Source organism: Streptomyces sp. NPDC002669 (assembly GCF_042889165.1).
Taxonomy (GTDB): Bacteria; Actinomycetota; Actinomycetes; order Streptomycetales; family Streptomycetaceae; genus Streptomyces.
Map to the genome: position 1 here is coordinate 111,736 of NZ_JBIAQQ010000001.1, position 56,041 is coordinate 167,776.

Consider the following 56,041-nt stretch of genomic DNA (forward strand, 5'->3'; position numbering starts at 1 on the left):
TTCCTGGAACCGGACGAGGCGATCCTCGCGATCGACGCGGCGCTGGAGGGCGCGCCGGCCAACACCGACACCGCGGGCCTCGCCGCCCGGATCGACGCGGCACTGCCCGCCTCGACCGTGATGCTCGGCCTCACCTCGGAGGGGGTCGCCGTCGCCGTGCGCCGGGCGCTCGCCCACGCCACCGAGTGGAGCGACTACGACTGGCAGCTCATCCACGAGGCCCCGCAGTCCCCCGCGCTCCACATGGCGCTCGACGAGGTCATCACGGCCGAGGTGGCCTCGGGCCGCCGGCCGCCCACGCTCCGGGTCTGGGAGTGGGCCTCCCCCGCCGTGATCATCGGCAGCTTCCAGTCCCTGCGCAACGAGGTCGACCCGCAGGGCGCCGAGCGCCACGGCATCACGGTCGTGCGCCGGGTGTCCGGCGGCGGGGCCATGTTCGTGGAACCCGGCAACACCATCACGTACTCCCTCTCCGTCCCGGAGGCCCTGGTCTCCGGGCTCTCGTTCGCCGACAGCTACGCCTACCTCGACGACTGGGTGCTCGGCGCCCTGGCCGACATGGGCATCAAGGCCTGGTACCAGCCGCTCAACGACATCGCCACGGAGGCCGGGAAGATCGCGGGCGCGGCGCAGAAGCGGGTGGTCGGCGGGGAGGGCGCCGTGCTGCACCACGTGACCATGTCGTACGACATCGACGCCGACAAGATGCTCGAAGTCCTGCGCATCGGCAAGGAGAAGCTGTCCGACAAGGGGACCAGAAGCGCGAAGAAGCGGGTGGATCCGCTGCGCCGTCAGACGGGGCTGGCGCGCGAGGCCGTCATCGAGCGGATGATCGACTCCTTCCGCACCCGGCACGGGCTCACGCGGGGCAAGGTGACGGACGAGGAGATGGCGCGGGCCGAGGAGCTCGTGCGGACGAAGTTCGGCACCGAGGAGTGGACCGCCCGGGTGCCGTGACGGGGCGGGGCGGGGCGGGCCGGGGCCGGGGCCGCCGACCACGGTTCGGAGCTCTCAGTTCTCCGGCCGGATCGGGGAAACTCCCTTTCTTCCGCGGTGAGTTATCCCGCGTCGGCGGGCGGGATCTCCTGCTCGGTCCAAATGATCTTGCCCTCGGGCGTGTAGCGGGTGCCCCAGCGGTGGGTGAGCTGGGCGACGAGGAAGAGGCCGCGGCCCCCTTCGTCCGTGGTCCGGGCGTGCCTGAGGCGGGGCGAGGTGCTGCTGGTGTCGGAGACCTCGCAGATCAGGACGGACTGGCGCAGCAGCCGGAGCCGGATGGGCCCGGTGGCGTGGCGCATCGCGTTGGTGACGAGCTCGCTGACGATCAGCTCGGTCGTCATCTGGAGCTCCTCCAGGCCCCAGCTGCTCAGCAGGCGGGCGGTCCGGGCCCGGACACCGGCGACGGCGGCCGGGTCGGCGGGCACCTCCCAGGAGGCGACGTGGTCGACGCCCAGTTCGTGCGTACGGGCGAGCAGCAGGGCGACGTCGTCGGGCTGGGGAACGGGGACCAGTTGTTCCACGACCGTCGCGCACAGCGCGTCGAGGGACAGTCCGCGCTGGGCCAGGGCCCCGCCGAGGCGGGACATGCCGAGTTCGGCGTCCTGGTCCCGGCCCTCGATGAGCCCGTCGGTGTAGAGGCCGATCAGGCTCCCCTCGGGCAGTTCGGCCTCAGCCGTCTCGAAGGGCATCCCGCCCAGGCCCAGCGGGGGCCCGGCGGGCAGTTCGATGAAGGAGACGCGTCCGTCCGGGGAGACGACGACGGGCGGCGGGTGGCCGGCGCGCGCCATGGTGCAGAGCTGGGTGACCGGGTCGTAGACGGCGTACAGGCAGGTGGCACCGAGCACCGGGGTACCGCGCGTCCCGTTCTCGGGTTCCTGCTCGCTGAGGCGGAGCACGAGGTCGTCGAGGTGGGCCAGCAGTTCGTCGGGGGGCAGGTCCATGTCGGCGAGGGTGTGCACCGCGGTGCGGAGCCGGCCCATGGTCGCGGCCGCGGCGATGCCGTGTCCGACGACGTCGCCGACGACCAGGGCGACCCGGGCGCCGGACAGCGGGATGACGTCGAACCAGTCTCCCCCGACGCCGTCCTTGGCGTCCGCCGGGAGGTAGGAGGAGGCCACGTCCAGCGCCATGCCGCCGGGCAGGGTGTGCGGGAGCAGGCTGCGCTGGAGGGTCAGTGCCGCGGCGTGCTCGCGGGTGTAGCGGCGGGCGTTGTCCACGCACACCGCGGCCCGCGCCACCATTTCGCGGGCCGGGAGCACGTCGTCCGGTTCGAAGGGGGCGAGGTTCACCGACCGTACGAAGGTGACCAGGCCCAGCACCGTTTCCCGGGCCCGCATCGGTACGCAGATGAGGGAGTGGAGCCCGAACTCCCGGATGCTCGCCGCCCTGGCGGGCTGTTCGGCCGTCCAGGCGTGGCTGTCCGGGTCGAGGACCGGGACGAGGACGGGTTCGCCGTCGATGAGGAACCGGATGTCGTGGGGCGGGGGCATGAAGTCGACCTGGTCCCCGATCCGGCCCACCGCCTCCGGGCAGCCCTCGCGCACCGAACTCATCCCGGCCCGGCGCATCTTCGGCCGGAGCGAGGGGTCGGCGGCACGGGAGCGGGCGAGGTCGGCGCGGGACAGGCCCGGCCCCAGCGGCCACGGGGCGGGTTCCTCGGGGCTTGCGACCGGTTCCAGCAGGTCGACGATGACGAAGTCGGCGAAGCGCGGCACCGCGAAGTCGGCCAGCTCCTGGGCCGTGCGCATCACGTCCAGGGTGGAGCCGATCGCGGCTCCGGCGTCGTTGACCAGGGCCAGTCGCTGCTGGGCCTTCCACCGGTCGGTGACGTCCAGGACCATGTAGCACATCCCGGTGGCGTTGCCGTCGCCGTCGGTCAGCGGGAAGAACGACGAGGAGTAGGCGCGCTTGCGGTGCGGATCGGCCCAGCTCCAGCCCAGGTACTCGTAGTCGATGACGGGAACCCCGGTGTCCAGCACACCGCGCATCAGCGTCTCGACGGCGTCGGCCTCCAGCCCCGGCAGCACCTCGCTCAGCCGGCGGCCCAGGCGTTGTTCGCGCGGGACGCCGCCGAAGCGTTCCAGGGTGTCGTTCATCCAGAGGTAGCGCAGGCTCGGGTTCAGTACGGCCATGCCGATCGGGGAGCTGGTCAGGAAGGCGTCCAGCACGGACTGCCCGACCGTCCACTCCGGGCGCCGTTCGCGCCCCGAGACCAGGAAGCACTCCCGCCCGTCCAGGTGGAAGGCGGCCGAGACCCGCAGGTCCACCTCGATCCGGCGGCCGTCGCTCCGCCGCACCTCGGCGACGCCGCTCCATCCCACGCCGGCCCGGCACCGTTCGGCGATGCCCGCCACCCGGACCGGGTCCTCGGGCATGGCGAGCAGGAAGCCGGCGGACCGCCCGACCACGTCCCCGGCGCGGTAGCCCAGCAGTTCCTGCGCGCTGTGCGTCCAGCCGACGATCGTGCCGGTTCCGGCGACCACCGCGGTCGCGTCGTTCGCCGCGTCATGGGTGTGCCGGGGGGCGCTGGGCGGCAACGGTTCGGGGCAGGGCTCCGACTGCGAACCTGCGCACGCCATACGGTTCACCACCCATCCACTCCACATCCATGGTCCCGGTTTTCCCGCTCCGGTGCGAGCGACCGCGATCGGGGCGGCCGCCCCGGCCGGCCCCGCGCGGGCGGAGGCGCGGCCGGTGCGGCGGCCGGGCGGCCAGGAGGTACGCGGTGGTCAGCGCGCTCCGGGGGCGGCCGCGGCGACGGGCGGGCGGAGCTCGTACCACCGCCGGTCCGCCTCCAGCTGCGCGGCGAGGGAGATCAGCCGTTCCTCGCTGCGGGACGGGCCGAGCAGCTGGGCGCCGACCGGCAGTCCGGCGCCGGTGAAGCCCGCCGGTACGTTGATGCCGGGCCAGCCCAGCACGTTCCAGGGCCAGGCGTACGGACACGCCTCGGTCATCGCCAGGTCGGTGCGCCAGGCGCTGAGCCCGTCGAACCGGCCGATCGGGGGCGGCGGCAGCGCGGTCGTCGGGGTGAGCAGCACGTCGTAGCCGGTGCCGGTGCGGGAGTGGCCGGTACCGGTGCGGGAGGTGCGGAAGAACGCGCCGATCCGGTGGTGCTGGCGCACCTCGCGTTCCCTGGCCGCCCGTACCACCCGGCCGCCGAGCCGGGTGCCGGTGCGCAGCGCGCTGCGGGTGCGCGGGTCGAGGAGCGCGGGGTCGGGATGGCGGGCGGCGAGTTCGGCGATCCCGGCGGTGGCCCGGGGGACGAAGCCGAGGCCGATCAGTCCGTAGCGGGGCCTGGCCTCCTCGACGTCGTGACCGAGCCGGGCGAGGGTTTCGGCCAGTGCGGTGACGGCGCGGCGCACGTCGGGGTGGGGCTCGGAGCCGGTGAAGGTGAACGGGGGGCGCCAGGCGAGCGCCACGCGCAGTCTGCCGGGGTCGCGGCGGGCGGCGGCCGAGGCGTCGACGGGCGGCGGGCGGTGCGGGTCGGCGGGATGGGTCCCGGCGGCCGCGTCGAGCAGCAGCGCGGCGTCGGCGACGGTCCTGGCGAGCGGTCCGTTGACGGTCAGGCCCTGGAAGTCGCGGTGCGGGTGGCCGGAGATCCGGCCGCGCTGGGGCTTGATGCCGACGAGATGGGTCCAGGCCGCCGGGATGCGGACGGAGCCGGCGCCGTCCGAGCCGAGTGCGGCGGGCACGAGACCGGCCGCGACGGCCGCCGCCGAGCCGCCGGACGAGCCGCCGGGGGTGTGACCGGTGTGCCACGGGTTGCGGGTGGCGCCGAACGCGGGGCCCTCGGTGAACGGCCACTGGCCGAGTTCGCAGGAGTTGGTCTTCCCGACGATCACGGCCCCGGCGGCGCGCAGTCTGCGTACGGCCTCGCTGTCGGCGGCGGCGACGGGCAGGTCGCCGCCGCAGCCGAAGTGGGTCGGCATCCCGGCGACGTCGGTGTCGTCCTTGACCGCGACCGGTACGCCGAGCAGGGGCAGCCGCTCCCCCGCCGCGAGCCGGCGGTCGGCCTCGGCGGCCTCGGCGAGCGCGGCCTCGGCGCGCAGGTGCCGGAAGGCGTTGAGGACGGGTTGGCTCGCCTCGATGCGGCGCAGCGCGGCGGACACCTGCTCGGTCGAGGTGGTGGTGCCCTCGGCCAGCTCCCGTGCGCTGTCGGCCAGTCCGGCCGGGCCGGCCGGTTCGGTGGTTTCCACGGCTTCCGTTGAGGACATCGGCTGACCGCCTTCCTCGTATCGGCAGAGGCGCGCGGCGCGTCTGTGGTCCCGATGTGGGCCCGAACGAACTTACCGGAGGGTAACGAGTAGTGAGCAGTCCGCTCAACCGTTCGGTGGAAAGTGGCCGGGCGGTGCGTCGGGCGATGTGCCGGGCGGTGGGCCGGGGAGTGTCGGTGCCGCTTGTTACGTTCTGCCCGTGGGAACGGGCCGGGGACGGCCCGGGCGCGGGTGGCGAAGGCACTGCTGGAGGGCGTGTGGAAGCGGAGTTCGAGGGCGATTTCGAGACGCATCTGACGGTGCGGTTCGATCCCGGTGCCGACGGGGCGGAGGAGGACGCCCGCCTCGCGCGCTGGGCCCGGCGGCACGGTCTGAAGCTCACCCGCATCGTCCTGGACCGCGGCGCGGTGCAGGACCAGCCCATGCTGACCGAGCGGGGCCGGGGCGCGCTCTCCGGGCGGCGGGCCGCCGCGGGGCTCCGCGCGCAGGCTCTGCGGGCGGCGGGGTTCCCGGTCGTCCGGGTGAAGATCGAGGCCGCGCCGTGGAACGAGGACGTGCCGCGGACGGCCGACGAGGCCGCCGCGCTGTCCCCCGACTGCCACTTCGAGCACCACGTCAAGCTGCTGCTCTCCGGCGATTCCGACCTCGCCGCCGCACGGGCCGCGGCCGAGCGCCACGGCGCGCACCTGTCGCGCAACGCCCGCCGCACCGACGGACGGGGACGTCACGAGCGGTTCGTCACGCAGCGCTGCCGCGCGGTGGGCCGGCCCGGGGCCCGGGCCCGGCTCGACGCGCTCCTGCGCGCGCTGGAGGACGCCGGACTCGAAGTACTGGAGACCGAGGAGGAGTTCGTGGTGCACGACGACCATCCGGCGGTGGACGCGGGCTGGATCGACGAGCGGGTCGAGGTGGCGCCATGAGCACGGCCGACCGCCCCGTTCCCGGGGAGCCGAGGTTCGACGACCCGGCGCTCGCCCCGCGCTGGCGGGCCGCCCGGCGCGCCGCCCAGGACCATCTGCTGCACGTGATCGCCCGGTCGTCGTGGGGCGACCAGCTGGTCCTGCGCGGCAGTTTCCCGCTCCGGGCGTGGGTGGGCGCGGCGGCGCGGGAGCCGGGCGACCTGGACTGGATCATGTTCGGGCCGTCGGCGAAGGACTTCGTCGACGGTCTCGATCCCTACCCGTACGTCTCCGGGATCGAGGCGGTCCAGCACTGGCCGGAAGTCGCGCACGGCGCGGCCGCCCCCGAGCTGTGGACGGACGAGGAGTCCCACGAGACCGCCGGGGCCCGGCCCCTGCTCGCGCCCGAGGGACTGCACTGGATCGAGTCCGAGGAACTCGACGACTCCGAGGAGTCCGACGGGTCCGGGCGGTACGAGGACTTCGGGGGCATGTACGCGCCCCGTTCTCCCCTCGCCGAGGTCGTCGCCGCCCTGACGGCCGGTCCGCCGCCGCCCGGGGGGATACGCATCGATCCGGGCCTGGTGCGGGCGGACGACACATGGACGTACCGGGAGTACGAGACGCCCGGTGTGCGGGTCGTCGTGCCCTGGCGGGCCGACGGGCTGCCGCCGGGCGAGCTGGGAATGGACTTCGCCCGGGACGAGCGGCTGCCCCGGGCGCCGGTGTGGACGGCCTGCCCGCGCGGTGACGGCGGCCCGCCGACGCCGGTGCGCACCGCGGATCCGGGGCTCTCGCTGGCCTGGAAGCTGTTGTGGCTCGCCGAGGACCAGGAGGCGGAGGGCCGCTCGGCGGCCAAGGACCTGTACGACGCGGTGCTGCTCGCGGAGCACCCCGCGACGCGGCTCCCGCTCCGCCTGCTGCGCACCGTGCTCGGCCCGCACGCGGAGGGGTTCACGCCCCGGACGGTGCTGGACTGGCCGGTGGACTGGGCCGCGTTCCACGCCGTCCACCCGTGGGTGGACGGCGGGCCCGACCGGCTGCGGGAGCGGCTCGCGGACGCGCTGCCGCGCCTGCTGGAGGACGGCGCGGCTCGCGGAACGCGTCCTACGGCTGGACGGTGATCTCCCCGATGCCGGTGCCCAGGCTGCCGCAGTGCGCGGTGGACTGACCGGACTGGCCGGGGTTGAGCGTGACGTGTTCGCCGTCCACGTCCGGGGACCAGCCGCAGACCAGGTGCACCCAGAAGGTCTGCGTCGTGTTGCCGTTGTTCCGGCACAGCGCGAAGCCGGTGTAGTCGTCGATCTCGTGCTTTCCGGTATCGCAGGACAGGCCCGGCGGTGTGGCCGGGGGCGTCAGGGCGGTGGCGGCGGTCACGGGCACCGCGAGCGCGGCGGCCGCTCCCGTCACGACGACGCCCCGCAGCATCGCCCTGGACGCGCTTCCCATCGACAGCTTCATGTCTTCCCGTTCCTCCTCGTCGGTGGTGGTCCGGCGTCGGCGGGCCCGCCCGTGGCGGCCCCGGCGACGGCGGGCCGGTACGCCGACAACCGTCCCCACCCCTCATGCCGCAAAACCGGGCAGAACATCACGCTGTGTGCATTCCTGCCGTGTTCCTCCACCGCGCGGCCGATCCGCCCCCGGCGTACGCTCAAAACCGTCGGGTCCGCACACCTGAACAGGCCCGACGGGCCCTACGAGGGAGGCGACGTGACCGGTCGACGCATCCGCACGCGCCGGGCCGTCCGGGCGGCGGTCATCGCGCTGGGGATCACCGGCGGCGTCCTGGGCGGGGGTGTGGCGGGGGCCGACGACGGCATCGACGACCTCTCCGCGCAGCAGATCGCGGACCGCTCCCGCGACGCCCTGCTGAGCGCCCGTTCCCTGCACCTCAGCACGCGCGGCGACCTCGGCGACGGCGGTCCGCCGATGAGGCTGGAACTCACCCTGGACCGGGACGGCAACTGCAACGGCTCGGTGGACCTCGGCCGGAGCCGGGGTTCGGTCCGGATCGTGAAGCGCGGCGACGACGTCTGGGTCAAGCCGGACGCGGACTTCTGGAAGAACCAGGTCCCGGGCGGTGGTCCGGCCTTCGCCGCGATCCTCGACGGGCGTTACATGAAGGGCTCGGCCGACGATCCGCGGCTGCGCGGCCTGGCGGACGGCTGCGACCTGGACACGTTCCGGAAGCTGGTCGCCGACAACGCGGACAACGACCGGGGCACGCTGAACAAGGGCCGCAGGACCACCCTCGCCGGGACTCCGGTGATCCCGCTGACCCGGATGCGGGACGACCGGACGCTGACGACGTACGTCGCCGCCACGGGCAGGCCGTACCCGCTGCGGATCACGGTGCGCGGCGCCGGGGCCGACGCGGTCGTGGGCTTCTCGGCCTTCGACAAGCCGGTGCCCACGACCACGCCGCCCCCGGACGAGACCTACGACATCGACGCCCTGCTGGGCCGCACGAGCGCGCCGGTGTGATCCCCGGGCCCGCGGGGGCCGGGCCACGGGCCCGGGCTCCGGGCGGGCCGGTGCGGCGGGAGCGGTCGGGCGGTCGGTGCCGTCGGGCACGGGGACGGCGGCGAGGACGGCGTCCCACTGCGCCCGGAGTTCCTTCCCGCGCTCGGGCCCACCGCTCCGGGGCCGGTGGGCGAGGTGCAGGACATTATTTTTGTATGCGCTTTCATCGACGGGGGCGAGACGGTACGTTGGTCCGCACCCGGCCGGAACCGGCCCCGCCCCGCCCCGTCCTGCCTCCCGGCCCCTCCCCCGCCTTCCAGCTCCCCGGAGAAGCACTTCCATGTACCGCGCCGTGTCCCGGCGCCGCCAGGCGCTGTTCCTGCTCTTCCTGCTCGCCGGGATCTCGATGTCGTCATGGGTGACGCGCACGCCCGAGATCCGGGACCGGCTGGGCGTGTCCACGGCTCAGATGGGCCTGGTGCTGTTCGGCCTGTCGCTCGGCTCGATGCTGGGCATCGTCTCCTCGGGCCGGCTGGTCTCCCGCTACGGGACCCGGCCCGTCATCGCCGGGGGAACGCTGCTGCTCCTCATCGGGATGGCCACGATCTGCGCGGGCAGCGCCGCCGCGTCCGTACCCGTGGTGACGGCGGGCCTCTGCGCGTTCGGTGCGGGCATGGGGACCAGTGACGTGGCCGTGAACGTCGACGGCACGGACGTCGAGCGGATCAGCGGTACGACGACCCTGCCCGCCCTGCACGGCTGCTTCAGCCTGGGCACCGTTCTCGGGGCCGGTACGGGCATGGCGGTCACCGCCGCCGGGTTGCCCGCGCACTGGCACCTGGCCGGAATCACCCTGCTCGCCACCGGGCTCTTCCTGTACGCGATGCGCGCCGTCCCGGCGGGCACCGGCCGCCTCACACCCGGCGGGGCGGGACAGGACGGCGAGGACGGACCGCACCCGGCGGTGTGGAAGGACGGGAAGCTCCTCCTCATCGGCGCGATCGTGCTGGCCATGGCGCTGGCCGAGGGCTCCGCCAACGACTGGCTGCCCCTGCTGATGGTCGACGGCCACGGCGTGGACGCCACGACCGGCTCCCTCGTCTACGCCGGGTTCGCCGCCGCCATGACCCTGGGCCGCTTCACCGGGGCGTTCTTCCTGGACCGTTTCGGCCGCACCGCCGTCGTGCGCTCCAGTGCCGCCCTCGGCGCACTCGGGCTGCTCGTCGTCATCGTCTCCGACAGCGCCGTCCTGGCCGGTGCCGCCGTGCTGCTGTGGGGCCTGGGCGCCTCGCTCGGCTTCCCGCTCGCGCTGACCGCCGCGGGGGAATCCGGGCCCGGCCCGACGGCCCGGGTCGGTCTGGTCGCCACCATCGGCTACCTCGCCTTCCTCGTCGGGCCGCCCGGTCTCGGCTTCCTCGGCGACCACATCGGCCTGCGGGCCGCCATGTCCGTCGTCCTGGTCTGTGTCGCCTGCGCCGCCTTCGCGGCCCCGGCGGTCGAACCGCGCCCCCGCACCACCGGTACGGCACCGGTGGCCGGGGGCGGGCCGGCACCGGCTCCCCGGTCGCGGGTGGACGGCTGACACCGGCCGGCCGCCGGAGCGCACCGGGGTTCCGTGCCCTCAGCCGTCGTCGGCCGTCCGCCGTCCCGCTCCCGCCGTCAGCGCCACGTACACGACCAGGGAGACACCGAGCCCGACGGCCCAGCCGTAGTCCGCGAGGGGCTTGAGGAACGGGACGAGGCCGTCGGTGGGGAACGGTCCGGCCTTGTTCCCCTCCGCGTCGAGCGTCGAGTAGGACCCGCCGACGGCGAGCACGCCGCCGATGACGAAGGCGGCGACGGCCCGCCAGTTCCAGCCGCGCGTGTACCAGTACCGCCCTCCGGCCACGTACAGGTCGGCGAGGTGCAGCACGGTCCGGCGGATGATCCAGTAGTCCGCGATCAGGATGCCGGCCACCGTGCCGAGCAGTCCGCCGACCACGCCCAGCCAGGTGAAGATGTACAGCTCGGGCGTCGAGGTCAGCTTCCACGGCATGATCAGCACCCCCACGACGCCCGTGATGAGCGCGCCGGTGCGGAAGTTGATGAGCTTCGGCGCCAGGTTCGCCAGGTCGTACGCGGGAGAGACCACGTTGGCCGCGATGTTCACCGAGATCGTCGCGACGAACACGGTGACGAGGGCGAACAGCAGCCCGAAGACGCTGTCCGTCTTGGCCGCGAGCTCGACCGGGTCCCAGACCGCCGCCCCGTACACCTTCTCCGAACCCGCCGTCACCAGCACCGACATGAGCGCGAACGCCGTCATCGTGGTCGGCAGGCCGAGGGTCTGCCCCCACACCTGGGCGCGTTGTCCCTTGCCGAAGCGGGTGAAGTCCGGGATGTTCAGCGACAGCGTCGACCAGAAGCCGATCATGCCCATCAGCCCCGGGAAGAAGACCTTCCAGAAGTCCGCGCCCCAGCCGACCTTCGACGGCTCGTGCAGCAGCGGGCCGAAGCCGCCCGCCTTGTTCGCGATCCAGATCAGCAGCACCGCCGCGCCGACGAGCACGAACGGCGCCGCCCAGTTCTCGAAGCGCCGCAGGGTCTCCATCCCCCGGTAGATGATGGCGAGTTCGAGCGCCCAGAACAGGACGAAGCAGAGCCACAGCGTCCACGGGTAGCCGCCGACCTTCCCCGCGTCGGCCCAGCCGCCGAAGATCTTCCCCAGCAGCAGGAAGATGCCCTGCCCGCCGATCCAGGTCTGGATGCCGAACCAGCAGCAGGCCACCGCGGCGCGCACCATGGCGGGCAGGTTCGCGCCGCGTATCCCGAAGGAGGCGCGGGCCAGGACCGGGAAGGGGATGCCGTACTTCGGCCCGGCGTGCCCGGTCAGCAGCATCGGCGCCAGCACGATCAGGTTCGCCAGCGCGATCGTGAGGACCGCCTGTTTCCAGTCCATGCCGAGCGCGACCAGGCCGGAGGCCAGGGTCCAGGACGGGATGCAGTGGGCCATGCCGATCCACAGGGCCACGAAGTTGTACGTGGTCCAGCGCCGCTCGGCGACCGGTACGGGACGCAGGTCCTCGTTGGCGTAGCGGCTGCCGGAGGGGTAGGCGTCGGCGGGGAGTTCGACGCCCGCCCCTCCGGCCGGTATCGGGGAGGGGGACGGGGGTGGGACGGTGTTGGTCATGGGCAGTCCGTTCGATGGGATGCCACGGGCCCGACGGGCCCACGGGGAACGAAGGAACATGGCCGTGCGGGTGCCGTGAACTGCCGTGCCCGGTCGGGGCCCGAGCGGTGGCCGGAGGAGCGGTGGCCGGGGTGCGAACGGTGTGCGCGGTGGTCGGGACGGGACGTCAGGCGTCGAGGGCGGGGATGACGTTCTGGCCGTACTCGTCGATCACCGACTCCTTCGCGTCGTGCATCGCGTACAGCGCGAACTGGTCGACGCCCAGGTCCCGCAGCGCGCGCAGCTTCTCGACATGGGCCTCGACCGGGCCGATCAGGCAGAAGCGGTCCACGATCTCGTCCGGCACGAACTTCGTGTCGGGGTTGCCGGAGCGGCCGTGGTGCGCGTAGTCGTACCCGTCGCGCGCCTTGATGTAGTCCGTCAGTTCCTGCGGCACCAGGCCCGAGTCCGAGCCGTACTTCTCCACCAGGTCCGCGACGTGGTTGCCGACCATGCCGCCGAACCAGCGGCACTGCTCCCGGGCGTGGGCGAGCGCCTCGGGCGAGTCGTCCGCCGTGACGTACGCGGGCGCGGCGACGCAGATCTTCACCTCCGAGGGGTCGCGCCCGGCGGCGACGGCCGCGTCGCGCACCGCCTTCACCATGTACTCGGTGAGGAACGGGTCGGCGAGCTGGAGGATGAAGCCGTCGGCCTCCTCGCCGGTCATCTTCAGCGCCTTGGGCCCGTACGCCGCCATCCACACGGGGACCTCGGCGCCCTCCCGCACCCAGGGGAACTTGACGACCGTGCCGCCGAGGTCGGCCTCGTCGCCGCGGCCCAGGGCGCGGATCGTCCTCATCGCCCCGCTGATCCTGGCGAGCGTGTTCGGCTTGCGCCCGGCGACGCGCATCGCGGAGTCGCCCCGCCCGATGCCGCAGACGGTGCGGTTGCCGTACATGTCGTTGAGGGTGGCGAAGGTGGAGGCGGTCACCTCCCAGGTGCGGGTGCCCGGGTTGGTGACCATCGGGCCGACGACGAGGTTCTCGGTGTGTTCGAGGATCTGGCTGTAGATGACGAACGGCTCCTGCCACAGCACGGCGGAGTCGAAGGTCCAGCCGTGGCTGAAGCCGTTGCGTTCGGCGCGGCGCATCAGGCCGACGACGGCCGAGGCGGGCGGGTCGGTCTGCAGGACGAGTCCGAAGTCCATGTGAGGCCCCTCATGGGTCGAGTCCGGACCGGCGGTCGCGGTCGCGCCGCGGACCGCCGGACGATCCACACGTGTCTGCTTGCCTGCCGGGGCCGGATGCCGTGGGCGGCGCACCGCCCGCCGCGGCACCCGGCGTGCCGGGCCGGTCAGTCCAGGTACTGGCAGAGGCCGCGCGGGGTGTACACGCCGTGCCCGGCACGGCCCGTGAACTCCCGCTCGGTGATGACGGGTTCGCCGCGCGACAGGACCGTTTCCACCCGTCCCGTCAGCCGCTTGCCCTCGTACGCCGAGTAGTCGACGTTCATGTGATGGGTCTCGGCGGAGAGGGTCTGCTCGGCGGCCGGGTCGTAGATGACGATGTCGGCGTCCGTGCCCGGCGCGATGGTGCCCTTCCTCGGGTACAGGCCGAACATCCGGGCCGGTGCCGCGCAGGCGATCTCGATCCAGCGGCGCCGCGAGATGTGCCCGTCCACCACCGCCTGGTGCAGCAGGTCCATCCGGTGCTCCACACCCGGCATCCCGTTCGGGATCCTGGAGAAGTCGCCGCGGCCCATCTCCTTCTGGCCCGAGAAGCAGAACGGGCAGTGGTCCGTCGACACCACCTGGAGGTCGTCGGTGCGCAGCCCCCGCCAGAGCGCCGCCTGGTGCTCCTTGGGCCGCAGCGGCGTGCTGCACACGTACTTCGCGCCCTCGAAGTCGGGCTCGGCGAGGTTGTCCGTCGACAGGAACAGGTACTGCGGGCAGGTCTCCCCGAAGACCGGCAGGCCCTCGTCCCGGGCCCGCGCCAGCTCGGCCACCGCCTCCTGCGCCGACACGTGCACCACGTACAGCGGCGAGCCCGCGACCTGCGCCAGTTTGATCGCGCGGTGCGTCGCCTCCGACTCCAGCAGCGCCTTGCGGACCTCTCCGTGGTAACGCGGATCGGTCTCGCCGCGGGCCAGTGCCTGTTCCACCAGTACGTCGATCGCGATGCCGTTCTCCGCGTGCATCATGATCAGCCCGCCGTTCCCGGCGGCCCGCTGCATCGCCCGCAGGATCTGCCCGTCGTCCGAGTAGAAGACCCCCGGGTACGCCATGAACAGCTTGAACGAGCTGACGCCCTCCTCGACGAGCCCGTCCATCTCCTTCAGCGTCGACTCGTTCACGTCCGCCACGATCATGTGGAATCCGTAGTCGATGGCGCAGTTGCCGTCGGCCTTCGCGTGCCAGGTGTCCAGCCCCGCCCGCAGCGCCGCTCCCTTGGACTGCACCGCGAAGTCGATGACGGTGGTCGTGCCGCCCCAGGCCGCGGCCCTCGTGCCCGTCTCGAACGTGTCCGACGCGAAGGTCCCGCCGAACGGCATCTCCATGTGCGTGTGCGCGTCGATCCCGCCCGGGATCACGTACTTGTGCGACGCGTCGATGACCCGGTCGGCAGTCCACTGCTGGCTGCCCGGTGTCGCCAGCGCCACCACCCGGCCGTTCTCGATGAGCACGTCCGCGTGCAGCTCCTCGGCGGCCGTGATCACAAGGCCACCGGTAATCAGAGTCCGAGTCATACCTCACAAGTCCCTTCACATCGCGTCCGCCGGGGAGCGCGGCTGTCTCCGGCCGTGCCGCGGCGGACGGCCCGGCCGGTCGGAACACACGGGCGTCCGGGCAGCGGCCGGTCGGCGGGCCCGGACGCCCGTGTGCTCACCCGGCCGCCCCGGGGCCGGTGCCGATGGCGTCGGCGGCGCGGAGGCCGTGTGCCGCGGGGGCCACGGCACGGGCGCCCCCGGTGCGTACGGCGGCACGGCTCCCGCCGGACGCGACGCCGGTGGGACCGCCGTGGAAAACGGCGCGGCTCATGTACCCCTCCTCACTGTGGCGGAATGGGTCTACGCACGTAGATGAGGTGCGTGATGAAGAACGTAGAAGTGGGTTACCCACTGTGGCAATACCGCTGCCGCTAACCGCTGAAGACGTTTCTGTTTCCTCCGCCCGACACTCCACCGGCCCACACCGCGCCGTGGACCGGCACCGTCCGCGGGCCGGCGCGGGTGCGCGCGCGGACCGGCCCGGGGGGCGTGGACCCGTCCGTGGGGTCGTGGACCCGTTCGCGGGTAACGAATTGATGACGGGTCTGGTCCAGATGTCGGATACGGTTCATGCGCCCGTCCCGTACGCGGCGTGATCCGATCACCACCGGGGGCCAGCCTCGAACACACCACCGGACGCCCCCCGTTGTCCGGTGCCCCTCGACCGATCCCGGAGGATCACGTGTCCCTGTCGCGCTCCGCGCGTACGGTGCTGGCCACCGCAACCGTCGCCGCCGTCGCCCTGCCGCTCGCCACCACCGCCGCCCACGCCCAGAGCCCCACGTCTGCGTCCGCCGCCCCGTACGCCGGTCTGCCGTCCGGCACCAAGCAGGCGAAGACCCTGGTCATCGGCATCGACGGCGCCACCTTCGACGCCTTCTCGCGCGCCGACGTGCCGCGCATCGAACGGCTGATGGCCGACGGGCTGACCGCCCGGAGCAACCTGTACGCCAACCCGATGGCCCCGACCGTCTCCGGTGCCGGCTGGTCGTCCATCGCCACCGGCGTCTGGCCCGACAAGCACAACGTGAAGGACAACAACTTCACGAACCCGAACTACGACCGGTACCCGGACTACGCGACCCGGCTGGAGACCGCGGACCCGGCCACGTCCACCCTGGTCGTCGGCACCTGGAGCCCGATCCCCCAGACCGTCTTCGGGGCGAGGACCGACCTGCGGACAGCGGGCGGCAACGACGAGGGCACCACCGCCAAGGCCGCCGACTACCTCGCGCACGGCAACCCCGACTCCACCTTCGTCCACCTCGACGAGGTCGACGGCGCGGGCCACAGCACCGGCTCCTCCAGCGCCGCCTACCTCAAGGCCCTGAACACCGCCGACGCCCAGGTGGGACGGCTGCTCGACGCCGTGGCCTCGCGGCCGACGTACGTCCAGGAGGACTGGCTCGTCGTCGTCACCGCCGACCACGGCCACACCCCCACCGGCGGGCACGGCGGCAACACCCCGCTGGAACGCGGCACGTTCGTGATCGCCAAGGGCAAGGGCATCCGGCCCGGCTCGGTCCGCCACGACGTCAAGATCACCGACATCGCGCCCACGGTGCTGCGCCACGAGGGCGTCGCCACCGACCCTGCGTGGGACCTGGACGGCACCTCGCTCGCCGAGCCGGAGACGGACGCCTTCGACGCGCTGCGCCCCTCGCTGCGCGGGCCCGTCGACGAGACGAAGCTCCCGGCCGACGCCAAGGGGTGGACGAACACCGCGCCCAAGGGCTGGTCCATCGACAACTCCCGGATGCCGGCCGGCGGTGTCACCGAGTGGCGCGGCTGGGCCTTCGCCACCGACGAGTTCTGGACCGAGGCCGAGCGCGGCCAGGGCCGCGAGACCAACGTCCGCGCCCGCGACGTCTTCGCGGTCGCCGACTCCGACGAGTGGGACGACAGGGCGCATGGCGCCGGGCAGTTCGACTCCACCCTGATCAGCCCCGCGTACGAGCTGAACGGCGCGGCGACGGCGACCGTCTCGTACGCGACGAACTACCGGGTCGACGGCCCGCAGACCGGTGACGTGTACGTCTCGTACGACGGCGGCGCCCCGCAGCCCGTGAAGTCGTACCGGGCGAACAGCAACACCGTGGAGCGCCTGGAGCTGGCCGTTCCGGCGGGTGCGCGGACGGCCCGGCTGAGCTTCCGCTACACCGGTACGAACAGCGCCTTCTGGACGGTGGACCGGGTCGCCCTCGACCAGCCCGCCCCGCCGTCGCAGCTGGCCGTGGCCTCGCTGACGGCCGGGAGCAAGCTGCTCGGCCGGCCCGGTTCCGACGCGCCCTGGAAGGTCACCGTGGACGGCGTGGTGCGCACCGCCCAGGGCGCGCCGGTCAAGGGCGCGGAGGTCACCGCCGAACTGACGTCCGGCGGCACGGTGCGGAAGCTGACCGGCAGCACGAAGAAGGACGGCTCGGTCCGCTTCAAGGCCACGGTGGGCCGGGGCGTCGCCGAGGCGTCGCTGCGGATCACCGAGGTGCGCTACCGGGACCTGGCGTACCACGGCGAGCTCGACCCGGTCCGCAGCCTGGACCTCACCCGCCCCACCGGCAACCGCGGCTGACCGGCCGGGCGGCCCCCGGAGCCACCGGCCGGGGCCCGCCCGCCGCCCGGTCCACCGAAGCCGACGGGCCGGTCCGATGCGGGCCGATCCACCCGCACCGGCCCGGCCCGCCCGGTATCAGGCCACCGACCGAAGGGCCTCGGCCAGGATCCCGGCCCCCTCCTCCGCTTCCGGGATGGTCAGCGAGAGCGGCGGCGCGATCCGCAGCACACTGGTGTTGTGGCCGCCGCCCTTGCCGATGAGCAGTCCGCCCTCCCGGGCCGCCTCCAGCACGGCCGCGGCCGCCTGCGGGTCCGCCTCGTCGGTGCCGGGCCGCACCAGTTCGATGCCGATCATCAGGCCCCGGCCGCGCACCTCCCGCACGTGCTCCGAACCCGCCGCGATCGCCCGCAGCCGCTCGATCAGCAGCCCGCCGACCCGCCGGGCGTTGCCCTGGAGGTCGTGCTCCAGCAGGTACGAGAGGTTGGCCAGGCCCGCCGCCATGGTGACCGGGGAACCGCCGAAGGTCGAGATGGAGTTGGCGTCCAGGCAGTTCATGACCTCGGCACGGGCCACCACCCCGCCGATCGACATGCCGTTCCCGATGCCCTTGGCGAAGGTGAGGATGTCCGGCGGCCCGTTCCGGCCGTGCGCCTGCCAGCCCCAGAAGTGCTCGCCGGAACGGCCCCAGCCGGTCTGCACCTCGTCGGAGATCCACAGGACGCCGTGCCGGTCGAGGACCCGGCGGAACTCCGCGTACAGCCCGTCGGGCGGCGAGGTGAACCCCCCGACGCCCTGGATGGGTTCGGCGATCAGCGCGGCCGGGGTCCGGGTGTGGCCGAGCAGGTCCTCCAGGTCCGCGACGCAGGCCGCGACGAACTCCGCGTCGCCGAGGTGCGCGTACGGCCCCCGGGTGCGGACACCACCGTGCACGTACAGCGTCTGCAACGGCGACAGACTGGTGGGCGACCAGGCGTTGTTGCCGGTGATGGAGACCGCGGAGAAGGACCTGCCGTGGTAGCTGTTGCGCATCGCGAGGACCTGGTTCGACTTGCGGTACGCGGTGGCGAGCAGCAGCGCCGTGTCGTTGGCCTCGGTGCCGGAGGTGGTGAAGAAGACCCGGGCGTCCGGGATTCCGGAGAGCGCGGCGATGCGCTCGGCCAGCTCGACCATCGGCCGGTTGAGGTAGAGCGTGGAGGAGTGGATGATCCGCCCCGCCTGCTCGGCGACCGCCTTGGTCACCTCGGGCAGGGCGTGGGCGGTCATGGTGGTGAGGATGCCGCCGAAGAAATCGAGGTAGCGCCGGCCGTCGGCGTCCCAGACGTGACGGCCCTCGCCGTGGGTGATCTCCAGGGGCTTCTTGTAATAGAGCGCCAGCCAGTCGGGGCAGACGGCGAGATGGCGGTCGTACAGACTGCTCACGGCTCCACCAGTCCCTCGTACGCGTCGGGGCGGCGGTCCCGGTAGAACGCCCACTGCTGCCTGACCTCGTCGATGAGGCCGAAGTCGAGGTCGCGGACGACGAGTTCCTCCTCCTTGTCGCTGGCGACCTCGCCGACGAACTGGCCGCGCGGGTCGACGAAGTAGCTGGTCCCGTAGAAGTCGTTGTCGCCGTACTCCTCCTGGCCCACGCGGTTGATCGCGGCGATGAAGTATTCGTTGGCGACGGCCGAGGCGGGCTGTTCCAACTGCCAGAGATAACCGGAGAGACCGCGCGAGGTGGCCGACGGGTTGTACACCAACTGGGCTCCGTTGAGTCCGAGTTGACGCCAGCCCTCCGGGAAGTGGCGGTCGTAGCAGATGTAGACGCCGACCTTGCCGACGGCGGTGTCGAAGACCGGCCAGCCGACGTTCCCGGGCTTGAAGTAGTACTTCTCCCAGAAGCCCTTGACCTGCGGGATGTGGTGCTTGCGGTACTTGCCGAGATAGGAGCCGTCGGCATCGATCACGGCGGCGGTGTTGTAGTAGAAGCCCGACTGCTCGACTTCGTAGACCGGCACGACGATCACCATGCCGGTCTCCCGGGCGAGGTCCTGCATCCGGCGGACGGTCGGCCCGTCCGGCACGGCCTCGGCCCAGCGGTAGTGCTCGGGTTCCTGCACCTGGCAGAAGTAGGGGGCGTTGAACACCTCCTGGAAGCCGATGATCTGCGCACCCTGACGGGCGGCCTCGCGTGCGTGTTCCTCATGCTTGGCGATCATGGATTCGGTGTCGCCGGTCCAGGTCGCCTGGACGAGTGCGGCGCGTACGACTTGGGACATGAGCTGCTCCTTCGACGCGGCGTCAGAGAGCCTCAACGCGTTTTCTACGCCCGTAGACACGGACGTAGAGGAGAACGTAAGCCCCGCCACACAGCGGGGCAAGACCATCGCCGTGAACCGGCGGAGTCGATCTTGTTTCACACCCGTGCGGTCCACACGCTCCCCGGCCCCCGCCACTGGAAAGCAGGTGCCGTTCCGGGGCCGCGGAGACGGGGCCGACCGGGCGGGAGGGGCGACCGGACGCCCTCCTCCACCACCGCCCCGTCACGGCGGGCCGACGGGACCGGTGGACCGGGCGGGAGCCGCGTCGCCGACGGGGCCCGGTCGGCGGGGGACGCGCGGTTTGTATTCTCGGCGGGAGCCCCGTCCGTGCGGCACCTGCGAGAGGAAACACCATGACCACCGAGCTGAGCCCCGAAGCCCTCACCGGGCTCCTCGACCGGGCCCGCCAGGACTACCGGGACCTGGTGGGACTCGGGCTCTCGCTCGACCTCACCCGGGGCAAGCCGGCGCCCGAGCAGCTCGACCTCTCCGATGACCTGCTGAGCCTGCCGGGCGGGCGGCACACCTCCGCCGACGGTACGGACGTGCGCAACTACGGCGGCCTGCAGGGGCTGCCCGAACTGCGGGAGATCTTCGCCGACGTGCTCCAGGTCCCGGTGGGGCAGCTGGTCGCGGCCGGCAACTCCAGCCTGGAGCTGATGCACGACTGCCTGGTGCACGCCCTGCTGAGCGTGCTGCCGGGCGCCGAGTCGCGCTGGGTGGAGCAGGAGCGGATCGCCTTCCTCTGCCCGGTGCCCGGTTACGACCGGCACTTCGCACTCTGCGAGCGGTTCGGGATCGACATGATCCCGGTGCCGATGACCGCCGAGGGTCCGGACATGGAGGCCGTGGAACGGCTCGTCGCCGAGGACCCGACGGTCAAGGGCATCTGGTGCGTACCGAAGTACAGCAACCCGGACGGCGTCTGCTACAGCGACGCGACCGTGACCCGGCTCGCCTCGATGGACACCGCCGCTCCCGACTTCCGGATCTTCTGGGACAACGCCTATGCGGCCCATCACCTCACGGACGAGCCCGTCGAGATCGCCGATCTGCTCGCCGCCTGCGCCGCTGCGGGCAACCCCGACCGGGTGTTCGTGTTCGGTTCCACCTCGAAGATCACCACGGCGGGCTCGGGCGTGGCGTTCTTCGGCTCCTCGTCCGCGAACGTGCAGTGGCTGCTCGGAAACAACTCCAAGCGGTCGATCGGCCCCGACAAGGTGAACCAGCTGCGGCACGTGCTGTTCCTGCGGGACGCCGACGGCGTGCGCCGCCACATGGAACACCAGCGCGCCCTCCTGCAGCCGAAGTTCGAGGCGGTGGCCCGGATCCTGGCCGCCGAGCTCGGCGACAGCGGACTGGCGTCCTGGACCTCGCCCAGGGGCGGGTACTTCGTCACACTGGAGGTCCCGGACGGCTGCGCCAAGGAGGTCGTGCGCCGCGCCGCCGAGGCGGGCATCGTGCTGACCCCGGCCGGCGCCACCCACCCGTACGGCGACGACCCGCGCGACGCGGTCATCCGCATCGCCCCCAGCTACCCGGGCCTCCCGGAGCTGGAACAGGCGATCTCGGGGCTCGCCGTCTGCGTCAGGCTCGTGGGCCACGAGCAGCGGGCGGGCCGGGAGTAGTCGCCCCGCCGTATGCCCGCGCCGCCCCCGGCGCGGGCGTACGCGCCGCCCCGGGCCGCGACCGCTCCGCCCCCGGCCGGAACGGCGGAAGCTGCCGCACCCGCTACCGGAGAGGAAGCTCGACGCCTCGTTCGTCCTCGGGGCGGGGGCCGAAGATCCTCCGGTCGGCCGCGTCGATCCGCAGGTCGTCGATGCTCGCCTCGCGCCGCTCCATCAGCCCTCGCGGATCGAACTGCCACAGCTCGTTGCCGTAGCTGCGCCACCACTGGCCGGCCGCGTCGTGCCACTCGTACTGGAACCGGACCGCGATGCGGTTCCCGTGAAATCCCCACAGGCTCTTGCGCAGCGCATAGTCGAGCTCCCGCTCCCACTTGGCGGTCAGGAAGCGGACGATCTCCTCGCGCCCCGTCACGAACAGGTCCCGGTTGCGCCAGGCCGAGTCGGGGGTGTAGGCCGCCGCCACGCGGTGCGGGTCGCGGGTGTTCCACGCGTCCTCGGCCGCCTGCACCTTCTGGAGCGCGGTCTCTTCGGTGAACGGCGGAAACGGCGGTCGGGACTCGCTCACAGGTACCCCCTCAAGGAGAACGTACGTTCTCAACTGGTTTCGACTACCCTAGAGAACGTCCGTTCTCAACGTCAAGGAGGTCCCTGCGTGCCGGCCCCGATCAGCGAGGAGCAGACGTCCCGCGACCGCGAAGCGCTTCTGGCCGCCGCCGAGGCGCTCTTCTACGAACGCGGCGTCCAGGCCGTCGGCATGGACGCCGTACGCGCGGCCGCGGGGCTGTCGCTGAAGCGGATCTACGCGCTCTTCGCGACGAAGGAGGACCTGGTCGTCGCGGTGCTGCGGCGCCGGGACCGCCGGTGGCTGACGGACCTCGCCGAGTACGTGGAGCGGCGCGAGGACCCCCGTGAACGCGTCCTGTCGCTCTTCGACTGGCTGGAGCGGTGGTTCGCGGAGCCCGGCTTCCGCGGCTGCGCCTGGATCAACGTCCATGGCGAGCTGGGCTCCTCCTCGCCCGCGGTCCTCGCCGAGGTGCGTGCGCACAAGAAGGCGTTCCACGACCGGATCACCGCATGGGTCGGTGCGGCCACCGACGCCCCGGCCGAACCCGTGTGCCTCCTGGCCGAAGGGGCGATCGTCACGGCATCTGTCACGGGGGACCCCCGGGCCGCCCGGGCCGCCCGGACGGCCGCCGGAACGCTCATCGGCCGACCGCCGGAAATATCCCGGTCCGGCCGCACACGGCCCGCCTATGCGGGGGTTGAGGAACATCGGAACGAAAACCGGCGCTAAGCCTCGATCGGCCCTGGTGGGTGGCTGACGGAGCGTCGACGGCCGGACCCGTCTGAAGTCTTCCCGCAGATGACGCCCTATTATCTGCGGGATCGCTGATCATGACCTGCGGCGACGTCCTCGGGGCCGTGCGCGAAGCGGCCCCGTTATCTGCGGCAAGGGGGAAGCGGTGCCCGCCGTCGTACGACTGCCCGCAGGGAAGGCGTTGACCGTCCGCGCGGCGGCCGACGTGTTCCTCGACTCACTCGACAACGCGAACACGCTCCGGTCGTACGGCATCGGCGTCGGCAAGACCGCCGAACACCTCGGCGAGGCCCGCCCGCTCGCCACGGTCGCGGACGACGAGATCGGCGGCGCCCTCGAACAGCTGTGGGGCGAGGCGGCGGTCAACACGTGGAACGTCCGCCGGGCGGCGGTGCTGTCCTGGCTGGGCCGGTGTGTCGAGCGCGGGTACGACGGCCCGAAGGTGCCGACCTGGGTGAAGCGGATGCCCCCGCCGGACTCGGAGGCCCCGGCCCGCTCGAAGATGGCGGTCGACCGGCTGATCGCCCGCCGCGACGTCCATCTCCGGGAGAAGTCACTGTGGCGGATGCTCTACGAGACCGTCGCGCGGTCGGAGGAGATCCTGGGCGTCGACATCGAGGAGCTGGACCTTGCCGGGCGCCGGGCTCCGGTGAAGGCCAAGGACGCGAAGCCGCGCACCCGCCGCCGCGGCGTTCCACGCGAGGACTACGTCATGGAGCCCGTGTACTGGGACGCCGGCACCGCCCGCCTGCTGCCCCGGCTGATCAGGGGCCGCACGCGCGGGCCGGTGTTCGTCACCCACCGCAAGCCGGGTCCCAGCAAGGTCCTCGCGCCGCGTGACGTGTGCCCGGACACCGGGCTGGTCCGGCTGTCGTACGGTCGGGCCCGCGCCCTGCTCGACGCCCACACCGCAGTCGGCGGGGTGCCGGGCACGGGCTGGGACCTGCACGAATACCGCCATTCTGGCCTCACCCACCTCGGCGAGGCCGGGGCCGGCCTGCCCATGCCGATGGCGAAGTCCCGGCACAAGAAGCCGGAGAACGTACGGCGCTGCTTCCACCCCTCGGCGGAGGCGATCGCCGAGGTCACCAGCCTGCTCGCGCCCGGAGACAGCAGACGCTGAGGTCTTAGCCAAGGCTGAAGCGTACGACCGAAACTCGTCGACTTCGCCTATGCGGCGGGGTTCGTGAGCAGGAGCCGGGCGAGCCAGTCGGTGCGGGTTCGGCGGGCTGTGGCCGAGATGTGTGCCTGCGGGTACAGGGCGTCGAATCCGTGGAAGCCGCCTGCCCAGACGTGGAGTTCGGCCTGGCCGCCGGCCGCCCAGATGCGGGTGGCGTAGTCGGTGTCCTCGTCGCGGAAGACTTCGGCGGAGCCGTTGTCGATGTAGGTGGTCGGCAGGCCCCCGAGGTCGTCGGCCAGGGCGGGTGAGACGTATGCGGGTACCTCGTCGTCGGTGAGGTCGCCGAGAAGGCAGCGCCATCCGAATGCGTTCATCTCGCGGGTCCAGACGCCGGGCCCGTTCGAGTACTGGAGGCTGGAGGTGGTGGTGTTGCGGTGGTCGAGCATGGGGCCGATCAGGACTTGGGCGGCGATCGTCGGGGTGCCGAGGTCGCGGGCCAGCAGGGTGACGCCGGCGGCGAGGCCGCCGCCCGCGCTGGCGCCTGCGACGATGATCCGGGCGGGGTCGATGCCCAGTTCGGCGGCGTGGTCGGCGATCCAGAGCAGTCCCTGGTAGCAGTCGTCGACCGGGATGGTGCCGGTGGACTCGGGCGCGAGCCGGTAGTCGACGGAGACCACGACGGCACCGAACTCGTCGAGCCACTCCAGCGGGATGTCGATCTGTGAGAAGCGGTCGCCCATGACCATCCCGCCGCCGTGCATCCAGTAGACGCAGGGTGCGGCAGCGGTGCGATCGCTGTTCGCGGGGCTGAAGACGGACAAGGGGATCGGGGTGCCGTCCGGACTCGCAACGGTGACCTCGCGCCGGTCGATAGCGCGACCTTCGAGGAGGGGTTCGACGGGCATCGAGGAGAAGGGGCGTACCTGCGCCAGCACTTCCGGGCTGAGCTGGGACATCAGCGGCATGTCGGCCAGGAGTTCATGCAGTTCGGGGTCGAGGGAGGGGCGTGCTGTGGTCATGGTCGTTGCCTCTCGTGGGTGGTGGCGGGACGGTCGGGCGAGGACGGGGGCCACCTCGGTGGGCACCGAGGCGGCAGAGGCAGGGGTGTGGGGTGTTCGGCGAGTCAGAGGGCGGATTTGCCGCGGACCGGAACGTAGTCGGTGTACTCGGAGTCCTTGGCGAGCAGCGGGTCGATCTGCGCCACGATGGCCTGGGCGGTCTTGCCGGCGAAGACGCGGTGGTGGTCCTCCTCGCTGGTCCAGCCTTCGGCGACGTGGACGACGTCGGGGTCGGACGCGGAGCGGGAGACGAGGTAGACGAGGCAGTATTCGCTCGCGCCGGGGCTGCCCTCGTTCAGTCCGGTCAGCAGCAGGTCGACGAGCTGGTCGCCCATACCGGGCCTGGCAGTCAGAGTGGCGCCGAAGCCGTAGTTGGCAATCATGGATTCCTTCTCTTCCTCTTCGATGATGGAGTGCGGTGATTCCATTCAAGCGGGTTGACCTGCGGAAACGTTAGACCGATACTCGTTCGCACTTGCACGATCCTCGCTACTTCGGGAACCGCGGCGCGGAATGGTGCTGCAATGGACGCATGTACCTCGAAGAACTCCGCACCCTGCTGGCCCGCCATGCGCGGCCCGACTGGACCACCGCCGTCGACGGCGTCCTCATCTCGAAGGTCGACCGCCCTGATCCGCCGACGCCTTCGATGTCCGGCACGCTCCTGGCGGTCATCGCGCAGGGCGCCAAACGCCTCGCCCTGGGTGAGAGGGTGTTCGAGTACGGGCCCGGGCAGTACCTGGTCGCATCCGTCGATCTGCCTGTCACAGGGCAGTTCACCCAGGCCGACCCCAAGCAGCCGGCGCTGGGGTTCGGTCTCGTCCTGGAACCGTCCGCCGTTGCCGAGCTGCTGCTTGAGGCCGGGCCCGGAGACGCCCCCCGGAGCAGCGGGGGCGTGCCGTCGGGGATCGCCGTCAGTGACGCTCCGGCCGCGCTGCTGGACGCGGTGGTCCGGCTGTTGCGCCTGCTCGACGAGCCCCGCGACCGGGCCGTACTGGCCCCGCTGGTCAAGCGCGAGATCCTGTGGCGTCTGATCACCGGCGAGCAGGGTGCGACGGTTCGCCAGCTCGGCCTGGCCGACAGCAGCCTCAGCCACATCTCGCGGGCCGTGCGCTGGATCCGCGAGCACTACGCGCAGCCCTTCCGGGTCGAGGACGTGGCGCGGCATTCCGGCATGGGCGTCTCCGCCTTCTACCGCAACTTCCAAGCGGTGACCGCGATGAGCCCCATCCAGTTCCAGAAGCAGATCCGGCTCCAGGAGGCCCGGCTGCTGCTCGCCACCCACCCCGGAGACGTCACCGGAGTCGGCCACCGCGTCGGCTACGACAACCCGTCGCAGTTCAGCCGGGAGTACCGCCGCCAGTTCGGCGCGCCCCCCAGCCAGGACGCCGCCCGCCTGCGTCAGGCCGTGCGTGCACCGGCAGGTCTCCTGCCCTGAGCTGGGTGGGCTTTACTGGAGGATCGTGCAAGGAGTAGCGAGGATAGTTCTACTATCTCCGCAGGTCAGAACGATTCAATGGGATCACCGGTTCTCCCGTGGAGCAGGAAAATGCCTGTCCACCCGTATGGATCCCACCACATCGCAAAGGGGCACAGCATGAAGACAGTTCTGATCACTGGTACCTCATCCGGGTACGGGCGGGAGACCGCCCTCTACTTCCACTCGCAGGGGTGGAACGTCATCGCCACGGTGCGGACGCTGCGTCCAGGCGTCCTTCCTGAGTCGGACCGGCTCCGCGTCATCGAGCTCGACGTGACCAGGCCCGAGAGCATCACCGCCGCGTTCGAGGCAGCTGGGCCCATCGACGTCCTGGTCAACAACGCGGGCGTCCCATCGATCAGCGTGTTCGAGGGCACCCCCATGGCCCGAGTGCGGGAGGTCTTCGAGACCAACACGTTCGGCGTGATGGCGACGACGCAGGCGGTGCTGCCCCAGTTCCGCGAGCGCGGCTCCGGCGCGGTGGTCAACGTGACATCCAGCGTGGTGCTGGGCCACATGCCGCTCTCGGCCGTCTACAAGGCGAGCAAGATGGCCATCGAGGGGTTCACCGCATCCCTCGCGCTCGAGCTCGCGCCCTTCGGTGTACGGGCGAAGACGGTCCAGCCGGGCGCCTGCCTGACGACGAATTTCGCGGCCAACGCGACGAAGGGCGCCCCGCTGGACGAGTTGGTCCCGGCGCCCTACGCACCATGGGCGAAGAAGGCCATGGGCGACTTCACGGGCCAGGACCTGTTCACCAAGGAGAGCGACGTCGCCGAGACAGTGTGGCGAGCCGTGCACGACACGACCGGCCAGCTGCGATTCCCCGCCGGCCCCGACGCGGTCTCGCTCTCCCAGGCGAAGTGATCAGCCAGCAGGCAAGGTCACGCCGCATTGATACCAGGAGCCGGCCCCGCGCCCACGCGCCGGGTCGGCTCGCCGTCGGGCGCTCACCCCGATGAACGGGAACCTGACCAATGACGAGAAGCCGGACCGGTTCGCCCTGGGCCACGGTCACCGCCGAAACGCCGTCTACGACCGGCCCGCCTGCCGACAGAAGGCCTCCCAGCCACGCCGGGCCGCCGAGCGGATCCGCGAAGCCGTAACAGCTCCGGCCGGTGTGACGGCTCCCGTACCCCTCTCCGGGGCCTGGCCGGCGCAGACGCCCAGGTCAAGATGGTGGCGACCACGACGAGCCATCGTATGACGTCACTCGTCGTCGGTGGCGTCCTTGTCACACAGCGGGCGCATCCCGCCGGGCAGCTCGGGCAGCTTGAACGAGTACCGGCCGAGCATGTTGACGTGCTGCCGCACGAACGGGGAAAGGCGGGCGACGTCCTCGTCACGCACGTCGAACCCGTCCGTGCGCAGCTGGTTCACAGCAGCGTCCATGTACCGGATGTTGAAGAGGACGACGGCGTTCAGGACCAGGCCCAGCGCGCCGATCTGGTCCTCCATGCCGTCCTGGTAGCGCTGGCAGAGCTGCCCGGAACGGCCGTGGAAGATCTTCCGGGCGAGGGAGTGGCGGCCCTCCTGGAGGTTGGCCTGCGCCTTGATCTGGCGGCGGTAGCCGGGCTCGTCGGCCAGGCGCAGGATGTGCAGGCTCTTGGCGATCCGCCCGTAATGCGCGATCGCGTCTCCCAGCGGGGTCGGCCGCCCGTCCCGCGACAGCTCCGCCAGCCGCCGCGGCGGTATCCCGGACACGTCCAGCTCACCCATACCGAACGCGTCGATTTCCGCCACCCGAACAAGCGCCCACTTCATCTGCGGCCCGGAGATCCGCACCGGACCGCGCCGCAGCCGGTCCAGCTCCGACACCCGCGCGCCGGGCGGCACGGTCAGCAGGAAGTCGAGCACCGCCCGCTGCCCTGTGCTCAGCAGCCCGTAGAGGCTGTCCCACAGTCGCTGGTTCGCCGCCTCCCGCACCGAGGCCACCAGCCGGGCGGGCGTCGTCCCGCCGGGCAGCAGCACCCGCCGCTCACGCAACCACCCCACCGCCGCGTCGAACAACGCCTTTGGGCCCTCCCCGGTCGTCCACGCCCGCGCGTCCACCCACACCCTCAACTCGGCTTCCGCCTCGGCGAACTCCGTGTACTCCAGGAGCTTCCGCAGTTCACGAACGTGGGCCAGCCGGGTGTTCTCCCGTTCCCCGTACGCCTTCAGTGCCGACGCGTCCGCTATGTCGAGCTGCTCGGCGAGGTAGTCGACGACCTCCGGCGGAACGTCGGTCGGGTCGTCCAGGAACACCCCGAGGTAGCGCGCGGTCGTGAGCCGGGCCGCGAAGCTTATCTTCAGCCTCAGAGTCAGACGCGACTCCGACCTTGGCCTTTGCGTGATGCCCGGTGTCTGGGACGAACCGGATCAGCAGGGGCCGACAGTCGTCCTCGACCGATGGCCGGCGCTGTGCTTTCACCCGAAGAGATGACGGCCGTGGCCCGCTACTGTCCGATGGTTGCGGAGGAAGGGGCCGACGGTCCTGGCGGGCCGACCTGTCTGAGTGAGGGTGGAACCGACCGCCCCCCCTCGCCGTTATGTGTGATGCAGCACACAACGCGCGGGAGAGGGAATCGAATGGGTGAACTACTTCGAGTCGCGGCGGCAGTTGGGTCCAGTATCGCGGCTTTTGCTGCTTTGGTCGTGACTCTTCTCGTCTGGCGCAAATCGCGCCTGACCGCCCGGCTCGAGATCGTTCGCAGTCTTCACGCGGAACTCATCAGCGACTCGGCGGCCAAAGACAGGCACACCTTGGGATCGCTGCACTGGCAGAACCGTGAGATCAATCCTGATGGAGCGGAGCGCGGCGAGGTCATGTCTGCGTACTTCGCGATGCTGTGGCGCTTTGAACGGCTTCACGCCGGTCGGAAGGTGCTCCTTGAGGAAGGGAATGGCAGTCGGGACGTCGCCCTCAAGATGCTGGACGAGCAGGTGTACACACATGTAGCCGAGTACGTGTGCACTTTTCCCGTGATCAAGGACAAACTGGTCGAGTCGAACGGGGACGATCCGGTATTTGACGGCGCCTACCTCAAGACCTTCGATCAGCTCCGCAGGTCCCTAGTGGACAGCTTCGATGATCCGGAAAAGAAGGCACGTCTCGGGGCACACACCAATAACACCGAGAAGTGCAACTGCAAGTGCCACGAGGTGCCGGCGAAGCCGCCCCTCCCGGCGCAGCGCCCCTTCTCCGGGGCGTCGGCGTAGACCTCTTGTCCAAGTCGGACTCTTCTCCGCCGCCAGACCGGTTCAGCAGGGGCCGATGGTCTTCGCCGGCCCGTGACCGGTGGCGCAGGTTCCAGCTGAAGAAGTGACGGCGGCGGCCCGCTGCTGGCCGAGTGCGCGGGCGAGCTGCTCCCTTAGCTCGCGTACCTCGGCCTCCAGCTGGCGGTTGCGGGCTATCGCGGCCTCCAGCCGCCGAAGCAGGGAGGCATCCGATGCACGCTGCTGCGCGGGGACTTGGGGTGCCGAGGTTGCTGGCCTGCGTCGTTCGCGCAGGCGGTTGATCTCGGCCCGCAGGTCGGGCTGGGTGTAGAGCCAGGACCGTGAGACGCGGGCCTCGCGGGCGACGGCGTCGAAGGAGACGGACTGCCCGGCGGCGTCCATGCGCCGCAGGGCGGCGATGGCCCTTTCCCGGGTCGCCGCTGCCCGCTCGCGGGCCGCGGCGATGATGTGCCGGGAGTTGTCAGCCCGCATCGGCGACCTCCTGCGTGCCGTCGGCTTCGAGTTCGGTGATCATTCGGTCGCGGTTGGCCACGACCTGCTCGTTCATCTCGGCCACCCGCTGATGTCCGCAGCCCTTCGCGTTGTCGATGAGCGTCAGCGTCCTCCGATGCTGGGCCTTGAGCTCGGGCAGGAACTCTGGGCCGGTGAGGAAGACCGGGCAGGTCAGGCAGGCGTTGGCGTGCGGGCAGCTCTTCTGAACAGGCAGTCCGCAGTAACCGTCGGGGAGAGTCTGGGTGGCGAGGCCGTAGCGGGTCTTGGCCCACTCGGCCTGGGCCAGTGGCCCCTCGGGGTCGAGGGTGACGCGCTCGCCCCGGATGCTGAGGCATGTGGCCGCCATCGCCGACCCCGAGCACGTCAAGACGATCAGGCTCTTCGCGACCTGGCGCGTCCTCCCTCGGCTGCGGGCCCGCGCCGAGCGGAGCCACATCACACCCAGCGTCCGACGGTTCGCCGCCGAGCAGATCAAGTATGCGACCGCCTTCCTGCAATGGCTCGGTGAGCGGAACAGCACCCTCGCGTCCTGCGGCCGGATCGATGTCGACGCCTGGTATGCCGAGAAGACCGAACACGGCCGCACCTGTCTGCGAGCCTTCCTCAACTGGTCCATGCAGAGTCGCCACTGCCGACGCTCCCTCTCCATTCCCGCGATGAAGGTCTCCCGGCGGGCCGCGCTGAGCGAAGACGAGCGCCTCGATGCCCTTGGCCGACTGCTGACCGACACGGAAATACCGACATGTCTGCGTGTCGCGGGAGTCATCGTGCTCCTCTACGCGCAGCCCGTGAGCCGCATCGTCCGGCTCACCGTCGACGACGTGATCCGCGACGGCGACACGGTGCTGCTACGGCTCGGGGAGCCAGCTTCGCCCGTTCCGGCACCGGTCGCTGCCCTGCTGCTGGAGCACATCGCGAACCGCGACAACATGAACACCGCCACCAACCCCGCATTTCGCTGGCTCTTCCCGGGCCGCCGGGCGGGCCAGCCGTCCCGCCCCGATCACCTGTCTGCGCTCCTGAACGAGGCCGGGATCCCGGCCGCCGCTGCCCGCGGCGCGGCCATCCGGCAGCAACTCCTCGAACTGCCCGCACCCGTCGTCGCCGACGCGCTCGGCTACCACGACAAGACCACCACCCGGCTCCGCAACGAGACCGGCGGAACATGGAGCCGATACGCCCCAGGGGATCACGCAAGGTCACCAGCGGGCTGGGTTCCTCGGGGAGCCGACGACAGTTGAAAAAAGGGGGTGGCCGCACCTCATGCACGATCACACCACGGGCCGTCTGGCACGAGGGCGTCGAGCACGGTCAGCAACTGCGGCGGCTCAACCGGGTCCGGCAGCGAGTCCAGATCCGGCCATGCGATCCAGGCATGCGTGTCCAGGTTGGCCTGCTCGTCAGGGAGCAGGCCGGTACGCGCCAGGGATGGTTGCTCGTCGGCAAACTGAGCCACGAAGAAATGCTCCGTCCCGATGTGCCGCTTGCCGTTCCACTGCACATCACGGTCGACGAGCACCGAGCGGTCAAGGACGGCAGCCGGGTCGAGTCCGGTTTCCTCGGCCAGTTCACGTCGTGCCGTCACCAGCGGCGTCTCACCAGGCTCGATACCGCCACCGGGAGGCTCCCAGAGCCATGTCCCGTCGAAGGGATCTCGCCAGTGCAGTAGAAGCAGGCGGTGGGCAGCGTCCAGGCAGATGACCCGGGCGGCGGGCCGGTGCGTTGTTTCCACCGTCCTGACGCTATGCGGTGCCCGAAATGTCGATCAAGACCTGTGTTGATCGACATTTCAAACACGGCTTATTAGGGCTACAGAGGGTGATCGGCAGGACGGACCCCAGAGGAACTGGCGACAGTTGAATACGCGAGCCCACCAGTATCAACCCCCTATGCTGCCGCCATGGGTCGGGACATCACGCTGTTCATGGCGGACTGGGGGCGGCTGGGCACCGTTCCCGCAGCGGGCCGGGCCGACGCGCTGGACGACGCGATCTGCGCCCTGGACCACGACGACGACTACCGCGGGAACGAACTGTCCGGCGACTGGCTGTGGCCCCCGGACCGGGAGTCCGCATGGTGCGCGGAGTACGTCTTCCGCACCACCACCGGCGCCTGTGCTCCGCACGTCCGCGCGGGCAACGCGTGGAACGACATGCGGCTCCTCGTCGACGCGTCCGTGCGCGGGGCGATGGACTCCTTCCTGACCGGCCTGATCCTGGACGCCGATCCGACCGACGGACCCTCGCCGGACGGCGGGCCCGCTTCGGCCGACGATTCCGCGCCGGGCGGCGGGATCCTCTTCCCGTCGGCCGCCGACCCCGGGGTCTCGTGCGCGCTCCTGGTGTGCCCGCCCGCGGCGGTGTCCGACAAGGCCCGCGCCTGGAAGCGGGTGGAGCCGCGCCTCGACGAGTTGCGCGAGCCGTTCGCCGCCGAGTGCGAGGGCTGGGCGGGCCGCCCGGACACCTTCGAGGGCTTCACCGCGCTTCTGCGTGAATGGGGCGACGTGACCGCGGACGTCGCCCGGCGCGGCTGGGGGCTGGTGGGCCTGCCCTGAGAACCGGCCGCCCCGCATCCGGCCCGGCCCCGTCGCGAGCCACGCCCGCCACGCCCGGCCGGAACCGTTCACCCCAGTACCCCGGAGACGTCAACTCGCGCCGTTTTTCTCCTCCTTCAGGTGATGTGCGGCATACCGGGGGGATTTCGGGGTGAGCTGGGCAGGGTCCAGGCGACCGATCGAAGGGGAAGTCGTGGGACTGTCACGCGAGTACGGACGCGCCATCACCGAGGGGCCGACCCCGGCCGATGCCGCGGGCGCCACCGCCCTGCCCTATCCGAGCGGCTGGTCGGCACTGGCCTTCTCGGACGAACTACGGCCCGGCACCGTGCTCACCCGGCCGCTGGCGGGACAGGACGTGGTGCTGTACCGGCTCGGCACGGGGGCCCTTCGCGCCGTCCGCCCGTACTGTCCGCACCTCGGCGCCCATCTCGGCCTGGCGAAGGTCGACGGGGACGACCTCGTGTGCCCGTTCCACTTCTTCGCGTTCGGCCCCGACGGGGCGTGCGTACGGACGGGGTACGACACGTCACCGCCGAGATCGCCGTTGACGCAGCTGCCGGTGCACGAGGTCAACGGTGCCGTCTTCGTCTGGCGGCACCACGACGGCCGGGAACCCGACTGGTTCATCCCCCGCTGGCACGAGATCGGCCACCGGCCGGCCCGCAGCGCCGCCTGGGAGCTGGCCGGCAACGTGCAGGAGGTGATCGAGAACTCGGTGGACCTCGGGCACTTCGCCACCCTGCACGGCTGGGACAAGGCGGAGATCGGCGGCCCCGTCGCCTATGAGGACGCCACGTTCCACGTGTCCATGCGGGCCCATGAGTCGGCCCCGCTGCTGGGCAGTTTCGTCGTCGACGTGGATGTGGACGGCTACGGGCTCGGCTGTCTGCACGCCGACGTGCACACGCCCCGGCTCGGGCTGCGGATGTGCACGATGGTGATGCCGACCGCCATCGCGCCCAACCGGATGCAGTTCCGCCAGCTCAACCGGATCTCCTTCGCGGAGCCCTCCCGGCTGCCGGCGCCGCTCGCACGGGCGGTGAGCCGGACCGCGGCCCGGCTGCTGGACCGCGCGGTCTTCCGGTCCAGCTGCGAGTTCACCGCCGCCGACTTCCCGATCTGGAACCACAAGCAGTACCAGCAACCGCCCCGGCTGGCGCCCGGCGACGGCCCGATCGGACCGTTCCGGCGGTGGGCCCGCAGGTTCTACCCGCCGCTGGAGACCGACCGGCGGACGCTGCCCGCCCCTCATGGGCGCAACGGGCCCGAGGAGCACGGCGGACCCGACGGACGCGGTGGTTGCGGCGAGCGCCACGATTCCGCGGAGCGCGGCGCGGGGGCGGAGGTGCTCTGAGCGCCGCCGCTATCCGGCCAGCGGCACCGTGTCCGGTTCCGGGGCGCAGCGCACGAGGATCTCGTCCATCGAGAGCCCGAGCGCCCCGGCCAGTGCCGCGACGGTGAAGAAGGCGGGGGTGGGCGCGCGTCCCGTCTCGATCTTGCGCAGCGTCTCGGCGGAGATCCCGGCGCTCGCCGCGATCTCGACCATGCTGCGGCCGCCGCGCGCCTCGCGCAGCAGCACTCCGAGGCGTTCGCCGCGGCGGCGCTCTTCCGGGGTGAGGGGAGTTCGAACCATGCCGTCATTCTAATACCGCTCCGACCGGTATAGTAATTGGCATGGTGCAACTCAAGACGGACACATCCATAGCAGCGATGCGCGAGACCGGGCGGGTCGTGGCGCGTCTGCTCGACGCCGTGCGGAAGGCGGCCGCGGTCGGCGTCTCCCTGCGCGAACTCGACGAGGTGGCCCGCGGCGTCCTGCGCGAGGCCGGGGCCACGTCGCCGTTCCTGAACTACCGGCCGCACTTCGCGCCCACCCCGTTCCCCGCCGTGATCTGCGCGTCGGTCAACGACGCGATCGTGCACGGCATCCCGACCGACCAGCGGCTGCGCGACGGCGACCTGGTGAGCATCGACGCGGGCGCGATGCTCGACGGCTGGGCGGGCGACTCGGCGATCAGCTTCACCGTCGGAAGCGCCCGGCCCGCGGACACCAGGCTCGTGGAGACGGCCTTCGAGGCGCTGGAGGCGGGCATCGCGGCGGCCGTCGTCGGCAACCGGATCGGCGACATCGCGCACGCGATCGGCACGGTCTGCCGCACGGCCGGGTACGGCATCCCGGAAGGGTTCGGCGGCCACGGCATCGGCCGGTCGATGCACGAGGATCCGGGCGTCCCCAACGAGGGGCGTCCCGGTCGCGGCATGCCGTTGCGGCACGGAATGGTGCTGGCGATCGAACCGATGCTGATCGGCAGCGGCAAGGACGCCTTCCACGCGGACCGGGACGGCTGGACGCTGCGCACGTCCGACGGCAGCCGGGCGGCGCACGCCGAGCACACGGTGGCGATCACGAACGACGGACCGCGGATCCTGACCGCCCCGTGACCGGCGCCGCCGCCCTCCGTGCGCGCCCGGCACCGGCCGGCCGCACCGGGGCGGCGACCGGGCCGGGCGGGGTCAGCGCGGGTCGCGCAGGCCCGCGACGAGGAGTCCGACCAGCCGGCGCGCGTCGTAGCGGGGATCGTTCTCCGCGCCGATGCAGAGGTTCCCGACGCCGCGCATGAGCTCGTAGGCGCCCGGGGCGGAGCGGATCTCGCCGGAATCGGCCGCGGCGTCGAGCAGCCGGGCGCAGACGGGCACGAGCCGGTCCAGGAAGTGAGCGTGCAGCGCCTCGAACCCGGCGTCGTCGGACCGCAGCACGGCGGCGAGCCCGTGCTTGGTGACCAGGAAGTCGACGAAGAGGTCGATCCAGCTTCCCAGCGCCGCGTACGGGGACGCACCGCCCTCCAGCAGGGCCGGTCCGGCCTCGGCGCATGCCTCGATCTGGTGCCGGTAGACGGCGATGATGAGGTCCGCCCGGGTCGGGAAGTGGCGGTAGATCGTGCCCACCCCGACGCCCGCCTCGGCCGCGATGTCGCGCACCGGCGCCTCCACGCCCGAGGTCACGAAGATCGCGGCGGCCGCGTCGAGCAGGGACTCCTTGTTGCGCCGGGCGTCGGTCCGCCCGGACCGGGCCGAGGTACCCGGCCTCTCACCTTTGTGGTTCACCACGCCTTTTCCTCCGAACACCGGCCTTGCAAAAACGGAACAGTGTTCCGTATCGTTACCGGAACATGGTTCCGCTTTGGTCATGATGCCAGAGCGGCAGCTCGGCGACCAAGCCGTGCACCGTCATCACACCCCACCCGTCACGGAGGAACGCAGCCATGCAGTACCGCACCTTGGGCCGTACCGGTGTGCAGGTCGGCTCCCTCGCGCTCGGCGCGATGAACTTCGGCAGGATCGGGAGGACCACCCAGGACGAGGTCACCGCCCTCGTCGACGCCGCCGTCGAGGGCGGCATCAACCTCATCGACACCGCCGACATGTACGGCGGCGGCGAGTCGGAGGAGATGGTCGGCAAGGCCATCGCCGGCCGCCGCGACGACATCGTGCTGGCCACGAAGGCGGGCATGCCCATGGGCGGGGGCCCCAACCACCGCGGCGGCTCGCGCCGTTGGCTGGTCACCGCGCTGGACGACAGCCTGCGCCGTCTCGGCGTCGACCACATCGATCTCTATCAGCTGCACCGTTGGGACCCGGCCACCGACGACGAGGAGACGCTCTCGGCCCTGACGGACCTTCAACGTGCCGGAAAGATCCGCTACTTCGGCTCATCCACCTTCCCGGCCCACCGCCTCGTGCAGGCCCAGTGGGCCGCCCGGGAGAACCGCCTGAGCCGTTACGTCACCGAGCAGCCCAGCTACTCGATCCTGCAACGCGGCGCGGAGGCCCACGTCCTGCCCGTGACCGAGCAGTACGGGCTCGGTGTGCTGGCGTGGAGCCCGCTGGCCTCGGGCTGGCTGTCGGGGGCGATCCGCGAGGGGCGGGAGATCACCACCAACCGCTCGACGTTCATGCCGCAGCGCTTCGACCTCACCGTGCCCGCCAACCGGGCCAGACTCGACGCGGTGGAGCGGCTGGCCGGGGTCGCCGAGGAGGCCGGTCTGACCATGATTCGGCTCGCGCTCGGATTCGTGACCGCGCACCCCGCCGTGAGCTGCGCGATCATCGGCCCCCGCACCCCGGATCACCTGCGCTCGCAGCTCGCCGCCGCGGACACGGTGCTCTCCGCCGATGTGCTCGACGCGATCGACGCGATCGTCGCCCCCGGCACCGACCTCGCCGCGCACGAGAAGAACGACACCCCGCCCGCGCTGCTCGACCCGTCGCTGCGACGCCGCTGACCGCCCGGCCGACGGAGGCGCACTCAACATGCTCCTGCCCCGGTGCCCCGTCAAGACCGCGGGGCTGCTTCCCCGCGGTGTTCCTCGCGGGTAAGCAGCCCCTGTCACAGGGATATCGACGTAGCGTCACATCAATTGTCCCCGGCACGTCCGGCGGACGGCGGCGCCGTGGCGGTCACGGACGTCCGGCCGGCCTCACGACCATCGCCGAGCCGCCGCCGCGGCGTTCCTTCTCGGCGGCGGCCAGCCACCGCCCGTCCGGCAGCCGCTGCACCCCGGTCGCCGCCCCGAGCTCCGCGGACAGCTTGAAGGAGTGCCCCAGGGACTCCAGCTCGGCTCGCACCGGGCTGTCCAACAACTCCGGTTCGAGCTCCGTCGTCGCCGAGTTGCGCTGGCTGGCGCGCGGCGCCGCGATGGCGTCGACCAGCGGGAGGCCCCGGTCGACGGTGCCGATGAGCGACTGCAGCACGGTCGTGATGATCGTGGAACCACCGGGCGACCCCAGGGCCAGCACCGGTTCGCCGTGCTTCAGCACGATCGTCGGTGAGATGGACGAGCGCGGACGCTTGCCCGGACCGGGCAGGTTCGGGTCGTGGACCGCGGGGTTGGCGGGCGCGAACGAGAAGTCCGTCAGCTCGTTGTTGAGCAGGAAGCCGCGGCCCGGCACGGTGATGCCGCTGCCGCCGGTCTGCTCGATGGTCAGGGTGTACGCGACGACGTTGCCCCACTTGTCGGCCGTCGTCAGGTGCGTGGTGTTCTCCCCCTCGTACGTCGTCGGGGCGGCCGTGCCACCGGCCGTGCAGTCGGTCGGGTGGCGCGGGTCGGCCGGTGCGAGCGGGCTGGTCAGCACCGCGTCGTCCTTGATCAGGCACTCGCGCGAGTCGGCGAACCGCTGGCTGAGCAGTTCCCGCGTCGGCACGTCCTCGAACGCCGGGTCGCCCACCCAGCGCCCCCGGTCGGCGAAGGCGATCCGGCTCGCCTCGATGTAGCGGTGCAGGTATTCCGCCTCGCTCGCCTTCGAGAGGTCCGTGGACTCCAGGATGTTGAGCGCCTCGCCGACGCTCGTGCCGCCGGACGAGGACGGCGCCATGCCGTACACGTCGAGGCCGCGGTAGTCGACCTTCGTCGGGGCCTGCCGCAGCACCCGGTAGGACTTCAGGTCCTTCGCGGTGAGGTCGCCGGGTCGCACCACACGGGTGGCAGCCGGGTCGACGGGCGGCTTGCGGACGGTGCGCACGATGTCCTCGGCCACCTCGCCCCGGTACAGCTCCTCGACGCCCTTGCGGCCCATCCGCTCGTAGGTGCGCGCCAGGTCCGGGTTTTTGAAGACGGAACCGACCACCGGGAGTTGGCCGCCCGGCAGGAAGAGTTCCCGGGTCGCCGGGAAGTCGGAGAACCTGGCCTGGTTGTTCCTGGTCTGCGCGCGGAACGTCTCGTCGACGACGAAGCCGTCCCGGGCGAGCCGCTCGGCCGGTTCGAGCACCTTCCGCAGCGACCTGCTGCCCCAGGCGTCGAGCGCGGCGTCCCAGGTGGCCGGGGTGCCCGGGGTGCCCACGCCCAGTCCGCTGGTGACGGCGTCCTCGAAGGGGATCGGCTTGCCGTTCTCCAGGAACAGCGAGGAGTCCGCGCTGCGCGGCGCGGTCTCCCGGCCGTCGATCGTCCGGACCGTGTGCTTCCGGGCGTCGTAGTAGACGAAGTAGCCGCCCCCGCCGATGCCCGCCGAGTAGGGCTCGGTCACACCGAGCGCCGCCGCGGTCGCCACGGCGGCGTCCACAGCGTTGCCGCCCTTGCGGAGCACCTCGATGCCCGCGGCCGACGCGTCCGGGTCGACGCTGGACACCGCGCCTCCGTACCCCACCGCTACGGGCGATTTGGGTGGTGGCTCGGAGGTCGGTACGGACGAGGAAGGACCGGCCGCCCCAACCGTGACCACAGCTGCCAGAACAGCCGACAACGACACATTCCGCGCGACGGAACGTCTCATGCGCACCTCCAGTACGTGAACGTCCGCGCAGGGTAACGCCGCTCCGCCCGCCCCGTCAGGACCACCGTGAAACCGGTGCCGAATGCCCGCTAACATGCCCGCCCATGACCGACGACGTACGCAACATCCTGCTGGGCGTGATAGCCGCCGGCATCAGCGCCGCGCTGGGCTGGATCGCCCGGACCTACCTCTGGCGCCGCAAACTCCGCCGCAAACAGACCTTCTTCGGACTCCCGGGCAATTCCGAGTGCCTGCTCGTCGTCAACCGCGACGCGGGCGGCGACGGCTCCGTCCACCGCCACGACGTCTTCGCCCTGCTCGAACTCTCCGCGCTCATCAAGGACTGCTCCGCCCACGCGCAGATCGTGTCCCACGACACCGCGCAGCAGGGCTTCGGCGAACGCACCGAATTCTGCGTCGGCGGGCCGGTCTCGAACCGCCGGATGGCCGCCCACCTCCATTCCCTGCTGCCCGGTGTGAAGGTGAACACCAGCCCCGAGCCCGGCCCCGACCGGGGGGCCTTCCAGATCGGTACGGAGCGCTACCGGGCCGAGAAGGGGGTCGCCGAGCACGTACTGCTGGCCCGGCTGACGGTCGGTCAGGACGCCCGTCCCGTCTTCCTGTTCTGCGGCCAGCAGGCGATCACCAACCAGGCGGCCTCCCGCTATCTGGCCCGCAACCACGAGAAGCTGTTCCGCAAGCACGGCGACAACACCTTCTGTCTGCTGCTGAAGGTCGTCAACTCGCAGGCGTACGGCCCCGACGTGGTGGAACTCGTCGCGGACGTGACCCGCGCCGCACAGGCCCCCGCCCCGGCACCGCGCAACTCCCACCGGGCGACGGGCTGAACGGCGCGGCCCGTGTCACCCGGACCGTCGCAGCCGCCTCCGTCCCGCCGCGAGCGCGGCCTCGACCTCCCGCAGCCGCAGCGGCCGGGCCAGCAGGGCCACCGTGAGCAACAGGGCGCAGGTTCCCGCGCCCAGGGCGGCGAAGTCCCCACAGGACGCGCAGGCGCGGGCCGCCGCGTACCCCAGCAGTCCGGCGGGCACGGCCGCCACCACCAGTCGGGCCTGTGCCTGCGGCGCCCCGGGCCCGGCGCGGTCCGGGATCCTCCGGCGCAGCACGTACGCGGTGATCCCGAAGCCCACGAACAGTGCCACCGAGTAGGCCCCGGCCATCCCGGTCACGGCCCAGCGGATCGGCAGCAGCAGGTGGGCGGCGACCGAGAGACCGGCGTTGAGCGCGGCGATCACCAGGTTGAGGAGGAACGGGGTCCGGGTGTCGCCCATCGCGTAGAACGCGCGGGAGAGCACGTACTGGCCCGAGTAGGCGATCAGTCCGGGCGCGAACGCCATCAGCATGCCCGCCATCACGGTGACGTCCGCGTCGTCCGTGCGCCCGTACCCGTACACGGCGCCCATCACCCATGGTGCCAGCGCGAACAGCAGGGCCGCCGCGGGCACCACGGCCGCCGCCGAGGTGCGCAGGGCGTACGAGGCGTCGCGCCGCACCCCCGCCAGGTCGTGGTCGGCCGCGGCGCGGCTCATCCGGGGCATCAGCGCGGTGACGAGCGAGACGGTCACGATGCCGTGCGGCACCACCCACAGCTGATGGGCGTAGCTGTACGCGGTGTAGCCGACGCCCGCCATCTCCCGGTCCGCGGCGCTCTGCCCGACGGTGGTGGAGAGCCGGGTGACCACCCAGTACGCGATCTGGTTGGTCAGTACGAGCATGACGAGCCATCCGGCCGCGCGCAGCGGCCGGGTGAGGCCGCTGCCCCGCCAGTCGAACCGGGGCCGCCAGCGGAACTCGGCGGCGCGCAGCGCGGGCACCAGGGCGAGGGTCTGGACGGCGATGCCCGCGGTCGTGCCCCAGCCGAGCCATTGGACCTGGGCCGGGGTCAGTGTGCCGCCGGAACCGGTGGCGACGCCCAGGAAGATCCCGAACACCGCGATGATCACCAGGTTGTTGAGGACCGGGGTCCACATCATCGCGCCGAACCGGTCGCGGGCGTTGAGCACTTGGCCGAGCAGGGTGAACAGTCCGTAGAAGAGGATCTGCGGCAGGCAGTAGCGGGCCAGGGCCACGGTCAGTTCCGCCTGGGCGCCGTGGTAGCCGGGGGCGTAGACCTCGACGATCCACGGGGCCCCGACGACCGTGAGGCCGGTGAGGGCGAGCAGGGCGACGGTGCAGACGGTGAGCAGCCGGTCGGTGTACGCGGCTCCGCCGTCGGGGTGGCTGCGCGCGGCGCGCACCAGCTCGGGGACGAAGACGGCGTTGAGCGCGCCGCCGATGAGCAGGGTGTAGAGGATGTTGGGCACGGTGTTGGCGACGTTGTATCCGTCGGCCTGGAGCCCGATGCCGAGCGCGGCGACGACGACCGCCGAGCGTATGAAGCCGGTGGCGCGGGAGACGACGGACCCGGCGGCCATGACGGCGCCGCTGCGCAGCACCGAGCCGGAGCGGCGCTCCTCGGTCCGTTCGGCGGGTGTCTGCGGGACGGTCGTCATCGGCGTCCCCGTACGGCCCGGGACGCCCGGGGCGTGCGGTACGAGGTGTGGTCCATGGCTCCGCCCACCGCGGTCTCCCGTTCCCCGAGCGTCTTGACGGCCCGGTCGCCGGCACCGCTCCGTGCGGCGGAGCGACCGGGCGGGCGTCCGGATCAGGGATGGAGGGTACCCCGCGCGTCCGTGCCCGCCGGTACGGCGGTGGGGCGGCCGTGGACGGCCCGTCGTACTGCGGTCCATCTCACACCGGGATTTCCCGATTTTCTGCTATTTCGTGGAACCTGTCCCCTCCGAGATCGCCTCTCCCCCGGCGAGAAGCACTGCCTTGGAGGTTTTTCCGTTGTTCGCTGCACGTCGGCCCGTACGCCCCGCCGCCGCTCCCGGCCGCCCGGTCCGGTTCGTCCTGACCGCCGGGACCGCGGTGCTCGGTCTCACGCTCACCGCCTGTTCCGGGGCCGCCGCGTCGGACGCGGCCGCGGGCGGTTCGGCCGGGGCGGCGCGCGGGGCCGAGATCTCGGTGAACCTCCGGGGCGACGCCGCCGCTCCGGGGAAGCCGGTGAAGGTGACGCTCGGCAGCGGAAAGCTGAAGTCGGTCGCGGTGAGCGCGGACGGAGGGGACGCGCTCACCGGCCGGATATCCGCCGACGGCCGGACCTGGACGTCGGACCGGGTGGCCGCGCCCGGCACCGCGTACCGCGTCGAGGCGAGGAACACCGAGGGCGGCAGCGGCAAGGCCGCCTTCACCACCTCGGCCGCCGACAAGGTCAACAAGCTGACGCTGGCCCCGGGCAGGAACACCACGGTCGGCATCGCCCAGCCGCTGTCGGTCGTCTTCGACAACCCGGTGAAGGACCGGGCCGCGGTCGAGAGGGCCCTGAAGGTCACCACCTCGAACGACACCGAGGGTTCCTGGGGCTGGCTGCAGGACTACTCCGGCAAGGACCGGGTCGACTGGCGGCCCGAGAAGTACTGGAAGTCCGGTACGAAGGTCACGCTCGAAGCCGATCTCAACGGCGTCGACTCGGGCCCGTCCGGCGGCTGGTTCGTCCGTGACTACCGGACCACCTTCACGATCGGCGACGAGCAGGTGGTGAAGGTCGATCTGGACCGGCACCGGCTCGCGTTGCAGCGGGGCGGGAAGACCGTCCTGGACGTGCCCATGTCGGCCGGTACCCCCGGTGGCGAGAAGGCGTCCTGGCGCGGCACGGCCGTGCTGATGTCCAAGGAGGGCACGATCAACATGCGTTCCGAGACGGTCGGCCTCGGCAACGCCTACGACAAGATGGTCGACTCGTCGATGCGGCTGACCTGGTCGGGGATGTACGCCCACGCGGCGCCGTGGAACGCCGCGTACTTCGGCTCGGCGAACCGCAGTTCGGGCTGCATCGGGATGAGCGACGCCGATGCCGGTGCGCTGTACGGGCAGGTGCGGCCCGGCGACCCGTTCGAGATCACCGGCGCGGACGCCAAGGGCACGGTCGCGGAGGGCAACGGCTACGGGGCGTGGAACGTGTCGTGGGCCGACTGGCGGGCGAAGAGCGCGCTGTAACGGGAGGAACGGGCCCCTTGCGGGGCCGCGGGCCGTCGGGAGCGACTCCCGGCGGCCCGCGGCCCGGCGGGAGCGCGGAGCCGGCGCGGACGCCCGCCGACGTACGCCCCGAGGGGCCGCCCCGGGGCGGGCGGCGCCGTCGGCCGCCGTACGTCGAGCGCGGCCCGGCCGGCACGCAGCTGACCTTCTTCTCGCCCGGAAAGGGCCGTCGCACGGATCCGTCGTCCCGCGCGAGAAGTGATCACCGGCTGCTGCCGACGGGGCACTGCTCCTCGGGGACCGCCTCACGGCGGGCCCCCGCTACTGCACTCCCGGCAGCAGCGTTCCTGGTTCGGCCGGTGCGACCTCCACGGCCTTCATCTTCGGATTGCGCCGCTCCCGCTCGGCCACCCAGGTCGCGAACCAGGAGAGCAGCATGCACATCCCGATGTAGATCGGCGAGATCACCATCACCACGGGGATGAAGGGAAGATCGTAGTCGAGGTTGGACGCGATGAGCTTGCCCGCGTGGAGGAACTCCTCGTAGGTGATCAGGTAGCCGAGCGAGGTGTCCTTCAGCGCCACGACCAGCTGGCTGATGATGGTGGGCAGCATGGCCCGCACCGCCTGCGGGGCCAGTACGTAGGTCATGACGTGCGTCTTGCGCATCCCCAGGGCGTACGCGGCCTCGCGCTGGCCGCGCTCCACCGAGTTGATCCCGGTGCGGAACACCTCGGCGAGCACCGAGCCGTTGTACAGGGTCAGCCCGGTGACCAGCGCGGGCAGCGGCTGCACCTTCAGCGCCACGAAGATGAAGAAGATCATCACCAGTACGGGCATGGCCCGGAAGAACTCGACGAACACCGCCGCGACCCATCGCACGGCCCGGTGCTCGGAGAGCCGCCCGATGGCGAGCACCGCGCCGAGCAGCAGGGAGAGCACCGCGGCGTACGCGAACGCCTTGAGGGTGTTGCCCAGTCCGCGCAGCAGCAGTTCCTGGATGCCCTTGTACGTGAAGGGGGTCCACTTGGCGGCGGTGAACTGGCCGGTGTCGAAGAGCAGGTAGACGATCCAGCCGAGCAGGGCGAGGATCAGCGCCGTCGAGACGATTCCGTAGGCCCTGTGCCGTCTGCGGGCCATGGGGCCCGGGATGTCGTAGAGCGCGGTGGCGGACGGTGCGGTGCGGGTGGTCATCGGGCGACTCCCCAGCGCTTCTCCAGCACGTTGAAGAGCGCACTGATGGACAGGGTGATGATCAGGTAGCCGACGGCGATCCAGACGAAGGACCAGATGATGCTGTAGCCCAGCTCGTTGAGGGTCTTGTAGGTGCCGAGCAGTTCGGTGACGCTGAACGCGCCGGCGATCGCGGAGTTCTTGGCGAGGGCGATCAGTGTCGAGCCGACCGGCGGGATCACCGACCGGAACGCCTGCGGCAGCACCACGGCGTTCAGCGTCTGGCCGAACGTCATCCCGAGGCTGCGTGCCGCCTCGCCCTGACCCCTCGGCACGGTGTTGATGCCCGAGCGCAGCACCTCGCAGATGAACGCGGAGGTGTAGCAGCCGAGTGCGAGGACCGCAAAGACCTGGAAGGGGAGCACCAGGCCGAAGCGGGGCAGTCCGAGCAGGACGGCGAAGAAGAGCAGCGTCAGCGGGGTGTTGCGCAGCACCGTCACCCAGACCGTGCCGAGCACCCGGAGCGAGCCGACGGGGGCCACCCGGCAGGAGGCCATGAAGAAGCCGAGGAGCAGGGCCAGGATCGAGGAGTAGACGGTCAGTTCGACCGTGCCCAGGAAGCCCTTGCCGTAGAGCGAGAAGTTCTCGGTGAGTACGTCCATGGTCGTGGTCCGCCCTCTCAGGTCGCCGGGTAGCGGTCGATGGGCGGCGGGGTCGGCGCGGGGACCCCGGACAGGCCGAGCGTGGCCTCGAACGCCTTCTTCCAGTTGCCGTTCTTCTCGTTGGCCTCCAGGGCGTCGTCGAGCGCGAACCGCAACGCGTTGTCGCTGCGCGGGACCCCGATGCCGTACGGCTCCTCGGAGAACGGCTTGCCGACCACCTTCATCTCGTCGGGCGCCTTGGCCGCGAAGCCCAGCAGGATGGCGTCGTCGGTGGTGACGGCGTCGACCTGGTAGGTCAGCAGGTTGTCCACGCAGATCGAGTACGTGTCGTAGGAGACCAGGGTCGCCTTCGGGTAGTCGGCGGCGATGCGCTGGTACGGGGTCGATCCCGCGGCCGAGCAGACCGTCTTCCCGGCCAGGTCCTGCGGGCCGTGGATGTCGTTCTCGTCGGTGCGGACGAGGAGGCTCTGCCCGGCCATGAAGTACGGCCCGGCGAAGCCGACGAGCTTCTTGCGCATGTCGTTGATGGTGTAGGTGCCCACGTAGTAGTCGATCTGTCCGTTCTGCAGCGCCGTCTCGCGGTTGGCGGAGGCGATGGTCCGGAAGCGGATCGTCTTCGGGTCGAAGCCGAGCGAGGCCGACATCATCCTGGCGATCTCGATGTCGAAGCCCGAGTAGACGCCGGTGGCGGGGTCCTTCTCGCCCAGGTAGGGCTGGTCCTCCTTGGCCCCGACCCGGAGGTATCCGCGCTTCTTCGCCTTCGTCCAGGTCGGTGAGCCGGGCAGCCGGAAGCCGGTGTCGACCTTGTACACCGGCAGTTGTTCGGGTTCGGGCCCCTTCACCGGCGGGCTGCCCTCCTTGCCGCAGCCGGCGGCGGCGAGGGCGGCCAGCAGGAGGCCGGCCAGGGCTCCCAGAACTCTTCTCGTACGCAACACGGAGCCCCCGTCAGTGCTTGAGGATCTTGGACAGGAAGTCCTTGGCGCGGTCGCTCTCCGGAGCGGTGAAGAACTCCTCGGGGCTGCGGTCCTCGACGATGCGCCCGTCGGCCATGAAGACCACGCGGTTGGCCGCGGAACGGGCGAAGCCCATCTCGTGCGTGACGACGACCATCGTCATGCCGTCCCGGGCGAGCTGCTGCATGACCTCCAGCACCTCGTTGATCATCTCCGGGTCGAGCGCGGAGGTCGGCTCGTCGAAGAGCAGTGCCTTGGGGTCCATGGCGAGGGCGCGGGCGATGGCCACGCGCTGCTGCTGGCCGCCGGAGAGCTGGGCGGGGTACTTGTCGGCGTGCGCGGCCAGCCCGACCCGCTCCAGCAGTTCGCGCGAGCGCCGGTCCGCCTCGTCCTTCTTCCGCCCGCGGACCTTGAGCTGGGCGAGCGAGACGTTGGCCAGCACGGTCTTGTGCGCGAAGAGGTTGAACGACTGGAAGACCATGCCCACTTCGGCCCGGAGGTCGGCCAGTCCCTTGCCCTCCTCGGGGAGGGGTCTGCCGTCGATCGTGATGCGTCCCGACTCGATGGTCTCAAGTCGGTTGATGGTCCTGCAGAGCGTCGACTTGCCGGAGCCGGAGGGTCCGATGACCACCACCACCTCCCCGCGGCCGACGGTGAGACTGATGTCCTGCAGTACGTGCAACTGTCCGTAGAACTTGTTGACGTCCCGCAGCTCGATCAACGGATCGACGGCCATACGCTGCCCTACCCACTTTTCGCTGTGCCGAGGTCAGCGCAAACTAACCAGCCCGAAAAGGGACTTCATCATCGACACGCACAAATGGTGCATAAGGCTTCTTGTCCGGTTGTAGGGAAATCTCTATCCCTCGGCCGACTCCGAGTACACCTGCGAAAGCTCGGGGCTGCCGGAGATCGCCCAGTCCAGACCCGCCTCGACCACGTCGATCTCCCGCCCCGAGGCGAGCCGCACGACGGGCTGCCCGCTGGGCCTGATGCTCCAGGCCGCGCCGGAGACGTTCCGCACCAGCACCGTCCCCAGGTACAGGCCCGCGTCGTTGCCCAGCCAGGGCAGTTCCTCGGGGTCGTCGCGCCAGCGCGGCGGCAACTGGTCGAGGGCCGCCAACGAGGCCGGGGTGTCGTCGAGTCGGAGCCCGCGCTCCCCCACCCGGACACGCAGCAGCTCGCACTCGGCGAGAAGCTCGGCCACGCCCTCGGGATCGGTGGCGACCACGGAGGCGAGCCCCGTCCCCCGCGTGCCGTCGTGACGCTTACGCCAGTTGTCCAAGAAAGGGATGTTCATACCGCTCAGGGTCGCATCCCCGGTATGTCGCGCACCACAGGGCGCGCGGCTCGGCTCCCGAGTACCCGACCGGCCCCGGTGCCCGTCCGCGCGCGGGCGTTCCGGGCTCCCGGCCGAAAGAGGTGGAGGCCGGACGCCCCGGCTGGTAGTTTCGCGTCCATGTCCAGCCCCGAGTCCGACAGAGGCTAGCCACCGGTCCGCCGGTGGCCGATCCGTCGTCGAATCGATCCCCTGGGGCCCCATACCGGTCCCGGATCGTCTGCGTCCGGCTGCCGCCGCAGGACCGCCACGGTGCGGGGCTGCGCTCTCCCGATGCGCCCGTGATCGCGTCCGTACGCGACACGACGACGCGCGCGTTCCCCGGCTCCGGCCTCCGCCGCCCTGCCGGATCACGTCCCGGACGCTCCCGGACGTTCTTCCGTGTCGCCGCCCGTCACGACGGGCGGGCGCGGGCCCGCACCCCCTGCCCGGTCCATCCATCAGCCGTCCATGGGGTTCCTTCATGCCATTTGCCGTATACGCCCTCGGGCTCGCCGTCTTCGCCCAGGGCACCTCCGAATTCATGTTGTCCGGTCTGGTCTCGGACATCGCCTCCGATCTGCAGGTGTCCATCCCGGCCGCGGGCCTGCTGACCTCAGCCTTCGCGATCGGGATGATCGTCGGGGCGCCGTTGATGGCGCTCTTCAGCCGCTCCTGGCCTCGACGTCGGGCGCTGCTGTTCTTCCTCTGCCTCTTCGGCGCCGCCCATGTGGTCGGCGCGCTCACCCCCGACTACGGGGTGCTCCTGGCGACCCGGGTCGTCGGGGCGCTGGCCAACGCGGGCTTCTGGGCCGTGGCCCTGGTGACCGCGGTCTCCCTGGCCGGGCCCGGGGCCCGCGCCCGCGCCACCTCGGTGGTGGTCGGGGGCGTCACCCTCGCCTGCGTGGTCGGGGTGCCGGCCGGTGCGGCGCTGGGCGGCCACTGGGGGTGGCGGTCCGCGTTCTGGGCCGTGGCCCTGGTCTGCGTGCCGGCCGCCGTCGTCATCGCCGGGGCGATCCCGGCGGGGCGGCCGGAGCCGGTCCCCGTCCGGGCCGGTGCCGAGCTGCGGGTCCTGACCGGGCGGCCCCTGCTGCTGACCCTGCTGACGAGCGCCCTGGTGCAGGGGGCGACGTTCTGCGCGTTCTCCTACCTCGAACCGCTGGCCACCCGGGTCACCGGGCTCGGGGACGCCTGGGTGCCGGTGCTGCTGGCGCTGTTCGGGCTGGGTTCGTTCCTCGGGGTCACCGCCACCGGCCGGTACGTCGACGCGCGGCCGGTCGTCTGGACCGCCGCCGGGCTGGTGGCGCTGACCGTCGGCTGGGCCGGGTTCGCGCTGACCGCGGGCAGCCCGCTCGCCGCGGTCGTGCTCGTCCTCGTCCAGGGGGCGCTCGCGTTCGGCACCGGGACGGCGCTGATCTCGTGGGTGTTCCGGCTGGCGGCCGACGCGCCGACCCTGTCCGGTTCGTTCGCGACGGCCGCGTTCAACGTGGGAGCCGCGCTCGGGCCGTGGTTCGGCGGGCTGGCGATCGACGCGGGGTTCGGCTTCCGGTCCCCGCTGTGGGTCAGCGCGCTGCTGATGGTCCTGGCGCTGGGCACTGCCGCGGCGCCGGGCATCCGGCGGGTCGCCGGACACGGCCGGGACGGGGTCGCCGTGCTCTGACGGGCGGTTCGTGGCCCCGCCCGGCGCTGAACGGGCGGGGCCGTCCTGTTCTCTGCAAGCAGCCAGCAAGCGGGATAAGGACAGGAACCACGCTAGCGGCGACCACTGACAACGCCGTCCGAAAGCCGTGCCCCCGCCCGCCGGGCGGGGGCGCTCCACCGGGGCGGCGGGGCCGTCAGAGGCCGAGGTCCACCACCACCGGGGCGTGGTCGGAGGCACCCTTGCCCTTGCGCTCCTCGCGGTCCACGTAACTGTCCCGAACCGCCGCGACGAAGGGCTCGTTGCCGTAGACCAGGTCGATGCGCATGCCCTTGTTCTTCGGGAAGCGCAGCTCCCGGTAGTCCCAGAAGGTGTACGGGCGGTCGTACTTGAGGGGGCGCGGCACGACGTCCGACAGCCCCTCCTCGCGCAGGGCCGCGAGGGCGGCGCGCTCGGCCGGGGTGACATGGGTGGCGCCCTCGAAGAGCGCCGGGTCCCAGACGTCCTCGTCGGTGGGGGCCACGTTGAAGTCGCCCAGCACGGCGAACGGCTGCGAGCCCGCGGCGTCCGCCGCGACGGCCTTCTGCAGCGCCTCGAACCAGCGCAGCTTGTACGCGTAGTGCGCGTGCTCGACCTCGCGGCCGTTGGGCACGTACACCGACCAGAGGCGGACCGGGCCGCAGGTCGCCGAGACCGCCCTCGGCTCCTGCGCGCCCTCGTAGTCGGGTCCGTCCGGCAGGCCCGTGACGACGTCGGACAGGCCGACGCGGGAGACCAGTGCCACGCCGTTCCACCGCCCGGTGGCGTTGACCGCGGACTCGTAGCCGAGCTCGCGGAGCGCGTCCGCCGGGAACTGTTCGGCGGCGCACTTGGTCTCCTGGATGCACAGCACGTCCGTGCCGGTGCTCTCCAGCCAGGCCAGCAGCCTCGGGAGCCGGGCGGTGATCGAATTGACGTTCCAGGTGGCGATGCGCATGGGGCTAAACCTAGCGGCTGCCACCGACAGCCGCCGGTCCGGCGGCGGTCACAGGCCGGTCGAGTCCCCCGGGGCCAGCCGGCCGTGGTCGGCGCCGCCGAGGCCACCGATCTGGTGGTCGTAGATCGGGCGGGCGAGATCGGTGAGCAGCGCGTCGTGGATGTCGATGGCGCGCCGCGGCCCGACCTCGCGCACGTAGTCGATGACCTCGGAGATCTTGTTCCAGGGGGCCATCACCGGGAGCATCAGGGTGTCGACCGGCCGGTCCGGGACGGTGAGCGCGTCGCCCGGGTGGAACACCGAACCGTCCACCAGGAAGCCGATGTTGGTGATCCGGGGGATGTCCGGGTGGATCACCGCGTGCAGCTCGCCGTGCACCTGGACGTCGAAGCCCGCCGCGGTGAAGGCGTCGCCGTGGCCGACGGTGTGGACGCGGCCGGGGAAGGCGGCGGAGAGCCGCTCGGCGACGCTGCGCAGGGTCCAGACCTCGACGGCCGGATCGGCCTCCAGTCCGGCCCGCAGCCGTCCCTCGTCGAAGTGGTCGGCGTGCTCGTGCGTCACCAGGATCGCGTGGGCGCCGACGGCGGCGTCCTGCTCCGAGAAGCCGCCCGGGTCGATGACGAGCGTCCGCCCGTCCTTCTCCAGGCGGATGCAGGAGTGCGTCTTCTTGGTCAGGGTCAGGTGTGCGGGGTTCTCGGCGTTCATGGGCCCCATCCTGCTACGGACGGGGCGTCGTTTCTTCCCGGATGACGCCCTGGGCGATGGTGAAGGCCGCGTTCGCCGCGGGCACGCCGCAGTAGACGGCGGTCTGCATCAGCACCTCCTTGATCTCGGCCGGGGTGAGCCCGTTGCGCAGGGCGGCCCTGACGTGGGCGGCCAGGCTCTCCATGCGACCGGAGGCGATCAGCGCGGTGAGCGTGACACAGCTGCGGGTGCGGCGGTCCAGCCCCTCCCTGGTCCACACCTCCCCCCAGGCGTAGCGCGTGACCAGTTCCTGGAAGTCGCCGGTGAAGTCGTCGGCGGCGGCCGCGGTCGCGTCCACGTGGCCGTCGCCCAGCACCTCGCGACGCACCTTCATCCCGGCGTCGTACGGGTCGGGGCGTCCGGCCGTGTCGGGCTGCGGCTGCGGGACGGCCGCGGTGATCTCCGCGACGGGCAGCACGGGGGCGGAGAGCTGCGGGACGGCCGACGGGACGGGGATGCCCGCGAGGGTGTCCTGCCAGGCCGTGGAGAAGTGGGTGAGGAGCAGGTCGGTGACGGCTCCGGGCTGCTCGACCGGCGCGAGGTGGGAGGCGCCGGGGACGAGGGCGAGCCGGGCGTCCGGTATGCCCGCGACCAGGATGCGGGCGTCGCCCGGTCCGGTGACCCGGTCCTCGGAGCCGACCAGGGCGAGGGTCGGGACGGTGATGCGGCCGAGCTCGCCGCGGATGTCGAAGGCGGCGAGGGCCTCGCAGGCGGCGATGTAGCAGCCGGGGTCGGTGGTGCGGACCATCTGGACGGCCCAGTCGACGATGGCCGCCTGTGCGGCGGCGAACCCGGGGGTGAACCAGCGCTCCGGCGCGCTGCGCGCCATCGGCTCCAGACCGTTGGTGCGGACGACCACCCCGCGCTGGCGGAACTCGTCGGCGCTGCCGAACCGGGCCGAGGCGGCGACCAGGGCCAGCGAGGCGATCCGGTGCGGGTGGCGCAGCGCGAGGTCGGCACCGATCGCGCCGCCGATGGAGCAGCCCGCGTACCCGAAGCGCCGGACGCCGAGGCCGTCGAGGGTGGCGACCAGCCGGTCGGAGAGCTCGCCGATGGCGGTGGCGGGGTGCGCGGGGGCGCCGCCGTGGCCCGGGAGGTCGTAGCGGAAGACCCTCCAGTGCCGGGTGAGCTCCGGCACCTGGCGGTCCCACATGTGCAGGGAGGTGCCGAGGGAGGGTCCCAGGACCAGGATCGGCGCGTCCTCGGGCCCGTCGAAGCGGTACTGCAGGGTTTCAGTCGTCGTCTCACTCACCCGCCCACGCTCCCATATCTCACGTTTCCGGTGGGAGAGGGGTCGGGACGCTCGCCGGACCTCCGCATGCGTGCGGTGCCGGACGAAGATCCTCCACATCCGGTCCCGCGTTCCGCTACTCGGCCTCCCGCCGCCCGGCAGCCCGCGCCGGGAAGAGGGCGGACCAGCACTCCTCCCCCTCGCGCCGCTCCCGGGCCCGCAGCAGCCGGGACCGGACGGCCAGACACGCCACGGCGGTGACACCGGCCACCGCCGGGAGCACGGCCAGACCCGGCGCCACGGGCAGGAGCAGCAGGAACAGGGTGAGGGTGACCGTTCCCCACCCGGTCAGTACGGCGGCCGCGGCGGGCCGCCGGGAGCGCGGCCGGTCCTGGCCCGCCCGCAGGTCGACGCAGGCGGGCAGGTACCAGACGTTGCCGGCGGCGAGGAGCGCGACGACTCCTGCTGCCAGTACTCCGTGGGACATCGGCGGCGCTCCTCGGGAAACGGCTCGCGGGGCGGGCGGGTCAGTGCGACGCGGTGGCTTCGAGTGCGGTGATCTCCGGGTGGTGCAGGTCGAAGGCCGGGGATTCGCTGCGGATGCGGGGCAGGGAGGTGAAGTTGTGCCGGGGCGGCGGGCAGGAGGTGGCCCATTCCAGGGAGCGGCCGTAGCCCCAGGGGTCGTCGACGGTGACCTTCGTGCCGTACTGGCTGGTCTTCCAGATGTTGTGGAAGAAGGGCAGGAACGACAGTCCGAGCAGGAACGATCCGATGCTGGAGAGCGTGTTGAGGGCGGTGAACCCGTCGGCGGCGAGGTAGTCCGCGTACCGGCGCGGCATTCCCTCGGCCCCCAGCCAGTGCTGGACGAGGAAGGTGAGGTGGAAGCCGACCGTCAGCGTCCAGAACGTGATCTTCCCGAGCCGCTCGTCGAGCATCTTCCCGGTGAACTTCGGCCACCAGAAGTGGAATCCGGCGAACATCGCGTACACGACCGTGCCGAAGAGCGTGTAGTGGAAGTGCGCGACGACGAAGTACGAGTCCGAGACGTGGAAGTCGAGCGGCGGCGACGCCAGGATGACCCCGGTCAGTCCGCCGAAGACGAAGGTGATCAGGAATCCGGTGGTCCACAGCATCGGTGTCTCGAAGGACAGCGAGCCCTTCCACATCGTGCCGATCCAGTTGAAGAACTTCACCCCGGTCGGGACGGCGATCAGGAAGGTCATGAAGGAGAAGAAGGGGAGCAGCACCCCACCGGTCACGTACATGTGGTGGGCCCAGACGGTGACGGAGAGTCCGGCGATGGCGATCGTCGCGGAGACCAGGCCGATGTAGCCGAACATCGGCTTGCGGGAGAAGACCGGGACGATCTCGGAGACGATCCCGAAGAACGGCAGGGCCAGTACGTAGACCTCGGGGTGGCCGAAGAACCAGAAGAGGTGCTGCCACAGCAGCGCGCCGCCGTTGGCGGGGTCGAAGATGTGCGAGCCGAATTTCCGGTCCATCTCCAGTGCGAAGAGCGCCGCGGCCAGGACCGGGAAGACCAGGAGGATGAGGACGGCGGTCAGCAGCACGTTCCAGGTGAAGATCGACATCCGGAACATGGTCATTCCCGGGGCGCGCATGCAGATGATGGTGGTGATGAAGTTGACCGCGCCGAGGATGGACCCGAAGCCGGAGAGCGCCACGCCCATGATCCACATGTCGGCGCCGATTCCCGGCGAGTGCGTGGCGTCGGACAGCGGGGCGTAGGCGAACCAGCCGAAGTCGGCGGCGCCCTGCGGGGTGAGGAAACCCCCGGCGGCGATCAGCGAGCCGAAGAGGAACAGCCAGTACGCCAGCATGTTCAGCCGCGGGAACGCCACGTCGGGCGCGCCTATCTGGAGCGGCATGAGCCAGTTGGCGAATCCGGTGAACAGCGGCATCGCGAACAGCAGCAGCATCACCGACCCGTGCATGGTGAACGCCTGGTTGAACTGCTCGTTGGACATGATCTGCGTGCCGGGACGGGCCAGTTCGGCGCGCATCACGAGCGCCATCGCGCCGCCGACGAGGAAGAACACGAACGCGGTGACGAGGTACAGCGTGCCGATCTGCTTGTGGTCGGTCGTGGTGAGCCACGAGACGACGATCCGCCCGCGGGAGGCACGTTCCGGCCGGCCGGGGCCGGGGGGCAGGGGCCCCTGCGCGGGGGCGGCTCGATTGCCCTGCTTTTCCATTGCGTCCACCGGACCGTGTCCTCCAGCTCTTGCGTTCCACGAGCGCTCCCCGGCCGCGGGGAGGGCGGCGGGGAGCGGCCGGGAAGGTCCGGTGGATCACGAGGGGACGGGCCGGACCTTCCCGGCCGCACCATGGTGGCCGCGCCCTCCGGGGCCCTCCAGGGACCGACGGGCACCGTCGGCCGGGACGACCGGCCCTACTCGCCGGCCCCGCGGGTGGCCGACCGGCCCCACCGTCCGGCCGCCGGCTCCGGCGGCTGCCGTAGGCTGACGGGCCGTGGACCGGTCCCAGCCCCGCGGTGATCCGGTGAGCGATTTCCCGGCATACGGCACACGGAACCTGAGAGCGGCACCCCGATGACAGAGACAGCACCCACGGTGCCCGGCCTCCCCCGTGAGACCCCTTCTTCCGGCTCCCCCGCCCCGGCCGGGGCCCACTGCCCCCGTCCGGCGGCCTGGCCGCAGCCGAGCCGGCCGGACCGGATGCGCAGCCTGCTGGACGCCGTGATGAGTCTGGGGCGGGGCCTGGAACTGCCCGAGGTGCTGCGCGGCATCGTGGAGGCCGCGGTGACCCTGACCGACGCGGAGTACGGGGCGCTCGGCATCGTCGGGGACGGACAGAAGCTGCTGGAGTTCCTGCCGGTCGGCATATCGGAGCAGATGGCCGCCGAGATCGGCCAGACGCCGTGCGGGCGCGGCATCCTCGGTGAGCTGATCCACCGGCCGCAACCGCTGCGGCTCACCGATCTCAGCAGCCATCCGCGCAGCTTCGGCTTCCCGCCCCACCATCCGCCGATGCGCACCTTCCTCGGGGTGCCGGTGCGGGTCCGGGACGAGGTGTTCGGCAATCTCTACCTCACCGAGAAGCGGGGCGGGGCGGACTTCGACGCCGACGACGAGGCGGTGCTGACCACCTTGTCGATCGCGGCCGGGGTGGCCATCGACAACGCCCGCATGTACGACGAGAGCCGTCGCCGGGAGCGGCGTCTGGAGGCGCTCGGCGAGATCACCCGCACCCTGCTGTCGGGGACGGACGCCGACGAGGTGCTGCATCTGATCGCGGAGCGGGCGATGGAGGTGGCGGGGGCGGACCGGGCCGCGATCCTGCTGCCGACGCCGCCCGCCACCGGGTCCGCGGACGCGGCCGACGCGCGGCTGACCGTCGCGGTGGCCCACGGCAAGGACGCCGGACGCGTCACGGGGCTGTCCGTCCCGGCACGGGGGTCGCTGGCCGGGCTCGCGGCCCGTACCGGGACGCCGGTGCACTGCGCCGACGTACGGACCGACCCCCGGGCCCATCCGTTCGGCGACGGCGCCGAGGAGGGGCTCGGGCCGGTGGTGACGGTGCCGCTGCGGGTCGACACGGGGGCGAGCGGCGCGCTGCGGCTGGGGCGGCCGGTGGACCGTCCGCCGTTCGACGACACCGAGATCGCGCTCGTCTCGGGCTTCGCCGACCAGGCGGCCATCGCCCTGGAACTGGCCCGCAGGCGGGCCGAGTCCGAGGAGCTGGCCGTCATGCACGACCGGGACCGGATCGCCCGCGATCTGCACGACCTGGCGATCCAGCGGCTCTTCGCGACCGGGATGACGCTCCAGAGCACCACGCGTGCCATCGCGGACCGGCCGGACGCGGCCGAACGGGTCAGCCGGGCGGTGGACGATCTGGACACCACGATCCGGATCATCCGGTCCACCATCTTCGATCTGCGGACCGCGGAGCGGGCGGGCCGCGGCGGGCTGCGGCACCGGATGGCGGAGACCGCCCGTACGGCGGCGCACGCCCTGGGGTTCCAGCCCTCGCTGCGGATCGACGGGCCGGTGGACACCACGGTGCCGGACGAACTGGCCGAGCACCTGGTGGCGGTGGCCGCCGAGGCGGTGTCCAACGCCTCCCGCCACGCCCGTGCCACCCTCATCGGCATCGAGCTGTCGGCCGACGAGGTGGTGACGCTGGCCGTCACCGACAACGGCGTCGGCATCCGGGACGGCGTCGTGGCCGCCTCCGGGGCGGCCCCGGCGGCCGGCGAACCGGCGGCCGGCCGCCCCGGGGGGCTGGCCAACATGCGTACGCGGGCAGAGCTGTGCGGCGGTTCGCTGGCCGTCGAGCGGCCGGTGGACGGCGGCACCCGGATCGTCTGGCGCGCGCCGCTGCACGACTGAGGGCCCGTCCGGTCGCCGGGCCGCCCGGCGGGCCCCGCAGCGCGGGTCCTCAGCCCCTGCGGTCCTTGACCCGGCCGACGAGCATCGCGGCCTGGATGCGGCGGCCCACGCCCAGTTTGGCGAGGATCGACGAGATGCGGTTCTTGACGGTCTTCTCGGCCAGGAAGAGGCGTTCGGCGATCTCCCGGTTGGTGAGCCCTTCGCCGATGAGGTCCAGGATCTGCCTCTCCCGGGGCGTGAGGCCGTCCAGTTCCGACGCCTCGGACGGTTCGGCCGGGGGCTGTTCGGTGCCCCGCAGCCGTTCCATCACCCGGGCGGTGGTCCGCGGGTCGAGCATCGAGCTGCCCGAGGCGACCCGGCGCACGGCGGTGATCAGGTCGGCGCCGTTGATCTGCTTGAGCACATAGCCCGCGGCCCCCGCCATGATGGCGTCGAACAGCGCCTCGTCGTCGTCGAAC

General features: G+C 71.7%; 51 protein-coding genes and 2 pseudogenes (2 of these 53 running past the window's edge). 21 read left to right on the top strand and 32 right to left on the bottom strand.

Features of this window, described 5'->3' with window-relative positions:
- Positions 1-957, top strand: partial view of a biotin/lipoate A/B protein ligase family protein gene (locus ACFYW1_RS00495; protein ID WP_388985884.1) — the 3' portion only. Its footprint begins 99 nt before the window's first position; only the last 957 of its 1,056 coding nucleotides appear in the window; its start codon lies off the left edge, out of view; it ends in the stop codon at positions 955-957.
- 101 nt (positions 958-1,058) lie between these two features.
- Here the strand turns inward: ACFYW1_RS00495 and ACFYW1_RS00500 are convergent, their stop codons facing one another.
- Together ACFYW1_RS00500 and ACFYW1_RS00505 are read right to left on the bottom strand one after the other, a co-directional pair.
- On the bottom strand, positions 1,059-3,575 hold the full coding sequence (locus ACFYW1_RS00500) for a SpoIIE family protein phosphatase (RefSeq protein WP_388985175.1): 2,517 nt from the start codon (positions 3,573-3,575) through the stop codon (positions 1,059-1,061).
- Positions 3,576-3,725: 150 nt separating this feature from the next.
- Entirely contained in the window at positions 3,726-5,210 is a 1,485-nt protein-coding gene (locus ACFYW1_RS00505) for an amidase (RefSeq protein WP_388985176.1), read from the bottom strand.
- A 257-nt stretch (positions 5,211-5,467) separates the two neighbouring features.
- On the opposite strand from ACFYW1_RS00505, the gene ACFYW1_RS00510 reads away from it, so the two are divergent.
- Positions 5,468-6,130, top strand: a complete 663-nt coding sequence (locus tag ACFYW1_RS00510; protein WP_388985178.1) for a hypothetical protein — start codon at positions 5,468-5,470, stop codon at positions 6,128-6,130.
- Entirely contained in the window at positions 6,127-7,233 is a 1,107-nt protein-coding gene (locus ACFYW1_RS00515; RefSeq protein WP_388985180.1) for a nucleotidyl transferase AbiEii/AbiGii toxin family protein, read from the top strand. Before ACFYW1_RS00510 ends, ACFYW1_RS00515 begins: the two co-directional genes overlap by 4 nt.
- On the opposite strand, the gene ACFYW1_RS00520 is transcribed toward ACFYW1_RS00515, so the two are convergent.
- On the bottom strand, positions 7,217-7,570 hold the full coding sequence (locus tag ACFYW1_RS00520) for a hypothetical protein (RefSeq protein WP_384221300.1): 354 nt from the start codon (positions 7,568-7,570) through the stop codon (positions 7,217-7,219). The genes ACFYW1_RS00515 and ACFYW1_RS00520 overlap by 17 nt on opposite strands.
- 249 nt (positions 7,571-7,819) lie before the next feature.
- Between ACFYW1_RS00520 and ACFYW1_RS00525 the strand changes: the two genes are divergently transcribed.
- Together ACFYW1_RS00525 and ACFYW1_RS00530 are read left to right on the top strand one after the other, a co-directional pair.
- Positions 7,820-8,593: a hypothetical protein gene (locus ACFYW1_RS00525; RefSeq protein ID WP_388985182.1), complete on the top strand. Its 774-nt coding sequence runs from the start codon at positions 7,820-7,822 to the stop codon at positions 8,591-8,593.
- Positions 8,594-8,783: 190 nt separating this feature from the next.
- A complete protein-coding gene (locus ACFYW1_RS00530; protein ID WP_388985184.1) occupies positions 8,784-10,154 on the top strand; it encodes an MFS transporter in 1,371 nt (456 codons plus the stop codon).
- A 39-nt stretch (positions 10,155-10,193) separates the two neighbouring features.
- Here the strand turns inward: ACFYW1_RS00530 and ACFYW1_RS00535 are convergent, their stop codons facing one another.
- From ACFYW1_RS00535 to ACFYW1_RS00550, 4 genes are all read right to left on the bottom strand, one after another.
- The gene (locus ACFYW1_RS00535) at positions 10,194-11,741 is read right to left on the bottom strand and encodes an NCS1 family nucleobase:cation symporter-1 (protein ID WP_388985186.1); all 1,548 of its coding nucleotides are present in this window, start codon (positions 11,739-11,741) and stop codon (positions 10,194-10,196) included.
- 166 nt (positions 11,742-11,907) lie between these two features.
- Positions 11,908-12,927 (bottom strand): TIGR03842 family LLM class F420-dependent oxidoreductase, encoded by a 1,020-nt coding sequence (locus ACFYW1_RS00540; RefSeq protein WP_388985188.1) that lies wholly within the window; start codon positions 12,925-12,927, stop codon positions 11,908-11,910.
- A gap of 146 nt (positions 12,928-13,073) precedes the next feature.
- The gene (gene hydA / locus ACFYW1_RS00545; RefSeq protein ID WP_388985190.1) at positions 13,074-14,465 is read right to left on the bottom strand and encodes a dihydropyrimidinase; all 1,392 of its coding nucleotides are present in this window, start codon (positions 14,463-14,465) and stop codon (positions 13,074-13,076) included.
- Positions 14,466-14,601: 136 nt separating this feature from the next.
- Positions 14,602-14,757: a hypothetical protein gene (locus ACFYW1_RS00550; protein ID WP_388985191.1), complete on the bottom strand. Its 156-nt coding sequence runs from the start codon at positions 14,755-14,757 to the stop codon at positions 14,602-14,604.
- A 411-nt stretch (positions 14,758-15,168) separates the two neighbouring features.
- On the opposite strand from ACFYW1_RS00550, the gene ACFYW1_RS00555 reads away from it, so the two are divergent.
- Positions 15,169-17,055 (top strand): alkaline phosphatase family protein, encoded by a 1,887-nt coding sequence (locus tag ACFYW1_RS00555; RefSeq protein WP_388985193.1) that lies wholly within the window; start codon positions 15,169-15,171, stop codon positions 17,053-17,055.
- Positions 17,056-17,172: 117 nt separating this feature from the next.
- Here ACFYW1_RS00555 and ACFYW1_RS00560 read toward each other — a convergent pair whose 3' ends face one another.
- Positions 17,173-18,456 carry an aspartate aminotransferase family protein gene (locus ACFYW1_RS00560; RefSeq protein ID WP_388985195.1) on the bottom strand — a complete coding sequence of 428 codons (1,284 nt, stop codon included), beginning with the start codon at positions 18,454-18,456 and terminating at the stop codon, positions 17,173-17,175.
- Positions 18,453-19,295 (bottom strand): nitrilase-related carbon-nitrogen hydrolase, encoded by an 843-nt coding sequence (locus tag ACFYW1_RS00565; protein WP_148840210.1) that lies wholly within the window; start codon positions 19,293-19,295, stop codon positions 18,453-18,455. The genes ACFYW1_RS00560 and ACFYW1_RS00565 overlap by 4 nt, the downstream gene beginning before the upstream one ends.
- Positions 19,296-19,690: 395 nt before the next feature.
- On the opposite strand from ACFYW1_RS00565, the gene ACFYW1_RS00570 reads away from it, so the two are divergent.
- Complete coding sequence (locus ACFYW1_RS00570; RefSeq protein ID WP_388985197.1) at positions 19,691-20,965, top strand: aminotransferase class I/II-fold pyridoxal phosphate-dependent enzyme; 1,275 nt, start codon at positions 19,691-19,693, stop codon at positions 20,963-20,965.
- Between the two features lie 103 nt (positions 20,966-21,068).
- On the opposite strand, the gene ACFYW1_RS00575 is transcribed toward ACFYW1_RS00570, so the two are convergent.
- Positions 21,069-21,530 carry a nuclear transport factor 2 family protein gene (locus ACFYW1_RS00575; protein WP_388985199.1) on the bottom strand — a complete coding sequence of 154 codons (462 nt, stop codon included), beginning with the start codon at positions 21,528-21,530 and terminating at the stop codon, positions 21,069-21,071.
- Between the two features lie 87 nt (positions 21,531-21,617).
- On the opposite strand from ACFYW1_RS00575, the gene ACFYW1_RS00580 reads away from it, so the two are divergent.
- Together ACFYW1_RS00580 and ACFYW1_RS00585 are read left to right on the top strand one after the other, a co-directional pair.
- Positions 21,618-22,259 (top strand): TetR/AcrR family transcriptional regulator, encoded by a 642-nt coding sequence (locus ACFYW1_RS00580; RefSeq protein ID WP_388985201.1) that lies wholly within the window; start codon positions 21,618-21,620, stop codon positions 22,257-22,259.
- 169 nt (positions 22,260-22,428) lie between these two features.
- The gene (locus tag ACFYW1_RS00585; protein ID WP_388985203.1) at positions 22,429-23,406 is read left to right on the top strand and encodes a site-specific integrase; all 978 of its coding nucleotides are present in this window, start codon (positions 22,429-22,431) and stop codon (positions 23,404-23,406) included.
- Between the two features lie 47 nt (positions 23,407-23,453).
- Here the strand turns inward: ACFYW1_RS00585 and ACFYW1_RS00590 are convergent, their stop codons facing one another.
- Both ACFYW1_RS00590 and ACFYW1_RS00595 read right to left on the bottom strand, forming a co-directional pair.
- Complete coding sequence (locus tag ACFYW1_RS00590) at positions 23,454-24,422, bottom strand: alpha/beta hydrolase (RefSeq protein WP_388985205.1); 969 nt, start codon at positions 24,420-24,422, stop codon at positions 23,454-23,456.
- A 104-nt stretch (positions 24,423-24,526) separates the two neighbouring features.
- Positions 24,527-24,844, bottom strand: a complete 318-nt coding sequence (locus ACFYW1_RS00595; RefSeq protein ID WP_388985207.1) for a putative quinol monooxygenase — start codon at positions 24,842-24,844, stop codon at positions 24,527-24,529.
- A 149-nt stretch (positions 24,845-24,993) separates the two neighbouring features.
- On the opposite strand from ACFYW1_RS00595, the gene ACFYW1_RS00600 reads away from it, so the two are divergent.
- Together ACFYW1_RS00600 and ACFYW1_RS00605 are read left to right on the top strand one after the other, a co-directional pair.
- The gene (locus tag ACFYW1_RS00600) at positions 24,994-25,899 is read left to right on the top strand and encodes an AraC family transcriptional regulator N-terminal domain-containing protein (RefSeq protein WP_388985209.1); all 906 of its coding nucleotides are present in this window, start codon (positions 24,994-24,996) and stop codon (positions 25,897-25,899) included.
- A gap of 159 nt (positions 25,900-26,058) precedes the next feature.
- Positions 26,059-26,808, top strand: coding sequence for an SDR family oxidoreductase (locus ACFYW1_RS00605; RefSeq protein ID WP_388985211.1), 750 nt, complete (start codon positions 26,059-26,061; stop codon positions 26,806-26,808).
- 342 nt (positions 26,809-27,150) lie between these two features.
- Here the strand turns inward: ACFYW1_RS00605 and ACFYW1_RS00610 are convergent.
- Positions 27,151-27,621 (bottom strand): annotated as a pseudogene (locus tag ACFYW1_RS00610) (Tn3 family transposase); the annotation flags it as partial.
- 255 nt (positions 27,622-27,876) lie between these two features.
- A pseudogene (locus ACFYW1_RS00615) lies at positions 27,877-28,278 on the bottom strand (DUF4158 domain-containing protein); the annotation flags it as partial.
- A 300-nt stretch (positions 28,279-28,578) separates the two neighbouring features.
- Here ACFYW1_RS00615 and ACFYW1_RS00620 point away from each other — a divergent pair.
- Positions 28,579-29,142, top strand: coding sequence for a hypothetical protein (locus tag ACFYW1_RS00620; RefSeq protein WP_388985213.1), 564 nt, complete (start codon positions 28,579-28,581; stop codon positions 29,140-29,142).
- A 42-nt stretch (positions 29,143-29,184) separates the two neighbouring features.
- On the opposite strand, the gene ACFYW1_RS00625 is transcribed toward ACFYW1_RS00620, so the two are convergent.
- Positions 29,185-29,631, bottom strand: coding sequence for a DUF6262 family protein (locus ACFYW1_RS00625; protein ID WP_388985215.1), 447 nt, complete (start codon positions 29,629-29,631; stop codon positions 29,185-29,187).
- Positions 29,621-29,998, bottom strand: coding sequence for a hypothetical protein (locus ACFYW1_RS00630; protein ID WP_388985217.1), 378 nt, complete (start codon positions 29,996-29,998; stop codon positions 29,621-29,623). The genes ACFYW1_RS00625 and ACFYW1_RS00630 overlap by 11 nt, the downstream gene beginning before the upstream one ends.
- Here ACFYW1_RS00630 and ACFYW1_RS00635 point away from each other — a divergent pair.
- On the top strand, positions 29,988-30,893 hold the full coding sequence (locus ACFYW1_RS00635; RefSeq protein ID WP_388985219.1) for a hypothetical protein: 906 nt from the start codon (positions 29,988-29,990) through the stop codon (positions 30,891-30,893). The two genes, ACFYW1_RS00630 and ACFYW1_RS00635, sit on opposite strands and share 11 nt — an antisense overlap.
- A gap of 20 nt (positions 30,894-30,913) precedes the next feature.
- Here the strand turns inward: ACFYW1_RS00635 and ACFYW1_RS00640 are convergent, their stop codons facing one another.
- Complete coding sequence (locus tag ACFYW1_RS00640; protein WP_388985221.1) at positions 30,914-31,384, bottom strand: NUDIX hydrolase; 471 nt, start codon at positions 31,382-31,384, stop codon at positions 30,914-30,916.
- A 168-nt stretch (positions 31,385-31,552) separates the two neighbouring features.
- On the opposite strand from ACFYW1_RS00640, the gene ACFYW1_RS00645 reads away from it, so the two are divergent.
- Positions 31,553-32,206, top strand: a complete 654-nt coding sequence (locus ACFYW1_RS00645) for a hypothetical protein (protein ID WP_388985223.1) — start codon at positions 31,553-31,555, stop codon at positions 32,204-32,206.
- 193 nt (positions 32,207-32,399) lie between these two features.
- On the top strand, positions 32,400-33,563 hold the full coding sequence (locus ACFYW1_RS00650) for a Rieske 2Fe-2S domain-containing protein (RefSeq protein WP_388985225.1): 1,164 nt from the start codon (positions 32,400-32,402) through the stop codon (positions 33,561-33,563).
- Positions 33,564-33,572: 9 nt separating this feature from the next.
- On the opposite strand, the gene ACFYW1_RS00655 is transcribed toward ACFYW1_RS00650, so the two are convergent.
- Positions 33,573-33,842, bottom strand: a complete 270-nt coding sequence (locus ACFYW1_RS00655; RefSeq protein WP_388985226.1) for a helix-turn-helix domain-containing protein — start codon at positions 33,840-33,842, stop codon at positions 33,573-33,575.
- Positions 33,843-33,883: 41 nt separating this feature from the next.
- Here ACFYW1_RS00655 and map point away from each other — a divergent pair, with 41 nt between their 5' ends.
- On the top strand, positions 33,884-34,651 hold the full coding sequence (gene map, locus ACFYW1_RS00660) for a type I methionyl aminopeptidase (RefSeq protein WP_388985228.1): 768 nt from the start codon (positions 33,884-33,886) through the stop codon (positions 34,649-34,651).
- Positions 34,652-34,723: 72 nt separating this feature from the next.
- Here map and ACFYW1_RS00665 read toward each other — a convergent pair whose 3' ends face one another.
- Positions 34,724-35,314: a TetR/AcrR family transcriptional regulator gene (locus tag ACFYW1_RS00665; protein ID WP_388985886.1), complete on the bottom strand. Its 591-nt coding sequence runs from the start codon at positions 35,312-35,314 to the stop codon at positions 34,724-34,726.
- Positions 35,315-35,472: 158 nt separating this feature from the next.
- Here ACFYW1_RS00665 and ACFYW1_RS00670 point away from each other — a divergent pair, with 158 nt between their 5' ends.
- Positions 35,473-36,492 carry an aldo/keto reductase gene (locus tag ACFYW1_RS00670; RefSeq protein ID WP_388985230.1) on the top strand — a complete coding sequence of 340 codons (1,020 nt, stop codon included), beginning with the start codon at positions 35,473-35,475 and terminating at the stop codon, positions 36,490-36,492.
- Between the two features lie 175 nt (positions 36,493-36,667).
- Here ACFYW1_RS00670 and ggt read toward each other — a convergent pair whose 3' ends face one another.
- Positions 36,668-38,476, bottom strand: coding sequence for a gamma-glutamyltransferase (gene ggt / locus ACFYW1_RS00675; protein WP_388985232.1), 1,809 nt, complete (start codon positions 38,474-38,476; stop codon positions 36,668-36,670).
- A gap of 104 nt (positions 38,477-38,580) precedes the next feature.
- Here ggt and ACFYW1_RS00680 point away from each other — a divergent pair, with 104 nt between their 5' ends.
- The gene (locus ACFYW1_RS00680; RefSeq protein WP_388985234.1) at positions 38,581-39,324 is read left to right on the top strand and encodes a hypothetical protein; all 744 of its coding nucleotides are present in this window, start codon (positions 38,581-38,583) and stop codon (positions 39,322-39,324) included.
- 15 nt (positions 39,325-39,339) lie between these two features.
- Here ACFYW1_RS00680 and murJ read toward each other — a convergent pair whose 3' ends face one another.
- The gene (gene murJ, locus ACFYW1_RS00685; protein ID WP_388985236.1) at positions 39,340-40,986 is read right to left on the bottom strand and encodes a murein biosynthesis integral membrane protein MurJ; all 1,647 of its coding nucleotides are present in this window, start codon (positions 40,984-40,986) and stop codon (positions 39,340-39,342) included.
- Positions 40,987-41,323: 337 nt separating this feature from the next.
- On the opposite strand from murJ, the gene ACFYW1_RS00690 reads away from it, so the two are divergent.
- The gene (locus ACFYW1_RS00690) at positions 41,324-42,532 is read left to right on the top strand and encodes an Ig-like domain-containing protein (RefSeq protein WP_388985238.1); all 1,209 of its coding nucleotides are present in this window, start codon (positions 41,324-41,326) and stop codon (positions 42,530-42,532) included.
- A gap of 300 nt (positions 42,533-42,832) precedes the next feature.
- Here the strand turns inward: ACFYW1_RS00690 and ACFYW1_RS00695 are convergent, their stop codons facing one another.
- The 5 genes from ACFYW1_RS00695 to ACFYW1_RS00715 form a co-directional block, all read right to left on the bottom strand.
- Positions 42,833-43,705, bottom strand: coding sequence for an amino acid ABC transporter permease (locus tag ACFYW1_RS00695; protein ID WP_388985240.1), 873 nt, complete (start codon positions 43,703-43,705; stop codon positions 42,833-42,835).
- Positions 43,702-44,346 (bottom strand): amino acid ABC transporter permease, encoded by a 645-nt coding sequence (locus ACFYW1_RS00700; protein WP_388985242.1) that lies wholly within the window; start codon positions 44,344-44,346, stop codon positions 43,702-43,704. The genes ACFYW1_RS00695 and ACFYW1_RS00700 overlap by 4 nt, the downstream gene beginning before the upstream one ends.
- A gap of 17 nt (positions 44,347-44,363) precedes the next feature.
- Entirely contained in the window at positions 44,364-45,281 is a 918-nt protein-coding gene (locus ACFYW1_RS00705) for a glutamate ABC transporter substrate-binding protein (protein WP_388985244.1), read from the bottom strand.
- A 10-nt stretch (positions 45,282-45,291) separates the two neighbouring features.
- The gene (locus ACFYW1_RS00710) at positions 45,292-46,035 is read right to left on the bottom strand and encodes an amino acid ABC transporter ATP-binding protein (RefSeq protein ID WP_388985246.1); all 744 of its coding nucleotides are present in this window, start codon (positions 46,033-46,035) and stop codon (positions 45,292-45,294) included.
- 123 nt (positions 46,036-46,158) lie between these two features.
- A complete protein-coding gene (locus ACFYW1_RS00715; protein WP_388985248.1) occupies positions 46,159-46,599 on the bottom strand; it encodes a DUF6278 family protein in 441 nt (146 codons plus the stop codon).
- 502 nt (positions 46,600-47,101) lie between these two features.
- Between ACFYW1_RS00715 and ACFYW1_RS00720 the strand changes: the two genes are divergently transcribed.
- The gene (locus tag ACFYW1_RS00720) at positions 47,102-48,277 is read left to right on the top strand and encodes a Cmx/CmrA family chloramphenicol efflux MFS transporter (protein WP_388985250.1); all 1,176 of its coding nucleotides are present in this window, start codon (positions 47,102-47,104) and stop codon (positions 48,275-48,277) included.
- Positions 48,278-48,452: 175 nt separating this feature from the next.
- Here the strand turns inward: ACFYW1_RS00720 and ACFYW1_RS00725 are convergent, their stop codons facing one another.
- The 5 genes from ACFYW1_RS00725 to ctaD form a co-directional block, all read right to left on the bottom strand.
- Positions 48,453-49,232: an exodeoxyribonuclease III gene (locus ACFYW1_RS00725; protein WP_388985252.1), complete on the bottom strand. Its 780-nt coding sequence runs from the start codon at positions 49,230-49,232 to the stop codon at positions 48,453-48,455.
- Positions 49,233-49,280: 48 nt separating this feature from the next.
- Positions 49,281-49,937, bottom strand: a complete 657-nt coding sequence (locus tag ACFYW1_RS00730; protein WP_388985254.1) for an MBL fold metallo-hydrolase — start codon at positions 49,935-49,937, stop codon at positions 49,281-49,283.
- A gap of 13 nt (positions 49,938-49,950) precedes the next feature.
- Complete coding sequence (gene pcaC, locus ACFYW1_RS00735) at positions 49,951-51,228, bottom strand: 4-carboxymuconolactone decarboxylase (RefSeq protein WP_388985256.1); 1,278 nt, start codon at positions 51,226-51,228, stop codon at positions 49,951-49,953.
- A gap of 115 nt (positions 51,229-51,343) precedes the next feature.
- The gene (locus tag ACFYW1_RS00740) at positions 51,344-51,694 is read right to left on the bottom strand and encodes a hypothetical protein (protein WP_388985257.1); all 351 of its coding nucleotides are present in this window, start codon (positions 51,692-51,694) and stop codon (positions 51,344-51,346) included.
- A 40-nt stretch (positions 51,695-51,734) separates the two neighbouring features.
- A complete protein-coding gene (gene ctaD / locus ACFYW1_RS00745) occupies positions 51,735-53,423 on the bottom strand; it encodes a cytochrome c oxidase subunit I (RefSeq protein ID WP_388985888.1) in 1,689 nt (562 codons plus the stop codon).
- A 483-nt stretch (positions 53,424-53,906) separates the two neighbouring features.
- Between ctaD and ACFYW1_RS00750 the strand changes: the two genes are divergently transcribed.
- A complete protein-coding gene (locus ACFYW1_RS00750) occupies positions 53,907-55,583 on the top strand; it encodes a GAF domain-containing protein (RefSeq protein WP_388985890.1) in 1,677 nt (558 codons plus the stop codon).
- Positions 55,584-55,632: 49 nt separating this feature from the next.
- On the opposite strand, the gene ACFYW1_RS00755 is transcribed toward ACFYW1_RS00750, so the two are convergent.
- Positions 55,633-56,041 carry the 3' portion of a response regulator gene (locus tag ACFYW1_RS00755; RefSeq protein WP_388985892.1) on the bottom strand. 308 nt of this gene lie beyond the right edge of the window, so the window shows 409 of its 717 coding nt (coding positions 309-717); its start codon lies off the right edge, out of view; its stop codon occupies positions 55,633-55,635.

Coding starts and splice junctions, on each gene's coding strand:
- ACFYW1_RS00515 (WP_388985180.1), top strand. CDS start 6,127: ATGAGCACGGCCGACCGCCCCGTTCCCGGGGAGCCGAGGTTCGACGAC.
- ACFYW1_RS00695 (WP_388985240.1), bottom strand. CDS start 43,705: ATGACCACCCGCACCGCACCGTCCGCCACCGCGCTCTACGACATCCCG.
- ACFYW1_RS00715 (WP_388985248.1), bottom strand. CDS start 46,599: ATGAACATCCCTTTCTTGGACAACTGGCGTAAGCGTCACGACGGCACG.
- ACFYW1_RS00605 (WP_388985211.1), top strand. CDS start 26,059: ATGAAGACAGTTCTGATCACTGGTACCTCATCCGGGTACGGGCGGGAG.
- ACFYW1_RS00595 (WP_388985207.1), bottom strand. CDS start 24,844: ATGATTGCCAACTACGGCTTCGGCGCCACTCTGACTGCCAGGCCCGGT.
- ggt (WP_388985232.1), bottom strand. CDS start 38,476: ATGAGACGTTCCGTCGCGCGGAATGTGTCGTTGTCGGCTGTTCTGGCA.
- ctaD (WP_388985888.1), bottom strand. CDS start 53,423: ATGGAAAAGCAGGGCAATCGAGCCGCCCCCGCGCAGGGGCCCCTGCCC.
- ACFYW1_RS00565 (WP_148840210.1), bottom strand. CDS start 19,295: ATGTCCCAAGTCGTACGCGCCGCACTCGTCCAGGCGACCTGGACCGGC.
- ACFYW1_RS00720 (WP_388985250.1), top strand. CDS start 47,102: ATGCCATTTGCCGTATACGCCCTCGGGCTCGCCGTCTTCGCCCAGGGC.
- ACFYW1_RS00570 (WP_388985197.1), top strand. CDS start 19,691: ATGACCACCGAGCTGAGCCCCGAAGCCCTCACCGGGCTCCTCGACCGG.
- ACFYW1_RS00540 (WP_388985188.1), bottom strand. CDS start 12,927: ATGGACTTCGGACTCGTCCTGCAGACCGACCCGCCCGCCTCGGCCGTC.
- ACFYW1_RS00505 (WP_388985176.1), bottom strand. CDS start 5,210: ATGTCCTCAACGGAAGCCGTGGAAACCACCGAACCGGCCGGCCCGGCC.
- ACFYW1_RS00535 (WP_388985186.1), bottom strand. CDS start 11,741: ATGACCAACACCGTCCCACCCCCGTCCCCCTCCCCGATACCGGCCGGA.
- ACFYW1_RS00750 (WP_388985890.1), top strand. CDS start 53,907: ATGCGCAGCCTGCTGGACGCCGTGATGAGTCTGGGGCGGGGCCTGGAA.
- ACFYW1_RS00700 (WP_388985242.1), bottom strand. CDS start 44,346: ATGGACGTACTCACCGAGAACTTCTCGCTCTACGGCAAGGGCTTCCTG.
- ACFYW1_RS00730 (WP_388985254.1), bottom strand. CDS start 49,937: ATGAACGCCGAGAACCCCGCACACCTGACCCTGACCAAGAAGACGCAC.
- murJ (WP_388985236.1), bottom strand. CDS start 40,986: ATGACGACCGTCCCGCAGACACCCGCCGAACGGACCGAGGAGCGCCGC.
- ACFYW1_RS00500 (WP_388985175.1), bottom strand. CDS start 3,575: ATGGCGTGCGCAGGTTCGCAGTCGGAGCCCTGCCCCGAACCGTTGCCG.
- ACFYW1_RS00520 (WP_384221300.1), bottom strand. CDS start 7,570: ATGAAGCTGTCGATGGGAAGCGCGTCCAGGGCGATGCTGCGGGGCGTC.
- ACFYW1_RS00725 (WP_388985252.1), bottom strand. CDS start 49,232: ATGCGCATCGCCACCTGGAACGTCAATTCGATCACCGCCCGGCTCCCG.
- ACFYW1_RS00645 (WP_388985223.1), top strand. CDS start 31,553: ATGGGTCGGGACATCACGCTGTTCATGGCGGACTGGGGGCGGCTGGGC.
- ACFYW1_RS00655 (WP_388985226.1), bottom strand. CDS start 33,842: ATGGTTCGAACTCCCCTCACCCCGGAAGAGCGCCGCCGCGGCGAACGC.
- ACFYW1_RS00600 (WP_388985209.1), top strand. CDS start 24,994: ATGTACCTCGAAGAACTCCGCACCCTGCTGGCCCGCCATGCGCGGCCC.
- ACFYW1_RS00740 (WP_388985257.1), bottom strand. CDS start 51,694: ATGTCCCACGGAGTACTGGCAGCAGGAGTCGTCGCGCTCCTCGCCGCC.
- ACFYW1_RS00550 (WP_388985191.1), bottom strand. CDS start 14,757: ATGAGCCGCGCCGTTTTCCACGGCGGTCCCACCGGCGTCGCGTCCGGC.
- ACFYW1_RS00625 (WP_388985215.1), bottom strand. CDS start 29,631: ATGCGGGCTGACAACTCCCGGCACATCATCGCCGCGGCCCGCGAGCGG.
- ACFYW1_RS00680 (WP_388985234.1), top strand. CDS start 38,581: ATGACCGACGACGTACGCAACATCCTGCTGGGCGTGATAGCCGCCGGC.
- hydA (WP_388985190.1), bottom strand. CDS start 14,465: ATGACTCGGACTCTGATTACCGGTGGCCTTGTGATCACGGCCGCCGAG.
- ACFYW1_RS00630 (WP_388985217.1), bottom strand. CDS start 29,998: ATGGCGGCCACATGCCTCAGCATCCGGGGCGAGCGCGTCACCCTCGAC.
- map (WP_388985228.1), top strand. CDS start 33,884: ATGGTGCAACTCAAGACGGACACATCCATAGCAGCGATGCGCGAGACC.
- ACFYW1_RS00710 (WP_388985246.1), bottom strand. CDS start 46,035: ATGGCCGTCGATCCGTTGATCGAGCTGCGGGACGTCAACAAGTTCTAC.
- ACFYW1_RS00670 (WP_388985230.1), top strand. CDS start 35,473: ATGCAGTACCGCACCTTGGGCCGTACCGGTGTGCAGGTCGGCTCCCTC.
- ACFYW1_RS00590 (WP_388985205.1), bottom strand. CDS start 24,422: ATGACCACAGCACGCCCCTCCCTCGACCCCGAACTGCATGAACTCCTG.